Annotated in this window: 54 protein-coding genes and 1 pseudogene; 8 read left to right on the top strand and 47 right to left on the bottom strand. The window is 44.5% G+C overall.

Annotated features, from left to right (window positions below):
• Positions 1-109: 109 nt before the first annotated feature.
• On the bottom strand, positions 110-1897 hold the full coding sequence (locus tag CBF27_RS10600) for an aminopeptidase P family protein (protein ID WP_126814280.1): 1788 nt from the start codon (positions 1895-1897) through the stop codon (positions 110-112).
• 438 nt (positions 1898-2335) lie between these two features.
• On the opposite strand from CBF27_RS10600, the gene apf reads away from it, so the two are divergent.
• On the top strand, positions 2336-2920 hold the full coding sequence (gene apf, locus CBF27_RS10595; protein ID WP_126814279.1) for an aggregation-promoting factor: 585 nt from the start codon (positions 2336-2338) through the stop codon (positions 2918-2920).
• 76 nt (positions 2921-2996) lie between these two features.
• Here the strand turns inward: apf and CBF27_RS10590 are convergent, their stop codons facing one another.
• The 10 genes from CBF27_RS10590 to CBF27_RS10545 form a co-directional block, all read right to left on the bottom strand.
• Positions 2997-3659, bottom strand: a complete 663-nt coding sequence (locus CBF27_RS10590) for a ribulose-phosphate 3-epimerase (protein ID WP_126814278.1) — start codon at positions 3657-3659, stop codon at positions 2997-2999.
• A 20-nt stretch (positions 3660-3679) separates the two neighbouring features.
• The gene (gene fucO, locus CBF27_RS10585) at positions 3680-4831 is read right to left on the bottom strand and encodes a lactaldehyde reductase (RefSeq protein ID WP_126814277.1); all 1152 of its coding nucleotides are present in this window, start codon (positions 4829-4831) and stop codon (positions 3680-3682) included.
• 74 nt (positions 4832-4905) lie between these two features.
• Positions 4906-5721, bottom strand: coding sequence for a rhamnulose-1-phosphate aldolase (gene rhaD / locus CBF27_RS10580; RefSeq protein WP_126814276.1), 816 nt, complete (start codon positions 5719-5721; stop codon positions 4906-4908).
• A gap of 43 nt (positions 5722-5764) precedes the next feature.
• A complete protein-coding gene (locus tag CBF27_RS10575; RefSeq protein ID WP_126814275.1) occupies positions 5765-6802 on the bottom strand; it encodes a zinc-binding dehydrogenase in 1038 nt (345 codons plus the stop codon).
• A 24-nt stretch (positions 6803-6826) separates the two neighbouring features.
• Positions 6827-8098 (bottom strand): PTS galactitol transporter subunit IIC, encoded by a 1272-nt coding sequence (locus CBF27_RS10570; protein WP_126814274.1) that lies wholly within the window; start codon positions 8096-8098, stop codon positions 6827-6829.
• A 13-nt stretch (positions 8099-8111) separates the two neighbouring features.
• Positions 8112-8405 carry a PTS sugar transporter subunit IIB gene (locus tag CBF27_RS10565; protein ID WP_126814273.1) on the bottom strand — a complete coding sequence of 98 codons (294 nt, stop codon included), beginning with the start codon at positions 8403-8405 and terminating at the stop codon, positions 8112-8114.
• 24 nt (positions 8406-8429) lie between these two features.
• The gene (locus tag CBF27_RS10560) at positions 8430-8837 is read right to left on the bottom strand and encodes a hypothetical protein (protein ID WP_126814272.1); all 408 of its coding nucleotides are present in this window, start codon (positions 8835-8837) and stop codon (positions 8430-8432) included.
• A 9-nt stretch (positions 8838-8846) separates the two neighbouring features.
• Entirely contained in the window at positions 8847-9314 is a 468-nt protein-coding gene (locus CBF27_RS10555) for a PTS sugar transporter subunit IIA (RefSeq protein ID WP_126814271.1), read from the bottom strand.
• Entirely contained in the window at positions 9304-11376 is a 2073-nt protein-coding gene (locus CBF27_RS10550) for a BglG family transcription antiterminator (RefSeq protein WP_170175089.1), read from the bottom strand. Before CBF27_RS10550 ends, CBF27_RS10555 begins: the two co-directional genes overlap by 11 nt.
• A gap of 206 nt (positions 11377-11582) precedes the next feature.
• Complete coding sequence (locus CBF27_RS10545; protein WP_126814269.1) at positions 11583-12680, bottom strand: hypothetical protein; 1098 nt, start codon at positions 12678-12680, stop codon at positions 11583-11585.
• 151 nt (positions 12681-12831) lie between these two features.
• On the opposite strand from CBF27_RS10545, the gene CBF27_RS10540 reads away from it, so the two are divergent.
• On the top strand, positions 12832-14205 hold the full coding sequence (locus tag CBF27_RS10540) for a metallophosphoesterase (protein ID WP_170175088.1): 1374 nt from the start codon (positions 12832-12834) through the stop codon (positions 14203-14205).
• A gap of 408 nt (positions 14206-14613) precedes the next feature.
• Here CBF27_RS10540 and CBF27_RS10535 read toward each other — a convergent pair whose 3' ends face one another.
• The 22 genes and pseudogenes from CBF27_RS10535 to CBF27_RS10430 form a co-directional block, all read right to left on the bottom strand.
• Positions 14614-14892, bottom strand: coding sequence for an amphi-Trp domain-containing protein (locus CBF27_RS10535; protein ID WP_126814267.1), 279 nt, complete (start codon positions 14890-14892; stop codon positions 14614-14616).
• A gap of 581 nt (positions 14893-15473) precedes the next feature.
• Positions 15474-15941 carry an HAD family hydrolase gene (locus CBF27_RS10530; RefSeq protein WP_126814266.1) on the bottom strand — a complete coding sequence of 156 codons (468 nt, stop codon included), beginning with the start codon at positions 15939-15941 and terminating at the stop codon, positions 15474-15476.
• Positions 15942-15956: 15 nt separating this feature from the next.
• Positions 15957-16691: a phosphate ABC transporter ATP-binding protein gene (locus tag CBF27_RS10525; RefSeq protein ID WP_126814265.1), complete on the bottom strand. Its 735-nt coding sequence runs from the start codon at positions 16689-16691 to the stop codon at positions 15957-15959.
• A 1-nt stretch (position 16692) separates the two neighbouring features.
• Positions 16693-17532 (bottom strand): PstA family ABC transporter permease, encoded by an 840-nt coding sequence (locus tag CBF27_RS10520; RefSeq protein ID WP_126814264.1) that lies wholly within the window; start codon positions 17530-17532, stop codon positions 16693-16695.
• The gene (pstC, locus tag CBF27_RS10515; RefSeq protein ID WP_126814263.1) at positions 17513-18397 is read right to left on the bottom strand and encodes a phosphate ABC transporter permease subunit PstC; all 885 of its coding nucleotides are present in this window, start codon (positions 18395-18397) and stop codon (positions 17513-17515) included. Before pstC ends, CBF27_RS10520 begins: the two co-directional genes overlap by 20 nt.
• A 12-nt stretch (positions 18398-18409) precedes the next feature.
• Complete coding sequence (locus tag CBF27_RS10510; RefSeq protein WP_126814262.1) at positions 18410-19333, bottom strand: phosphate ABC transporter substrate-binding protein; 924 nt, start codon at positions 19331-19333, stop codon at positions 18410-18412.
• A gap of 26 nt (positions 19334-19359) precedes the next feature.
• Positions 19360-20376: an ABC transporter substrate-binding protein gene (locus tag CBF27_RS10505; protein ID WP_126814261.1), complete on the bottom strand. Its 1017-nt coding sequence runs from the start codon at positions 20374-20376 to the stop codon at positions 19360-19362.
• A 14-nt stretch (positions 20377-20390) separates the two neighbouring features.
• Entirely contained in the window at positions 20391-21164 is a 774-nt protein-coding gene (locus CBF27_RS10500; RefSeq protein WP_126814260.1) for an ABC transporter ATP-binding protein, read from the bottom strand.
• A 1-nt stretch (position 21165) separates the two neighbouring features.
• Positions 21166-22182 (bottom strand): ABC transporter permease, encoded by a 1017-nt coding sequence (locus tag CBF27_RS10495; protein ID WP_126814259.1) that lies wholly within the window; start codon positions 22180-22182, stop codon positions 21166-21168.
• Between the two features lie 669 nt (positions 22183-22851).
• Positions 22852-24207, bottom strand: a complete 1356-nt coding sequence (locus CBF27_RS10490; RefSeq protein WP_126814258.1) for a TrkH family potassium uptake protein — start codon at positions 24205-24207, stop codon at positions 22852-22854.
• A gap of 146 nt (positions 24208-24353) precedes the next feature.
• Entirely contained in the window at positions 24354-24980 is a 627-nt protein-coding gene (locus CBF27_RS10485) for a V-type ATP synthase subunit D (RefSeq protein ID WP_126814257.1), read from the bottom strand.
• Positions 24981-24987: 7 nt separating this feature from the next.
• Positions 24988-26364 carry a V-type ATP synthase subunit B gene (locus CBF27_RS10480; RefSeq protein WP_126814256.1) on the bottom strand — a complete coding sequence of 459 codons (1377 nt, stop codon included), beginning with the start codon at positions 26362-26364 and terminating at the stop codon, positions 24988-24990.
• Entirely contained in the window at positions 26357-28141 is a 1785-nt protein-coding gene (locus tag CBF27_RS10475; protein WP_170175087.1) for a V-type ATP synthase subunit A, read from the bottom strand. The genes CBF27_RS10480 and CBF27_RS10475 overlap by 8 nt, the downstream gene beginning before the upstream one ends.
• Positions 28142-28188: 47 nt before the next feature.
• A complete protein-coding gene (locus tag CBF27_RS10470; RefSeq protein ID WP_126814254.1) occupies positions 28189-28500 on the bottom strand; it encodes a V-type ATP synthase subunit F in 312 nt (103 codons plus the stop codon).
• Positions 28497-29489 (bottom strand): V-type ATPase subunit, encoded by a 993-nt coding sequence (locus CBF27_RS10465; RefSeq protein WP_126814253.1) that lies wholly within the window; start codon positions 29487-29489, stop codon positions 28497-28499. Before CBF27_RS10465 ends, CBF27_RS10470 begins: the two co-directional genes overlap by 4 nt.
• 12 nt (positions 29490-29501) lie before the next feature.
• Positions 29502-30083, bottom strand: coding sequence for a V-type ATP synthase subunit E (locus tag CBF27_RS10460; RefSeq protein WP_126814252.1), 582 nt, complete (start codon positions 30081-30083; stop codon positions 29502-29504).
• A gap of 36 nt (positions 30084-30119) precedes the next feature.
• A complete protein-coding gene (locus tag CBF27_RS10455) occupies positions 30120-30593 on the bottom strand; it encodes a V-type ATP synthase subunit K (protein WP_126814251.1) in 474 nt (157 codons plus the stop codon).
• 30 nt (positions 30594-30623) lie between these two features.
• Entirely contained in the window at positions 30624-32609 is a 1986-nt protein-coding gene (locus CBF27_RS10450) for a V-type ATP synthase subunit I (RefSeq protein ID WP_126814250.1), read from the bottom strand.
• Complete coding sequence (locus CBF27_RS10445) at positions 32596-32922, bottom strand: hypothetical protein (protein WP_126814249.1); 327 nt, start codon at positions 32920-32922, stop codon at positions 32596-32598. Before CBF27_RS10445 ends, CBF27_RS10450 begins: the two co-directional genes overlap by 14 nt.
• 222 nt (positions 32923-33144) lie before the next feature.
• Positions 33145-34380 carry an MFS transporter gene (locus CBF27_RS10440; RefSeq protein ID WP_126814248.1) on the bottom strand — a complete coding sequence of 412 codons (1236 nt, stop codon included), beginning with the start codon at positions 34378-34380 and terminating at the stop codon, positions 33145-33147.
• Positions 34381-34999: 619 nt separating this feature from the next.
• A pseudogene (locus CBF27_RS10435) lies at positions 35000-35211 on the bottom strand (AAA family ATPase); the annotation flags it as partial.
• 152 nt (positions 35212-35363) lie between these two features.
• Positions 35364-36584 (bottom strand): CapA family protein, encoded by a 1221-nt coding sequence (locus CBF27_RS10430; protein WP_126814247.1) that lies wholly within the window; start codon positions 36582-36584, stop codon positions 35364-35366.
• Between the two features lie 342 nt (positions 36585-36926).
• On the opposite strand from CBF27_RS10430, the gene CBF27_RS10425 reads away from it, so the two are divergent.
• Genes CBF27_RS10425 through CBF27_RS10415 form a run of 3 tightly spaced genes read left to right on the top strand, consistent with a single transcriptional unit; the run spans position 36927 to position 38030 of the window.
• A complete protein-coding gene (locus CBF27_RS10425) occupies positions 36927-37520 on the top strand; it encodes a TetR/AcrR family transcriptional regulator (protein ID WP_170175086.1) in 594 nt (197 codons plus the stop codon).
• 15 nt (positions 37521-37535) lie between these two features.
• Entirely contained in the window at positions 37536-37760 is a 225-nt protein-coding gene (locus CBF27_RS10420; protein WP_126814245.1) for a hypothetical protein, read from the top strand.
• A 24-nt stretch (positions 37761-37784) separates the two neighbouring features.
• A complete protein-coding gene (locus CBF27_RS10415) occupies positions 37785-38030 on the top strand; it encodes a hypothetical protein (RefSeq protein WP_126814244.1) in 246 nt (81 codons plus the stop codon).
• Positions 38031-38119: 89 nt separating this feature from the next.
• Here the strand turns inward: CBF27_RS10415 and CBF27_RS10410 are convergent, their stop codons facing one another.
• From CBF27_RS10410 to truA, 4 genes are all read right to left on the bottom strand, one after another.
• Positions 38120-41278: a type I restriction endonuclease subunit R gene (locus CBF27_RS10410; RefSeq protein WP_126814243.1), complete on the bottom strand. Its 3159-nt coding sequence runs from the start codon at positions 41276-41278 to the stop codon at positions 38120-38122.
• Between the two features lie 12 nt (positions 41279-41290).
• The gene (locus tag CBF27_RS10405; protein ID WP_126814242.1) at positions 41291-42553 is read right to left on the bottom strand and encodes a restriction endonuclease subunit S; all 1263 of its coding nucleotides are present in this window, start codon (positions 42551-42553) and stop codon (positions 41291-41293) included.
• On the bottom strand, positions 42543-44138 hold the full coding sequence (locus CBF27_RS10400) for a type I restriction-modification system subunit M (RefSeq protein ID WP_126814241.1): 1596 nt from the start codon (positions 44136-44138) through the stop codon (positions 42543-42545). The genes CBF27_RS10405 and CBF27_RS10400 overlap by 11 nt, the downstream gene beginning before the upstream one ends.
• A gap of 201 nt (positions 44139-44339) precedes the next feature.
• A complete protein-coding gene (gene truA / locus CBF27_RS10395) occupies positions 44340-45080 on the bottom strand; it encodes a tRNA pseudouridine(38-40) synthase TruA (RefSeq protein ID WP_126814240.1) in 741 nt (246 codons plus the stop codon).
• A gap of 344 nt (positions 45081-45424) precedes the next feature.
• Here truA and CBF27_RS10390 point away from each other — a divergent pair, with 344 nt between their 5' ends.
• Both CBF27_RS10390 and licT read left to right on the top strand, forming a co-directional pair.
• Positions 45425-47284 carry a beta-glucoside-specific PTS transporter subunit IIABC gene (locus CBF27_RS10390; protein WP_126814239.1) on the top strand — a complete coding sequence of 620 codons (1860 nt, stop codon included), beginning with the start codon at positions 45425-45427 and terminating at the stop codon, positions 47282-47284.
• A 34-nt stretch (positions 47285-47318) separates the two neighbouring features.
• The gene (licT, locus tag CBF27_RS10385; protein ID WP_126814238.1) at positions 47319-48167 is read left to right on the top strand and encodes a BglG family transcription antiterminator LicT; all 849 of its coding nucleotides are present in this window, start codon (positions 47319-47321) and stop codon (positions 48165-48167) included.
• A 54-nt stretch (positions 48168-48221) separates the two neighbouring features.
• Here the strand turns inward: licT and CBF27_RS10380 are convergent, their stop codons facing one another.
• From CBF27_RS10380 to rlmH, 7 genes are all read right to left on the bottom strand, one after another.
• On the bottom strand, positions 48222-48665 hold the full coding sequence (locus tag CBF27_RS10380; RefSeq protein ID WP_126814237.1) for a hypothetical protein: 444 nt from the start codon (positions 48663-48665) through the stop codon (positions 48222-48224).
• Positions 48662-48868, bottom strand: coding sequence for a helix-turn-helix transcriptional regulator (locus CBF27_RS10375; RefSeq protein ID WP_126814236.1), 207 nt, complete (start codon positions 48866-48868; stop codon positions 48662-48664). The genes CBF27_RS10380 and CBF27_RS10375 overlap by 4 nt, the downstream gene beginning before the upstream one ends.
• Positions 48869-49020: 152 nt before the next feature.
• Positions 49021-50535 (bottom strand): ribosomal protection-like ABC-F family protein, encoded by a 1515-nt coding sequence (gene abc-f / locus CBF27_RS10370; protein ID WP_126814235.1) that lies wholly within the window; start codon positions 50533-50535, stop codon positions 49021-49023.
• Positions 50536-50808: 273 nt separating this feature from the next.
• Positions 50809-51687: a helix-turn-helix domain-containing protein gene (locus CBF27_RS10365; RefSeq protein ID WP_126814234.1), complete on the bottom strand. Its 879-nt coding sequence runs from the start codon at positions 51685-51687 to the stop codon at positions 50809-50811.
• A 165-nt stretch (positions 51688-51852) separates the two neighbouring features.
• The gene (locus CBF27_RS14170) at positions 51853-52026 is read right to left on the bottom strand and encodes a hypothetical protein (protein ID WP_170175085.1); all 174 of its coding nucleotides are present in this window, start codon (positions 52024-52026) and stop codon (positions 51853-51855) included.
• Positions 52027-52386: 360 nt separating this feature from the next.
• Positions 52387-52791: a DUF2871 domain-containing protein gene (locus tag CBF27_RS10360; RefSeq protein WP_126814233.1), complete on the bottom strand. Its 405-nt coding sequence runs from the start codon at positions 52789-52791 to the stop codon at positions 52387-52389.
• A 210-nt stretch (positions 52792-53001) separates the two neighbouring features.
• Positions 53002-53481: a 23S rRNA (pseudouridine(1915)-N(3))-methyltransferase RlmH gene (gene rlmH, locus CBF27_RS10355; RefSeq protein ID WP_126814232.1), complete on the bottom strand. Its 480-nt coding sequence runs from the start codon at positions 53479-53481 to the stop codon at positions 53002-53004.
• A gap of 329 nt (positions 53482-53810) precedes the next feature.
• Here rlmH and CBF27_RS10350 point away from each other — a divergent pair, with 329 nt between their 5' ends.
• Positions 53811-55052: a S1C family serine protease gene (locus tag CBF27_RS10350; RefSeq protein WP_126814231.1), complete on the top strand. Its 1242-nt coding sequence runs from the start codon at positions 53811-53813 to the stop codon at positions 55050-55052.
• 63 nt (positions 55053-55115) lie between these two features.
• Here CBF27_RS10350 and CBF27_RS10345 read toward each other — a convergent pair whose 3' ends face one another.
• Genes CBF27_RS10345 through CBF27_RS10335 form a run of 3 tightly spaced genes read right to left on the bottom strand, consistent with a single transcriptional unit; the run spans position 55116 to position 57445 of the window.
• Complete coding sequence (locus CBF27_RS10345; protein WP_126814230.1) at positions 55116-55955, bottom strand: MetQ/NlpA family ABC transporter substrate-binding protein; 840 nt, start codon at positions 55953-55955, stop codon at positions 55116-55118.
• Between the two features lie 15 nt (positions 55956-55970).
• A complete protein-coding gene (locus tag CBF27_RS10340; protein ID WP_126814311.1) occupies positions 55971-56642 on the bottom strand; it encodes a methionine ABC transporter permease in 672 nt (223 codons plus the stop codon).
• Positions 56642-57445 (bottom strand): methionine ABC transporter ATP-binding protein, encoded by an 804-nt coding sequence (locus CBF27_RS10335; protein WP_211334650.1) that lies wholly within the window; start codon positions 57443-57445, stop codon positions 56642-56644. The genes CBF27_RS10340 and CBF27_RS10335 overlap by 1 nt, the downstream gene beginning before the upstream one ends.
• Positions 57446-57671 lie beyond the last annotated feature (226 nt).

Raw genomic sequence — 57671 nt, 5'->3', positions numbered from 1 at the left:
CCCCTGTGTAGTAATTGTTTCATAGATAGTTTAACATATTTCAAACGAAAAAAATATGCACGACAGATATGTCTTATACCTGTCGTGCATCAGAATCCTTACCTAGTGACTAGACTTTTCGTGTATATGTCTTCAACCATTCTTTTTCTTCGGCCTCCAGATGAGGGGAAATCAGCTCGTACACTTTTTCATGATAAGCGTTCAACCAGTTTCTTTCTTCCTCCGTCAGCATGTCGGCATTCAGTGCGTCCAAATCAAATGGCACGAATGTGATGGTTTCAAAGTACATGAACTGCCCGTACTCATTTTCTTCGCCTTTACGGACCAGCAGTTCATTTTCCAGTCTGACACCATGCGAACCAGCGATATAAATACCCGGTTCATTGGTGATAATCATGCCGTCTTCAAATTGATATGAATCGCTTGGACGGTACTGCCAGCGGATACCGGTCGGCGGCTCGTGCACATTCAACAAATAGCCGACGCCGTGACCGGTGCCGTGATTGTAGTTTAAATTATTGTCCCAAAACGGAGCGCGTGCCAGTATATCCAGATTGACTCCGTTGGCGCCATGAAGGAACCGTGCCTTGGACAGCTGGATATTGCTCTTCAGTGTCAAGGTAAAATGGTCTTTCATAAGTTGCGGAATCTCGCCTAATGCAATCGTACGCGTGATATCCGTCGTCCCTTCATAAAAGCCGGCACCAGTGTCTGACAGGAACAAACCGCCTTCTTTCAGCTCGGCATCGGTTTCAGGAGTTGCGCTGTAATGAATGATGGCGCCGTGTTCACCGAATGCGGAAATCGGTGCGAAACTTTGACGGATGAATCCGCCTTGAGCTTCACGCAGCGCTTCAAGTTTTTCAGAGGCGCTGATTTCAGTGATTTTTTCTTTGCCGACAGTGTGTTTCAGCCAGTACATGTACTTCGTATGGGCAATGCCGTCTTTGATTTGCGCTTGTTTCATGTTGGCAATTTCAACAGGATTTTTCATGGCTTTAAACACGACAGTCGGGTTCAGCTGCTCGATTTTTACAGCCGCTTCCGGAATATTATTGTACAAAGCATAGTTCATCCTGTCAGGGTCGACCAGCACTTTGTCCGCTGGAGAAAGCTGTGTCACAAAGTCGTAAATATCATTGTACGGATGGAGGTTAATGCCGTCTTTAGCCAAATCCTCTATCATGGCTTCTGACAGCTTGCTTTCATCAATAAACACTTCCACCGTCTCATGGGTGACAACCGCATAACTCAACACAAGCGGGAAAAACTCGATGTCGTTCCCTCGAATGTTCAACAGCCAGCAAATATCGTCCAGTGATGTCATGATGTGGACGGTCGCTCCGGCTTCGGTCATTTTTGCCCGCAGACGCGATAATTTGGATGCCACTGTTTCTCCAGCATATTCGACTCCGAGAGAAAACGTCGGCTCTTTGGATAAAGGCGGACGGTCAAACCAGATTTTATCAATCAGATCATGTTCATAATTAATTTGGCCTTGTTTCTGTTGCACAACTTTTTCATAATTTTTTCCTTCACCCATGGAGACAGAACGGCCGTCAAATCCTAAGGTGCCTTTTTCTGAAAGGTTACTTTCGATGAACGCTTCAATAGACGGAACATCGGGTTCACCCATTCTATACAGTTCCACTGTGCTGCCTGCCAGCTGCTGTTCTGCTGCCAGAAAATATCTGCCGTCTGTCCAAAGTCCCGCACTGTCTTTCGTCACAACAGCTGTCCCGGCTGATCCTGTAAAGCCAGTCAGCCACTGCCTTGACTTGAAATGCTCGCCGACATACTCACTCTGGTGGAAATCGGCAGTCGGTACAACATAAATGTCGATCCCTGCTTTTTCCATCAACACGCGGAGCTCTTTCAATTTCTCTGGTACATTCACATTAGTCCCTCCTCATAATAAAACGGGCATGATATCTGTTTTTATAATCGTAACCGTTTCCATAATTGTACACCTAAATTGGCGACTTTTGGGTTAAAAATTTTTAATTTAATGATTTTCAATATTTTTTTCAGTATTTTTTTCAAACTTCTCTGTTTTTCCACGTTTTTTTTCTTCAAGCTTTGTTGTCGGTTTGTTCAGTCTGACGACCGAGGCCGGCTTGCTGTATACCACCACATCAGGCCAACAACTCCAAAAAACAGATTTCCGACAGCATTTTCACAAAGCAGTTATATATTACACGCCGTCATTTTTGAAGCAGAATTGTTACTTTTTTTCAAAAGACATGTAATATCCATGTGGTTTAATGTGTGTCATGCCAGCAAACAACAATTTATCGTGTTGGCCAAATAAAGATTTAAAGGAGATCTATTTTTTATGAAGTTAGCAAAATTTATTTTCGGTCTAGGCATTTTTGGAGCATCACTGCTGTTCCCGTTTGGAGCAAACAAAGCAGATGCTGCTGAAATATCTCATACAGTCGCATCAGGAGAAACATTGTCAACCATCGCTCAAAAATACTATGGCGACTCTTCCCGTTACACAACTATCGCAAATGCAAATAATATCTCAAATGCCAATTTTATCATGGTCGGTCAAATTCTGAAATTTGATACGGAAGCACCGGAAGAAGCTTACGTACCGGCAGCAGCTGAAGAACCTGTTCAAGCTGAAACTTATACGGAAGCACCTGCTCCCCAAAACAATGACAACGGGCAAGCACAAGCTGCTTACACAGGCAACTCGTCTTCAGCCAAAGAATGGATTGCGATGAAGGAATCCAGCGGCAGCTACTCTGCTACAAACGGACGTTACATCGGCCGCTACCAGCTTGATGCTTCTTACTTGAACGGTGATTACTCCGCTGAAAATCAGGAACGCGTCGCTGACCAGTATGTCGCCAACCGCTATGGGTCTTGGGAACAAGCACAACAGTTTTGGATGGCTAACGGCTGGTATTAAGCTAATCATGGCATAACAAATACCCAAAAGTCTGACCAAGTTAGGTCGGCTTTTGGGTATTTTTGTATGCTATCGGCTAGTCTGTTAGTTGTTTTAAGTAATCTACCCGCTCTTTGTAGCTGGTCTGATCGTTCGTGTGGAACAACGCCGATGTACCCAGCACATAAATATCTGCCAATGCCTGCATGTCCTGAATCGTCTGGTCATAAATATTGCCGTCCACTTCAATTAACGGCGCATTCGGCCAGCCAGCAAGATGTTGTTTGACCTGCCTGATTTTTTGAATAGTTGCAGGTTGGATAGTCTGTCCGGAAAATCCGGGATTGACTGTCATGATGAGCAGCATATCCACTGTGTTGAGATACGGATAAACTGCTTCGATTGGAGTTTCCGGGTTAATTGCCAACCCAGCCTTGATGCCATACGAATGAATCAACGCAATCATTTCTTCCACATCCTGTACAGCTTCGATATGAAAAGAGATGACAGCCGGCTCCACTTTGGCAAACATCGGAATGAATTTTTCTGGAGTCACTGTAGCTAAATGAATATCCAGCGGCAGCTTAGTGACTTGTTTCAATGCCGCCAACCATTCCGGAAACAACGCCATATTTTCAACAAACACACCGTCCATGACATCACAGTGCCATAACTCACAGCCACTGTCTTCCACTTTCTTGACCTCAGCTAGCACATTCATTTGATCGGCACACATAATTGACGCCGCAAATATTTTCATGGCCAATTTCTCCCTGTCTTTTATATTAGAGAACGATACAACTCCGCAATTTCTGCGACATTAGTATCCCGTGGATTGCCGCCCGTGCAGACATCTGCCAATGCATCCTCGGCAATTTTCATGACATCTTCTTCTTTAAAACCGACCTCTGTCAGCGTGGTCGGGATGCCGACATCTATGCCTAATTGACGCACTGCCTCCACTGCAGCATTCCGAGCCTCTTCAAGAGTCATTTCCGAAACACCTTCAACGCCCATTGCCACAGCGATATCTCGGTATTTATCGCCAGTAAATTCTTTGTTGTAAGCCATAACTGTCGGCAGTAAAATGGCGTTAGCTACTCCGTGCGGGGTATCATACCAAGCGCCAAGCGGATGAGCCATTCCATGAACCAAGCCGAGTCCGACATTTGAGAAGCCCATGCCGGCAATGTATTGACCTAATGCCATTTCTTCCCGTCCCGCCAACTCCCCGGCAACAGAAGCCCGCAACGAACGTGCAATAATTTCAATAGCTTTGATATGAAGCATGTCGGACATTTCCCACGCACCTTTAGTGATGTAACCTTCAATTGCATGTGTCAATGCGTCCATACCGGTTGCAGCAGCTAAACTTTTCGGCATCCCCAGCATCATTTCACTATCAACAAATGCGACTGCCGGAATATCGTGGACATCCACACAAACAAACTTCCGTTTCTTTTCTTCATCAGTAATCACATAGTTGATCGTCACTTCTGCGGCAGTGCCTGATGTGGTAGGTACGGCTAGAAGCGGAATACTTGGGTTTTTGGTCGGTGCTTCGCCTTCTAAACTAACGATGTCGCTAAATTCAGGATTTGCAACGACAATACCAATCGCTTTAGCCGTATCAATTGGCGAACCCCCGCCGATGGCCAAAATGTAATCTGCTCCGGCAGCTTTGAATTCAGCAATGCCTTTTTTTACAATTGCCACTGTGGGATTGGAAATCGTTTTATCGAAAAGTGTAAAATCCAGATTGTTTTCTGTTAAAAGACTCGTCACCTTTTCAACCAGACCGGCTGACACCAACCCCTTATCCGTCACGACAAATGCTTTTTTGAATCGGCGCTTGCTGACTTCTTCTGTAATATGCTGGATTGCCCCTGCACCAAAATAAGATGTTTCATTCAAAATCATTCTGTTTGCCATAATATCATTTCCTCCTGTGATTTTATTCACTATTGGTCACATAAAAGAGAGAGGGGCTCTCTTTTATGTCTGCTTTAAGATATGTACCCAGCTTTCGGTGTGACACCAAATGCATCTGCTAAAGCGTGAAGGTTCTCATCCGTAATTGCTTGTTTGACTCCTCCTTGAGCCTGAACATAAGTATACACTTCAGCTGCTTTTTCGGCTGTTTCGATTAACCCGAACACTTCATCCATATCTTTACCGCAACCGTAAATACCGTGATAAGGCCAAACGACAAGACGTGTTTCTTTCATTTTTTCTGCTGTGGCTTCGCCGATTTCCGTTGTACCGGGAATCATCCACGGTATAGTTGCAACACCTTCAGGAAAGACTACCAGACATTCTGTACACATTTGCCATAATGTTCGTGTGAATGCTTTCGGATCCAGTGAGTGGGTGAAGGTCATCGCCAGCAGATGTGTCGCATGGCAGTGCATCACGATACGATTGGCCGGGTCAACGGACATCCTTGCAATATGACTCATCAAGTGTGACGGAAGCTCTGAGGTCGGTACACTGTTATTCTCATATCCCCACAGTATGTCAATCGCATCTCCGGATGAGGCCACCCGGAAGATACCCAACGACTCTTCCGGATTGCTCGCAACATTTTTAAAATACTTGCCAGAACCCGTGACAATAAAATACTCTCCCGCCAGCGCACTTGCGTCGAAATCCATAGGTAGACTTCTAATGACGTTGGTGACATCCAGATAGTCGGAAATATCGCTTTTATCCAAACGATAAGAAATATTACCGCCATTTCGTTCATCCCAGCCGAGTCGATACATATTTGTGGTGACCTCGATCATTTCCTTCATGCACTTTGCTTCCAAAATATTTTTCATAAGCTGTCCCTTCTTTGATTATTCTTTTTCAGACTAACACACATTACATCCAAGGCTTGATGAGCACTTTATTCGCCTTGCCGTTTTTCATCAATTGAATCGCATCAAACAACTCAGCCAGCGGCATAATTTTGGACACATAGCGGGATGCGTCGATTCTTCCTGAGATGATCATGTCAAAAGACTGTTTAACTTGAATCGTATTTGACCCGTAATGACCGTATACCCAGATACTGTTATAGTGGAGATAGTTCGTATCGATGTCTGTCATCTGCCCTTTTGGCACACCTCCGAAGAAGACCAGTGTCCCATTTGGCTTCACCATATACACAGCATCAGTCTGCGCCTTAGTGGACGGATTAGCCGAGATGACGACATCCGCACCTTGCCCATTCGTCAATTGACGAACGGCTTCGATTGCGTCTTCTTTCATACTGTTAATCGTATGGTCTGCACCGAATGCCTTGGATTCTTCCAAACGCTGTTCATTAATTTCCACCATGATCACTTGATCGGCACCGCGAATTTTCGCCAGTTCTGCGTGCAGACAGCCAATCGGACCGGCACCTACGATGACTACTGTTTGACCGATGCGCACATTGACATTATCTTGACAAGCATAGACAGAAGATAACGGTTCTGACATGACCGCTGTTTCAAACGCGACATCATCCGGTATTTTATAAATATTTGGTCCGTTCACGCCCCAGTCCGGTACAGCCATATATTGGGCAAACCCGCCTTGAATGCGGTCGTATGCTTTTAGATTTTTACAACTGTGGCTATTGCCGGCACGGCAATATTCACATTCCAGACATGGCACTGCCGGATAAACATATAAGCGGTCGCCCACTTGGTATTTTTTGCAGTTATCGCCCACTTCTGCCACTGTTCCGACAACTTCGTGTCCATAAATATGAGGATAGTCCCCTTTGCGGGAATCTGTTGTCAAATTCCGGATATCAGACCCGCACAAGCCAATGACCTCGACTTTTAAAAGTAAGCCTTCACTGCCGTAATCCGGTTTCTCAATTTCTTCTATTCTGATATCATTTGCACCGTACATTAATGCTGCTTTCATTTGTTGTTCCTCCTAAATATTTAATTAAAACAGGCTGCCGAGTTTTTCGAATAGCCAGAATACAATCCATGTATACCACTGTGAACCAATTGCAAGGGATGTTACTTCATTTACCCCTTCAGGCAGCTGGTAACCAACCTGAACTGCCAACTGCGTTACAATCGGCGCTGCGTAACTGGCACAGTAAAGAATGATAGTTGTAAAAACGATACCTGATAGAAGTCCTCTAAATAGATTCCCTTTCGATGGGACAATTGCAAAGACCATGAAATACGGTAAAGCGGTCAAGTCCGCCAGTGGCAGAACTTTGTTGCCCGGCAGGATAAAGGCCAAAATCAGTGCAACAGGAATCATCAACAGACCAGTTGTCAAAACATACGGATGACCGATTCCAAGCGCTGAGTCCAATCCAATATACAACTCACGTCCCGGGAACCGTTTGCGCATCCATTCCTGCGCTGATTCAGAAATCAGTGTCAGTCCGTCCATTAACAGCGCAACCATTCTAGGCATCAGCACCAAACTTGCTGCAATCGTGACAGCTGTTTGTAAAATAACATTGACCGGCATACCGGCAACTGCTGCAAGCCCGCCACCAACAATCAAGCCCATCAACATTGGTTCGCCAAATACCCCTAGACGATTTTGCACCTTTTCAGGTGTCCATGAAATGTTTTTAATACCAGGTAAGCGGTCAAACAGCCAGTTTAACGGGTAACCGATAAATGCCCAGCCGCTTGACTGAATCTGCGGAAATGAAATACCTTCAAGACCCAATACCTCATCTAAATCATTTTGAGTCCAATCCGCCACTTTAAAAATAATTGCCATGTTAACAACAGCACTCAATAAAGCGATGATCATGTTTCCGGTTACAAGATACAACGCACCGGCAATCATCATTGGCTGCCAAAAATTCCAAATATCAACATCCATCGTTTTCGTCCAATTTAATGCAATCATGATGACGTTAGTGGCGATGACGACAAGAAAAACAAAAGGTACAATCTCCGTTCCCCACGCCAGCGAAGAGCCCACGCCCCAGCCAATGTCCGTTGCTGTCAGTTTAAAGTTATACTGGTCAACCAACGCTTGCGTCACCGGACTGATGGCGTCCATCATTAATGTCGCAATGACGTTCAATCCGACAAAACCAATACCAACTGTCAACCCCGATTTAAACGACGCCGACAACTTATTACCAAATATCAACCCAAGTATCGTAATGATAATCGGCATCATGACACTAACGCCAAGATCAATAATATACTGGAAAAAATCAAGTACAATTCCCACACAAAACGCCTCCTTAATCTTTCAAAATATTTACAATTTCATCAATCGTGTCTTGAACTTTAATACCTGTCAAAAATGAGCGTCCCATCACAACTGGTACGTCTTGCACATCTGTCGTAATTTGAGCCGAGCTGACGATTAAATCCGGCTTCAAAGTGCTGACTTTAGAACTGATTTGCTGAACGGTGCACTGTTCAACATTGTAAGGAATACTATTTTTATCCAGCACCTCCTTTACTTTTTTGGCAATCACAGTTGACGTTGCAATCCCAGAACCACAACAAATATAAATTCTTTTCTTACGCATTTACAATATCCTCCGTTTATTTTTTTATCGTAATTCTTTTACTAAGATTGTAAACAATTCATTTTCAGTCATTTTTTGACTGTCTGTTGTATAGAACAACATTTTTTCATTGCCGGTCATGTGTGATGCCGGCTTTATCCATAACTCGTTCGACGTCGGCACAACGAGATACTTTGGCCAAGTCTGCCGCTCTGCGAGCCACTGGCTGAACAGTTCGTCCAAAGTTCCGGATGCTTTTCGACTAATCAGGAAATCCTTCATTTTTTCAGGTATCAACCGAGTCCGAACGTACTTGGCATATAACATACAACTGGCATAGGCGATAAACAGCACAAGAAAAATCAGCATGTTTTCCTGAATCAATGTCACAATCGCACGTCCGACTTTACCTAAATTAAAATGCAGCATTCTGTCGATAATGGGGCCAAACATCTTCTCACCTCACGCTTCTTTAGAAAATCTTTCGATGCTAGCCAGCACATCATCTGCTGAGCCGGCATTCTTTAACGCCAATATGATTTGGTCATCTTGAATCAATTCGACTAATGTTTGCAACATCTCCAGCTGGTCTTCGGCATTTTTTAACGCCAGCATGAAAATCAATTCCACTTTCACTTCTTCATCTTCGGTTCCCATTTGAATAAACGGCACTGGATGTTCCAGCACACAAACGGCAATCGCCGATTCTTTCACATAGTGACTGTCTGTATGAGGAATGGCAATACCGATCGTTTCAGTCTCCAAACCTGTTGGGAATTTCTTTTCTCGTTCAATCAGTGATTGTTTATAACCTGATGTCACTTTCCCGTTTTTTTCCAAAACATTGGCGATGTCTGTTAAAACATCAAATTTTTCTTTTTTTGCTGAAAAAATGACTAGTTTGCGATCGACATATTCCCTAATCTTCACTATCTCTTCTCCCCTTCTGGATAACTAATTTATACAATTCCTCATCTGTTTCAGCTGACTTCAACTGACTTAACAGCGTCTCATTTTCTGCCAGATTCATGATTTCATATACAATTTCAATGTGTTTTTCTTTATCGACTGGAGCAACAACAAAGATAAAATGAACGACATGTTCCGGTGAAAAATGGACACCTTCCCTCACATGAAGCAAGGAAACCCCTAGCTTTTTAACTCCGTACTCCGGAAGCGCATGGGGCAGCGCCACATCACTGCCCAACACTGTATAGGCGTCATTGTAGTCATGATTCTCAATCATTTTTTCGATGTAGCGTTTTTCAATATATCCTTCCTGGAGCAAAGGTGCACTGGCCAGTTTGATTGCCTCCTTGAAATCAGCCACTCGCCTGACACTCGTCACATGTTCAAAAGATAGCAGCATTTTCAAAGAGAGTTTTTGTTTTTTGTTTCCCAGCCGGTAACCGCCTTCGTATAGTATTTGACCTAGTGAATGCTCCAAATCATCATACTGAATGATGTCAGCGTACGACTCAATCGTCTCCATGATTTTCGCCATTGAAATCGGGCGCTTTTTTTGGGTGACTGACAACTCATCATTCAACACTTTCAACCTTAATTCCGCCAATTCGTCTTCATTCAGTGAAGACTTTACAAGATAAACTCCTTTGTCTCTGTCCAGCGGAACCGTTGAGAAGACGATGTCTGCATTGACTTCCAAGTCTCGGTACTCGCGCAGAGAACACGGCGGGAAAAAAGTAAACTCCGGGAATTTTTTCCTGAGAATCGTGTCGAGTGTTTGAGAAATCAATACCCCGCTTTTACAAACCACAACAGCCGTTTGCTGCTTGGGATTAATCGACTGTTCAGATAAATTGCTTAGAACGAAAAGGGAGATGAACTCCAGCTCTTCCTCAGGCAAATTTTCACCGATAAATTCTTCCAGTGGTCTGAACGACTCATAAATAATTGCTTTCATGGCATTCTGCCGTTCACTGAAATAGAGGTTTTCCACATTCATATTCAAATTGAGGTGATACTTTATCCGGTAATATGCCGGCTTTAAATGCAGTAACAACCTTTTTTTCAAATCATTTTTATTGCTCAGATTGACAAAAGCCCGTCGCTCAAAATCTTGGAGGCAGTCGTCGACGATTTTCGAGAGCCCTTCCGTCAAATCTTCCGTCAACATTTCACCAGACAAAATATTAGTTGTCAGCAGTTGAAGCGTGATGAATGATTTTTCCTGATCGGGTATCTTTTTCCAGTTGTTGAAAATCTTACTTGCCACAACGTATTCCTGAGTGTTGGCCAACATATGGTTTTTAATATGAAAGGATTCTTGTATGACATATCCTTGATCAATCCGGAGTGAAATAATCGCTAGCATATATGGCAAAATGTCAATCCGATTATCCGTAAATGTCACATTCAGCAGATGCTCGGCATCTTCCAGAATCTGACGGTAGTGCTTGATTCGCATATCCTTATTTTCGATATATTTATTCAAATACTCATTGCCGTTGGGCAACAAACTTGTTTTATGAATCGTCTGCAAAATAAGCTTTCTGATTTCCCATTCTTTTCCCGTGATTCGGTAGCCGTTGTTTCGGTCGTAATCAACCGCCACATTTGAAGGCAATTGTTCGCGAATAAACGCAATGGTCCGCATCGCAGTGTTTTTACTGACATCTAAATCAACTGAAAAATGGTCAAGTGACAAATAATCGCGATTGGACATAATCATCAACAACATAACTGTGGCGCGCTCTTCTTCTGACAAAACATAGTGAGAGGATTGTTCTGAATGAACACTACCACTATTTTTTAAAAAAAGGGCTAATGCTTCCGGAATGTGAAAACTACCGCTCCTCAATCGGATAAGTTCCGGCAAATCATTGTCTTTACACCATTCCTTAATTTTATTAACACTGTAGCTTAATTGATGGCGACTAATCGAAAACCGGGTCATAAGTTCTTTACTGCTGCTTTTCGGATGAAAAATAAGATATTCTAAAATTTGCCTGCTTCGATCGTCCAAAAACATATTTACCTCCTCCATTTAATCATTAGTTATCTTCTATTCTGTCGCCTTGATTTTATTATAATGTTCGTTTCTCCAAAAAGAAATGCGCTTTCATAGCCAAAAATAAGCTGACCGTTAAGCAATATGAGTATCTCATCAGCCATGCAACCGCAAAAAAAAGAAAATCATCAAAATAATATTGATGATTTTCATGATTTCAGCTTTTTTTAAAGAGTGTTGTGTGCTGTCCACGCCCCGTCCCTCATCCGCTCCGCCAGCCAGTCATTCACCCCAAACTCAATCATGCCGTCACCGGGATTCGGCGCTTTAGGCAGCAGAGCGCGCCCTTCAGCCAACAAGCGCTGTGCCCGGTCATTATCGTGTTCTACTGCATAGGCGTACATTGCTTCGATACGCTTATTGGCCATGCCCGTCTGCTTCAAGCTTGCTCTGACCTGTTTATCTTGCCACAGTTCAGCAATCCGCTCATCTTCCGGCGACAATAAACACAGACAAAAGAGCAGCTCTTTCTTCAACTCGATTTGATAAATGACAATCAGGTCTTCCCGCATCTGCCAGAGCTTCTCCAGTTCAGCTGAAAATCGCGGCCAATCATGCAGCTCCAGTGCCCGTCCGACTATCAGAAAGCTCTGAGACGTGTTAAAGTACGTTCTTTCCGGTATTTCCGGAACTGCCTGAAAAAATTCGTCAGGCAACTCTTTAAATGTGTGCCCCATCATCAGCTGGTAGTTCACTGCGATTTGTATGTAAAAAAGATAGGTCTGTTCTTCACTGGATGAAGCGACTTTGATGGACATCCCGTCATTGAATCCGGCTGGAATGATGTTGGGCAGTGCAACCAAAATGCCGACCAGCGCAAACACCGCTGCCGGCAGCCAGCGGAAACCCAGAGTCAGACCAATCACGAGACTGGCAATAATGTTCGCCAGCACGCCGCCGAACAAGTATCGTTTGTAGGGGAACTGTCCCTGACGATACGGCGGCGGTGCCATTAGACACTGTCCCAACGTTCCCGGAACGCTGAAGCGGCGAAATTGAATCCGCCCGTCCGGCTGCCAAATCCATAAATACGACAAAATGCGGTAGCTGACCATCTTATAGCCTGACAACCAGCCAAACAGGCCGTGCCCTGCTTCATGTATCGCAATGTGCAGTAAAAAGGAAATAACCAGCGACAACACTACCACTATTATTTCCCACAGCCCAAAATGAACGTCATCGAGCATAGGGCCTAATAAATACCCGCCGATTCCGCCGATAACCGCAAACGCAAGGTACAGCAGAACTATCTTTAATTTCTTCATAAACTTCCCTCTCTTCTGCTTAACGACTCAATATCATATAACGCTCATTATGCCGTTAGTACGGACGAAAATCAAGGTCCGGCAACTTCTTTATGGCTGCTTTATGGTATACTTCAAGTAAGAACAACCGACAGAAAATAAGGTGAGGACATTGAAAAGAAAACTGACAAGCTTCCTGCTTATCGGACTGCTTCTTTGTGTGACAGGGGTAGCTGTCTACTGGAAAAACACATCAGACAACGTGTTTCGAAAAACGTACGTGGAAAAGCGCTACGCTCACCGTCCCGTCACCGAGCAAGACAGCATCTGGGTCATCACCGATCTCCATTATTTTTCCGACAAACTGCACGACCGGGGCAAAGCCTTCCAACTCATCAAAAACAATACAAACGGCATCGTGCTGGATTATCAGCAGGAACTGATGGAGGCACTGATTTGGCAAATCGAACAACACAGACCCCGGTTGTTGATTATTCCCGGCGATTTGACCTTTAACGGAGAAAAGCAGAGTGCGGTCGAGCTGGCAGATTACTTGGCACGCATCGAAGCGCTTGAAACGCAAGTCTATGTGATTCCCGGCAATCATGACCTCTGCAACGGCTGGTCGAAAACCTACTACAGGGAATCCCCCGCTCCGGCTGAACAGCTGACACCTGCCGAATTTTCCGAGCTGTTTGACAACATGGGGTATTCCGAAGCCATTTCACGGGACAGCCGCTCGTTGAGCTATGCGGTATGTCCGTTTGAAGACCTCATGCTGCTCATGCTGGACTCCAGCGAATACGCAGAGACAGACCAGCTGAATCCGCCGGTCCATGCAGGGAGACTGACGCCTCAAACAATGGACTGGGCTGCGGATATGCTGGCCTATGCGAAAACTAACGATTTGCTGGTTATCCCTGTAATTCACCACAATTTGATGGCACACAATGAACAAATCAACAAAGGTTTTGTCTTGGACAATGCCGCTGATATTCAAAAACTGTTCAGCGACTACGCACTCCCGGTGAGTTTGTCAGGACATTCCCACGCCCAAAACATTGCTTGTAAACAAATACAAGGGCATCATATTTGCGATATCGTTACCGGCTGCTTTGCTTCATTATCCAACAGCATCGGCAAAATAACCGTGTCGCCTCGGCAAATCCATTACAAACGTGCCCCGCTGAATGTCGCCGAATGGGCAAAAGCAACCCGGCAAACCAATCCCGATTTGCTCAATTATTCCGATTATTCCTACCAATTGTTTTTCCGCCACCGAATGGGGATGGCAAACGAACAAATGTACAATGAACACTGGTTTGATGTCGATACAGCCGACCAGATAGCAGCATTTGCCGCGCGTGTCAACACATGGTACTTTGATGGCTGCGTCCCGCTATCCGACAGTGAAAAAGAAGTACTTGAGCATGATGACGGCTACTTGCTGCTCCAGCAGCAGGAAGACAGTTTCCTGCGCTGTTATTTGGAAGATGTCTTGTCTGCAAACGGCGAAAATCATTGCGAGATAACCATTCAGCGCTGAACGGCCGTTGCCGCACGTCTTTTGGATACACCTTGTAAAACGGTATTGGGCGAATAACCGGCATAACGACGCGGTAAAATGTCCCGAAACACTGTTTACTTTTTCCGCAATCAGCGTTAAGATAAACGTATTGGATGGATACTCTATCCATAAAACACTTCTCATGTACACCTCTTTTCTAAAATGAGGTGTATTTTTATAAAATCTATTTACTTTCAATTAAAAAGACGATATGATATTTTATGTTGAATAAATCCTTACTATTTATTTAACAGAACAGATACACCTCAATTTTCGAGGTGTATTTTTCATTGTAAACCATCCACTGCCAATGACTTGGCTAAAAAAAACAGAAGTGCGCTGTCGATTCAGGCACTCCTGTTTTCTCTCACTGAAACAAATGATTATTTATTCAATAGTCATTGTTTGCGACGCTTTTTCCCCTGTATACCATTCGAATTCAATTTCAAACGAGTGTTTGTCCCCTTTTTTCTCGTATTTGTATTCAACTTCCAACTGCTCAGATGGTTGAATCACATTTTCCTTTGTCCCTTCAACCATGGTAAAAGAACCTTCTGTCTTCAATTTTTCAGCGATTTTCTCCAGAGTCGTGGCAAATTCCAGTAATGTTTGATGGTCTTCGCGATCAATCAGCACTTCAGTCAACGGTTTATTCTGCTTAGTCATTGTCATTCCTCCTCGCTTGTTGTTACCTCTAGTATACCGTATAATCGCCCTTTTTTGAATGTTTATGATAAGGAGACTGTTATCTTATCAGCTGTTTCCAATCTCATTCCCTGATGTCGGCAAAACATCGCCCACCTTAAATACGTCTTCGTACTTCAATAAAACGCTAAAAAAAAAGAAACACCTTGAGAAAAAAATTGACTTTTCTCCAAAGTGTTTCAAGCGGGACTGCTTGTCTTTCCAAGACGCTTTACCTTAGCCGTCATGGCGTCTTTAACTCGCCCCATATCATTTTGCCGATTTTTTTTATTTGTTCAAAAAGCTTCTCCAAAAAATTTCTTTTTTCCGCCTGTCCGTGTTCACCTTGTGCCTTTCCCATCAGTATCCCTCCGTTCCGAAACAAGCTGTCCGTTCAAGACTGCCTTTACTGTCATTATCCCATGAACGGTTCACCGGAGCTACTTATCAGCCTGAGACGCTTTCTTCTGTCCGATAAAAAAAGCGGGAGTTTCTTTCCGCTTTTCAGAGATTATTTCTATGTAATGGCTCTAGGTCGAACACTCTCGTTTTTTCAGCCTCACCTACCCGCGCAAATCTGCAATCAGTCTTGCCGGATACAAAAACAAATCCAACGCGTCTGTAATGGATGCGGTACAGACATCTGCCTGTAACAACAGCGGACCATAAGTACCTTCCCGCCCGAAGACAGCCACTGACAGTGCACTTGCTTCAAACATGGCGGCGTCGTTGCGGCCGTTTCCGATACAGGCGCATGAGGAAGCACCCAGCTGATTCACGATTGACAGCTTGCCGTCAGCCGCAGAACTGCCGGGAAACACCTCAACAGTCACAGGCAATCCGCTGCATGTTTCCCTCACAGTGCCGTATGTATCCGCCGTCAGAACATAAAGGTCAAAATCTTTTGCCAGACGGTGCAGCCGATTTCTGACATCATCTGCAATCTTGCCGTCAACTGCCAGCGTCCCGTTAAAATCAAATACCAGTTTGTCGATTGTCAACGTTTTGTAGCCTGGAATGGTTACGTGCATTTTCTCTCCCAACCTTTACATATATTGAATGAATTTTCTGCCCAGTTCCGTTGCCGGGCGGCTGAAAAACTGTTTTTTTCCAGTGTGTTCTATAATTCTGCCGCTGTCCATCAGCACAATGTCGTCAGCGATACGCTTCGCCTGCGCCAAATTGTGCGTGACGATGACAATGCCGTACGCCTGTTTGATTTGCAGCAGCAGTTGTTCAATGGCCAAAGTGTTTTCCATGTCAAGTGCCGAACACGGCTCGTCCAGCAGTAAAAAATCCGGTTCGGCACACAATGCTCTGGCAATTGCCAGACGCTGCTTTTGCCCGCCGGAAAGCTGGTTTGCTGAAACAGTCAAGTCGCTGTTTACCTCGTTAAACAAATTGGTCGCTGTCAGATACTGCGTGATACGTGCTTTACGCTCTGCTTTTGACAGCTTGAAATGATAATTCAGTACGTAAGACAAATTTTTTTCGATGCTGAAAGGAAAGGCTATCGGCTGTTGAAATACCATGCCGATTTGTTTTCTGAGCGTTTCAGTCGGCATCCTCAGCACATCAGCGGCTGCCAGTTCCAACTTGCCTGAAATGCGTCCGCCCTCTTCTTCGACGGTGCGGTTAATGGTCCGCAAAAGCGTAGTCTTCCCGCAGCCCGACTGCCCGATGACCGCCGTGATTTTTTGAGGCGAAAACACCGTGCTTATCTCATGCAAAACCATTTTTTTGCCAAACGCAACTGTGATATTTTCTAGTGTCAGTTTCATGTTATTTTCTCCTATGGTAAAAAAGCCAATGAACTAATCGGTACACACACTGCATCACCAGCAGCAATAATAACAACACGCACGCGGTACCGTACGCATACTCATATGACAGGCCGTTGCTGACCAGCAGATATAAATGATACGGCAGCGACATAAACGGCTTGTCCAGCGCAACAGGCAGCGGCGACAGCATTACTGCCCCTGTATACATGATTGGCGCCACAGCCCCCATGCCGTATGCCATCCCGATAAAAACCGTGCCGATAATCTCCACACTGCTGTCCGGCAAAACCACATGGAGCAGCGTGTATTCCTTCGAGATACCCAGCGAAAGCGACTGCGTGTAGTAGTCCCGCTCATGTTCCTGCAGTATTTTAATAACGCGGATAGCCACAAACGGCAAAATCATCAGCGATACCGTCAGCCCTGAACAAAATAAGCTGCGGTTGAAACCGAGACGGAAAATCAGGACTGTGTAACCGACCAGCCCGAAAATAATAGACGGCAGTCCTGATAAAAAATAAACCGCCAGATAAACGGCTTTCGAAAGCAGCGGCTGTTTGCCGTAGTAGACAAGCCAGACAGCCACTAGTACCCCTAGTGTACCGCCAATCAATGCCGAGAACAACCCTAAAGAAAAAGTACCGATGATTGCCGGGAAAATGCCTCCGGCTGTCCCTATCGGCATGCCTGCCGGGTCAGCTGTGAGAAACGACCAGCTGATGACCGTCCGTCCGCGGTTGAAAAGGTACATAAACACGAAGGAGATGCTCCCCAGTACAGTTGCAGCAAGCAGTCCGCTAATCAGACGGATGCCCCACTTAACGAGCGAGTTGCTCATGACTGTACCTCCTTTTCAAAAAGTAACCAGCGCCAAAAACTGATAAGACCAGTACTAACAACATCACATTTGCAAAATACAATGACGATAAATGCAAACTGCCGTATTCGACACCGCCCATTTCAAGAGCGGTCAGCGAAGCAATCGTTTCAGCCCGACCAAACAGGCGCGGCCACGCCGGCGAATTGCCGATGACCATCATGACTGCCATGGTTTCGCCCAAGCCTCTGCCGAATGCCAGCATCACAGCCGTCAACAGCGGCAGGCGCAGTCTCGGCAGCAGCAGTTTGACGATAAAGTATTCACGCGAAAGCCCCAGCGCAATTGAAGTCGGTTCATATACTTCTCTGAATGCCCTGATTGACTCAGTCATCGTCGACACGACAAATGGCAGCAACATCAAAGTCAAGATAAGCGATGCTGCCAGCACACACTCACCGGAAGCCATCTGCAAATGACTTTCAAACCACTTGACCACAACTGATAAGCCGAAGAAACCGAAAATGACAGAAGGAATCCCTGCAATCAACTCAATCACCGACAAAATAACGCGCGCCGCTGCCGCCGGAAAATAATAAGCTAAAAATAAGGCTGTCCCTGTCCCAAAGATAACCGACAGCACAACCGAAAGCCCGGTCACACATAGTGTACCGGCAAGGATGTTTACAACGCCGTAACTCGGAGTACTGCCGAGCGGACGCCAGTCTTTTTGCGGATTCAGCAAATCGAGCCCCACCCGGCTGATGGACAGCCGGCTTTCTGAAAGGAGATGGCCAAGCATCACAGCCATAAGTAAAAATGTACTTATGGCTGCAATGACTAGCAAACATTTAAAAATAAGTTGCACGAGTTGTCTGATAATCATCTGTCTTCACGCTTATTTGCTTGACTGCGAGCGGATAAATCCCTGCTCCTCGACAACCGCCTGACCTTCCTCTCCCAGAACGACATCAAGGAAAGCCTGCTGTTGTTCAGTCGGTTCGCCGGAGCCGACCAGCAGAAGCGGACGCTGTAGAATATAGTTGCCGCCTGTGATATTTTCTTCAGTACAAGCCACGCCGTCCAGCTTCAATTTGACGAGCTTGTCCTCGTTTTGCGATGCTACTCCATAAGACGCATAACCGATGGCATTCTTATTGTCGATGATTTTCTCGACCAGCCCGCCCATCGTCGGTGCCTGAATCACATCGGCAGACACGTCAACATCTTTCATGATATTCTTCTGAAACACTTCATGGGCGCCGCCGCTGACATCGCGCGTCAGCACTACGATATCATCAGCCGGTAATGAACTGTCGACTTCTTGCCATGTCTTGTATTCACCGGAAAAGATTTTAATGACTTGGTCCGTCGTCAAATCATCGGTTCTTTCTAATAGCGGACTTTCTTTGTTAACAGTGATGGCAAGAGCATCAATGCCCACCAAATACTCTTTTTCATCCTTGATTTTTTTCTTTTCTTCATCTTTGACCTCTCTGGCCACCATACCGAAACTGGTCGTGCCGTCAATCAGCGTTGCAACTCCTTGACCGGAACCGCCGGATGCCACGTAAATCGAAATAGGAGCTTCCTCAAAAGACGAGTCGACCTTGTCCCATGTTTCATATTCCTCATTAAATGATGCGGCTATCGTATTGATGACAGGTGTCAGTGTCGAAGAACCGTTAAAATAAATTGCACTGGTGTCAGCTGCTTTGTCCGGAGCAGCAGACTGGTCAGTCTCTCCTCCGCCCTTGCTGTTGCAACCTGCCAAGCCAAGTACCATACTAAATACGACAAACGATAACAATCTCTTTTTCATTGATATATCCTCCTTTTTTTATCTGCTTAATTGACCGGGTTCCACAAATAGCCGATTGATTTTTCAGTCTCTTTGTCTTCGCCGATGATGCCGAATTTCTTGTAATCGGTCATGACATCTTTCAAAGTTTTTTCTGTGTCTGCATCACTGATGCCAAAATTATAGGTCTTAACCACATCAAGCACCACTTGTCTGTCGCCGGAAGCCCAATTGTTTTCAAGCATCAAATCAACAGCTTCTTCTTTGTTATTTTCCACCCACTCCCTTGTTTCCTTCATAGCACGTGTGATTTTAGCTGCTGTAATCGGATTTTTTTCATAGAAATCCCGGTTCATCGCCAGAACGCAGCAGGTTTCTGTCTTGAAGTCATCATCAAACGTGATGGAACGAATGGCCGTCAGCTTGCCTTCATCAAGAAACTTCTTGGCAAACTGGTCTGAAAGGACAGCCCCTTGAATTTCGCCGTTTTCCATCGCTAAAATAGTTGCCGTGCTTTCGACTTGTTTGAAATGGACTTCATCGGGTGCGATGTTGTCTTTGTTTAAGAAACGCAGTGCAATGTTATGGTCTGAATTTCCGATGCCGTCCGGCACTGCAATCGTCTGCCCAATCAAATCTTTCGTGCTTGTGATGCCAGAGTCACTGAGTACATAGAGTGTCTTGCAGCCTGTGTGAATCCCTGTCGTGAACAGCATGTTGACCCCGTTCACCGCCGGGACGAGGAGGGTCGCAATGTGATCCCCGGAAAAATCAACTTGACCTGTTCCGACAGCATCTTTGGTTTCCGTCGTTGAGACCAACTCCACATTCAATCCTTCTTTTTCATAAAAACCTTTTTCTTTCGCCAATCCCAGCGGCGACAAACATGCCCCGCCGTTATAGCCGACTTTGATGGTTTCTTTGTAGGCCGGTTCTTTTTTCCATGCTTCTTCATCATTGATGTCGATTTTTTTATTTGCCGGCTGAGACTCTTTCTTTGCACAACCTCCCAGAACCAATACGGCTGTCAGTGCCAATAAAATTGTTACAACTTTCTTTTTCATCTATATTATCTCCTCTAGTTTTTTTCATGCTTGCCATAATTGAGTAATTCTAAAATCTCATTTCTGTAATCCGTCAGCTCCTGACTGCTCCGGTTACGCGGATAAGGCAAATCAATGGCCATGTCTTTAATAATCCGGCCGGGCCGCGGAGCCATGACGATGACGCGTGTCCCCATATAAACTGCTTCTTCCACATCATGGGTGACCATTAACATCATGTTTTTCTTTTTTTGCCACATATTGAGCAGTTCGTCCTGCATATTCATGCGGGTAAATGCGTCCAGTGCACCCAGCGGCTCATCCAGCAGAAATATTTCCGGTTCGTTAATCATTGTGCGCAGCAAAGACACCCGCTGTGCCATACCGCCAGATAGTTGCGCCGGATAGGAATCCTTAAATTCGCCCAAACCTGCCATATCAAGCAGGTCATCGATTTTGTGCTGATTTTCCTGATACGTGCCGCGCATCTTCATGCTGAAACCGACATTACGCTTGACCGTCAGCCAAGGAAAAAGCGTCGGCTTTTGAAACGCCATCCCACGGTTGGGACTCGTGCCGCTGATTTTTTCACCACTCAGCTCAATGGTGCCGATTGTCGGCGAAAGCAGACCTGATACCAGCCGCAGTATCGTGGATTTCCCGCATCCGCTGGGGCCGACAATACTGACGAATTCGCCGCTTTTGACTGTCAAGTCAATGTTTGACAACGCATCAACGACTTCATTGGTATCAGCGCGCGCAAAGCTTTTCGAGACACCTGTCAGTGTCAGGACAGATTCTTTTGCCACACTAACTCACCTCTTCTTTCCAAATCAGCACACGCCGGCTGACGGCATTCAATATGACATTCACCAGCACGAACACGAGACAAATCAGCACAATCGCCGCATACATCTTGGCAAACTCCGCCCAAGATTTTTGCCAGGTGATATACCAGCCCAAACCGGATTCTACACCCAGCATTTCAGCGACGATTAACGCCGTACAGGCCGAACTCATACCTTGGGTCAGCCCTTGAAAAATATTAGGGATGGCAGAAGGAATGGCGATATTGAAAATCAGCTGGCGGTTAGTGGCCCCCAGTGTTTTGGCGGCATCAAAATAACCTCTGTCAATGGTGTGAATGCCTGTCATGGTCGCTATCGTGACTGAGAACCAGACCCCCAGTGCAATGATGAAAACACTACCTTTAAACAGCGAAGTCGCCAGCACCATCACAATCGGCAGCCAAGTCGTGCTCGGAATCGCCCCCAGCAGTTTCATAAATGGACTGACCCAATAGTTGACGCGTTTGCTGTAACCGCAGATAGTCCCTGTGACCAGACCGGCCAATACACCGGCAGCATAACCGGTAAACAGCAGAATCATCGAATTCTTGACACAATCCAGTAAATAAGCATGGTCTGATATCATCGCATTCAGCACTTGGTCAACCCACGGGAAATAAGGCAGCATTAAAATACCTGTTTTAAGGGTTAAATAATCATATCCAAGAAACAAGAGATAAATGAACGTATAAAAAGGTGCTTTGTATCTCAGCTTGGCAAACAGCTTTTTGGATTTCAGCGAAAACAGGAACACCATCAGTAGGATAACTGCCTGAATTCCCAGAAAATACGCATACGTGGCCGTTCCCGTATTCAAACCCGTGTTCGGCACGACACGATATTCCAAAATCGCCAGCAGGCAGGCCAGAAACGGACACAGACAAATCAAATAATCAGCTATTATCTGGACTTTCGTTTGAGGCGGCCGTTCCAGCTCGAGAAGCTGTTCTTTAGTTAATTTCTTTTGTTGGGCATACATTAGATGCTCTCCTTATCTAAATAATCACTGTGACATCTGTTCGTCCCGCTCTCGACAGCTGTCAGAGCAGGGGCTATTACCTTGGACAACACCAAGATAAAAATATCACAAACTCATGAAGAGTCATTTGTAATGATTTTTCTGGAAAACATACTGTCACCTCCTGATTGAGTTTATTGAAAACAGACTGTTTATAAACAAGTCTTGATTCCACTCGCCTATCATGGAAGTACGGATTGCCCGAATTCAATGCCTTTTGTGATTTTTTTAACTAAAAAGCAGCACAAAAAGAGCGCACTGAACCAATGCACTCTCAAACCATCAATTTGTTCATGACAAATAGACACACTTCCCCCTATGACAAGGGCTGTTCACTAAACAATTGACCGCCACTCAGAGATCGGCATCGGAAATAAAACATGATAGACTTAGAAACTTCTAAGCAATAACGGAATGTGTGTCATTTTTTAGCAGTCAGCAATGCGTTCATGTCTATTTCCCCCTCTCTCATATTATGACGAAATCGTCTGCTTACGTCTCACATTTTTTAATTTTTAATACATTTTACGGTTATAAGTATACTATTTAACATGTGCAACTGCAACCTCTTTCGCGAATCTTTGTGCAGAATGACCGCCGCAGCGATACCGTCAGCCCTTGCTTAGGCGGCTAGCCGACAAGCATATACTCTTCCGGATATTTGTACAAATCTTTTGAAGTCTGCCGTTTTTTAATCAGCGAGAAGATAAACGTGTAAATCCCGATACGCCCGATAAACATCACCAGCATGATGATGATTTTTCCTGCGAACGACAAGTGCGGTGTCAAGCCCATGGAAATGCCTACCGTACCAAAAGCTGAAAAAACTTCAAACGCAATATATTCTATGCCGAAGCCTGAAGGGACCGTTTCAGTCACGGTCAGCACTGTGATCGCACTGGCAACCAGAACCAGTGCCAGAAAAAACAAGGCAAAACTGGAGTCAACGATATCACGTTTAATAGTACGTCCGCTGCAGGAAACATGCTCCTTGCCGGACAAAATACTGCGAATCCCCAAAAACAAGACTGACAGCGTGGAAACTTTCAGTCCGCCGGCTGTCGAACCTGAATTGCCGCCGATAAACATCAGGACTATCGTCAGCACAAGAGAAGCACTGGAAACATCCGCGTAGGGAATATTGTTAAATCCTGCCGTCCGGGGGGTGGCGCTCAAAAAGAGAATGTTGCTGATTTTTTCCACAAATGTCAAATCACTGGCATGGCGGGTAAAGCCTGCTTCAAACACATAAAACAGGACAAAGCTGATACCCAGCACGAACAATGTCGCCCGCAGCGTCAGCGAAGAATGCAGTGACAATTTTTTGTGCTTGCGAAAGGTCAGCAGCTCTTTCCAAACGATAAAGCCCAGTCCGCCGGCAATCACCAGCAGACTCAAAACAACTAAAAGAAACGGACTGTTGATGCTGCTTTCCAAACTGTCTCCCAACAAATCAAAGCCTGCATTACAAAAAGCGGAAACGGCGTGAAACACACTGAATCCTAAACCTTCCACAAGCCCCTTTTCAGGCACAAAATGAAACGACAGCAAAAAAGCGCCGATCGCTTGAATGGCAAAGGAAATAGACAGTGTGTATTTTGCAACTTGAAACACGCCGCTGAACATGTCGAGATTCAGATAGTCCTTGATTAACAGTCTGGTAGAAAAACTGGCTTTTTTCTTGCTGGAAAACAGCACCAGCAATGACATCAGCAGAAAACTCATCCCGCCGATTTCCACTAAAATCAAGATGACCGTCCTGCCGAACAACGTCCAATGCGCGGCGGTATTGACAGGTGTCAGTCCCGTCACGCAAGTCGCAGAAACCGCCACAAAAAAAGCATCGATAAAATCAGTGTGGCCGGTCGTTGAAGCAATAGGCAGCGACAATAGCACCGCTCCTATAATAATAATCAATGAAAAACTCGCAGTGATTACCTGCGCGCTTGAAAAATGTCCCCGTTTTTTTCGTTTCGTCAAAGTCATTCCGATTCCTCCATATGATATCGTACACTTAATCTATCAGAATTAACGCGCATTGTCACTGTACAATTTAAAAAAAGGTGTCGAAAAACAACTATAATCGTTGTCCTTTCGACACCATCCGAGCGGCAACCGTTGAGACGGCCAGCTCACTGCGTCATTTTTTTGACTTTAATCAGCCGCGTGATGTTGCTGCGCTCATTTTCTTCCAGTTTGTTCCTGATTGCGACAATCGTTGTTTCCAATTCTGGAATCGTCATATATTCCAATGCATTGACCCGCCGCCGCGTCTTCTCGATTTCTTCCGCCAGCAGCTGGCATGTTTTTTCAACTTCCGCCAGTTCCAGCATCAGCGGAAGGATAGTCGCCAAATTGTCAAAGGCATCATCCAGCTCGATGTTGGAATTCAGATAGCCGTAGTTGAACGGCTGTGCCATAAAGTCTTCTTCATAGTCAAAATTCATGACCGGCACGATAACACTCATGATATTTTTTTCGATGACTTCCACTGTCATGTCATTGCTCGGCAAGGTCATCAGCTCTTCTATGTATGATTCATTCAATGTCGCACTTGCCAAGGCAAATGAGGAAAAAGCCGTCGTGAGTTTTTCTTCCACTTCTTTCCGCAGTGCGGCGTTCTTCCGCACCAGCTCGATAAATCGGCGGACCAGTTCATCCTGCTTGTCCTTCAGCAGTTTATGTCCGCGGACAGCTGTGGCCAGCTGTTTTTTTAACCGCGACAGGGCCATGCGTGTTGGGTTCACATTTTTTGCCATTGCTCAATCACGCCTTTTCTGTCAAATATTGGTCGAGCATCTCGTCTTTGATACGTTTCAATTCGGTTCGCGGCAAGATGCGCAGCAGCTCCCAGCCCAAATCAAGTGTTTCTTCGATGGTACGGTTTTTTTGGAAACCTTGATTGACATATTCTTGTTCAAAACGCACGGCAAACTCGCTATAAATCCTGTCCACTTCCGACAGTGCCGCCTCGCCTAAAACAACAGCTAATTCTTTGGCCTGCTTGCCTTGAGCATAAGCGGCAAATAATTGGTTCATCGTTGCCGCGTGATCTTCTCTCGTCTTGCCTTTGCCCGTGCCTTTATCTTTTAAACGGGACAGGGACGGCAAAACGTCAATCGGCGGCTGAATCCCCCGCTTGTACAAATCCCGGGACAAAATAATCTGCCCTTCGGTAATATAACCGGTCAAGTCGGGAATCGGATGAGTCTTATCATCTTCCGGCATGGTCAAAATCGGGATTTGCGTGACCGACCCTTTCACGCCGCGAATCCGTCCGGCACGCTCGTAGAGGTTCGCCAAATCGGTATACAGGTAACCCGGATAGCCGCGCCGGCCCGGGACTTCCCGGCGTGCAGCGGAAATCTCACGCAACGCCTCGCAATAATTCGTCATATCAGTCATAATTACCAGCACGTGCATCCCTTTTTCATAGGCCAAGTATTCAGCAGCTGTCAATGCCATCCTCGGCGTGGCAATCCGTTCAATCGCCGGGTCATTCGCCAAGTTCATGAACACGACTGAGCGGTCGAGGGCGCCGGTCTCCCGGAAATTCTCCACAAAGAAATCCGCTTCCTCGAATGTGATACCGATTGCGGCAAAAACAACAGCAAATTCATCGTCCGAATTCAGCACTGCCGCCTGTCTGGCGATTTGTGCCGCCAGCTCTTTATGCGGCAAGCCGGAACCGGAAAAGACAGGTAATTTCTGGCCTCTGACCAATGTGTTCAGATGATCGATGGTGGAGATGCCAGTTTGGATGAATTCATCCGGGTAATCCCTGACAGCCGGGTTGATGACCTCGCCATTGATATTTATCTTTTTCTCAGGCAGCAGCTGCGCACCTTTGTCTTTGATGCGGCCCATCCCGTCAAATACGCGGCCGAGCATGTCCTCCGACACCCCCAGCTCCAAAGGATGACCTAGAAACCTGACTTGTGAATCGCTTAAATTAATGTTGCTCGTGCCTTCAAAAATCTGAACCATCGCTTTATCGCCATCCACTTCCAGCACCTGGCCGCGGCGGATTTCGCCGTTTTGCATCCGGACTTCAATGAGTTCTTCATATTTGACACCGGACACTTCTTCCACCATCATCAGCGGTCCGACGACTTCACTGATGGTACGATATTCTTTAATCATCCTCTGTCATCCCTCCTTCCGCTACAATTTCCCGCATCCGCGCTTTCATATTCTGTGTTAATTCATCAAGCCGTTCGAGCTGATTTTCCGGCAAGTATTTGCTGCGGGCAATCTGGTCGCGGATATCAGCTGTACCTGACATCACTTCACTGAAATACGCATTCAAAGACAGGGCATAGTTCGCTTCTTTGTAGAACGTCAAAATCAGGCGCAGCATTTTAAACTGTTTATCCACCGATGTGAATGTGTCCACATCATCAAAGGCATTTTGCTGCAAAAAGTCCTCCCGGATAGACTTGGCCACTTCCAGCGTCAGCCGGTCTTCATCAGATAGAGAATCTATTCCTACCAGCCGGACGATTTCAGACAGCTCTGCTTCTTCCTGCAAAATCGTCATGCCGGTTCTCGTCAGCTCGGACCAGTTGGCTTGCAGCTGGTTGTCCAAGTATTCGCCCACCTGATTGTCGTACAATGAATAACTCTGCAGCCAGTCGATTGACGGGAAATGCCGCTGCTGAGCCAGCGTCGAATCCAATCCCCAAAATACATTCACAACGCGCAGTGTATTTTGCGTCACCGGTTCGGAGATATCTCCGCCAGAAGGCGACACGGCACTGATGGCGGTGATACTGCCTTGGCGTTCGTCATTGCCCAAGGCAACGACCTGACCGGAGCGTTCATAATATTCTGCCAGACGACTGCCCAAATAAGCTGGATAGCCCTCGTCGCCGGGCATCTCTTCCAGACGTCCGCTCATCTCACGCAGCGCCTCGGCCCAGCGTGAGGTGGAGTCTGCCATAATGGCCACAGCATAACCCATGTCGCGGAAATATTCCGCAATCGTGATACCTGTATAAATAGATGCTTCCCGCGCCGCCACCGGCATGTTCGATGTGTTGGCAATCAACACCGTCCGCGCCATCAGCGATTCGCCGGTTTTAGGGTCAATCAGCTCAGGAAACTCATTCAGTACATCGGTCATCTCATTGCCGCGTTCGCCGCATCCAACGTACACCACCAAATCCACATCGGCCCACTTGGCAATCTGGTGCTGGACCACTGTTTTGCCCGCGCCGAATGGTCCGGGCACGGCTGCAGCCCCGCCTTTTACAATCGGGAAAAAGGTGTCGATGACCCGCTGTCCCGTTGTCATCGGCGCTTTCGGGTGCATTTTTTGCGCCACCGGACGGCTCTTTCTGACCGGCCACTTCTGCTTCATTGTCAGCGGCTTGTCACCTTCCGCAGTTTCAAGGACGTAAACTGTTTCATTGATGGTATGCTGTCCCGGCATGATTTCCTTGATGGTACCTGTCATGCCGTAAGGGACCATAATCCGGTGTTCGATACTTTTCGTTTCCTGTACCACACCGACAATATCCCCCGCAGTGACGACATCGCCGACAGCTGCCCGTGCTTCAAACTGCCACTTTTTTTCTTCGTCTAATGCCGGAATCGTGACACCTCTCGTTAGAAAATGACTGTTCGCCTGAACTGCAAATGCATCCAGCGGACGTTGGATGCCGTCAAACATCTGTTCCACCAGTCCCGGTGCCAAATCGACAGACAGCGGCTGCCCTGTAGACACCACCGGTTCCCCGGGACCAATGCCGGTGGATTCCTCATATACTTGAATAGAGGCGACGTCGCCCCGCATTTCAATAATTTCGCCAATAATACCGGCATCGCCGACATAGCACATGTGCTGGATACTGGCGTCTGCCATCCCTTTTGCCATGACGAGCGGTCCCGATACTTTTGTTACTTCACCTTGCTGCACATTTTTTCCTCCCATACTACTCTCTTCTCACGTGTGTCGCAGCAATGCTACAAAATAGCTTGCCCGATTGCTTTTTCCACATAACCGTCGATATTTTTCATGCCCACGCCTTTTGAACCGAACTGGTCAGGTATGAGGATAATCGCCGGTGTCAGCTTATCCTGATAACTGGCGACGGTTTCAGCTGCCAACTCTGCAGCTGCCTCGGTCATAAAAATCACACCGTAATCTTCCGCAGCCATCTGGTTCAGGCGTTTTCTGATTTGACCGGCAGAAGTGGCGTAATAAACTTGAAACCCGAACATCTTAAACGGCATCACGGAATACTTATCGCCGATGACACCCACTTGTTTGTTCACACTAACCGCATCCTTTCACGAATTTGCGCATCTGAAAAATGATTGACCTTGCCGACTAATATTAGCCGCAAGTTTTTCCATTCGATTTCCTTGCTGTTCAAATAAGCTAAAAGCGGCAGCGGGCCGAATGCCGTCGTATCCGCCTTTTCATAAAATTTCGTCAAATAATCATCCCGCAGCCGGTCAATCGCCAAGACATCAATCTTCTGGCTGTCACTGTCCAAAATCGTCTGGAACATATCCCCGTATTTTGAATTCAGCACATACTCGGTCAATGCCGCCAAGGAGCCTTCCGCATATTCCAGCAGTTCTTTTTTGGGGATACTGCCGGAACTGGAAAGCACGGTTGATAAAAATGTCGGGGTATTGCCGCGCAAAATACCTCTAGCTAAAATCCCGATGTTATTAAAATCAATGAACGAAATCACTTCTTCCAGCAAGTTCGGCTCACCGATGTCATCTGCCAGCTGCCGCTGATATGTCAAAAACAGCCGGTCATAAATCACATCAATGCCCTGCCGGCGCCTGGCTCGCTCCAAATAATCGAACACTTCATGAATGGCACTGAGCAAAAACTCAGGCAATTCGTTGGATTTTTTCGTTCGGACAGCACTTTTCAGACTGGCTTTCGTGTACAAACCGTCCGGCAGCAGTAAATGGTCCAGATTCATGTCATTGATTTCTGCTTTCGTCAGCACTTTCAAGTTATGAAAGGTAAAGCGTGACGAATAAATATGAATGATGCGCTTGTCCGGCGCATGCTGATACAGCCACTGGAACATTGCTTCCTGCTCTTTTTTGAACACCTGATTGAAATTGGCTAAAAGATTTCCTTCTGCATACTGTTCATATCTCGTGCCTCTCAGCAGTTCTGTCACGGCGGCCATGTCTTTTGCCGCCAGCAGCTGCTCAAATTGTGCGTGTGACAAAAGTTCTGCCTCTCTCACGCGTATCAACGGATTGAGTTGGTTATAGGCGCTGTCTTTCATCAGCCGACCTCCTTACTGAAACAGCTTTTCTGCAACATAGTAGCTTTCCTTTTCTTTTAAATCAGCGACTAAGGCAGAGAACAGAAAATTATACTCGATTCTGCCCTGCCGGACGACAAAGCCGCCTTGCTGTTTGATGAGTTCATCAGACAAAACAAATGAGCGTTCACCCGTTTGAAACTGCGACAGCCAGTCCGCTGACAGCCGTCCAGCCGACAACTCGCCGAGAATGACCTCGCCTTCTCCTATGATAGGCACCTGAGTCAAAATACCAGCAGCAAAATCGGCAAAGGCAGCTTCATCCCACTGCGTCATGCGCTGGACAAGTTCATCAAACAGCGCATCCAGCAACTGCTGCTTTTTCGTCAAAACCGTTTGCCTCATCTGTACTTTTTGCCGTTCCAGTGCCATTTTCAATTCTTTTGACACAGCGGCTGTTTGTCTCAGCAACTGTTTCTCTTCATCTTTTTCGATTCTTTGTTTTTCTTCTTCAAAGGCAGCCGTTATTTCCGTCAATCTGGCTTCTTTGTAATCTGCCATCTTTTTTTCGTTTTCAGCTGCAATCTGCTGCACGATCCGTGTCAGTGCATCCATTCGCATACCTCCTCTTTACTGGTAGACCTTTTCCTGCTACTTCACGTTTGACACGAGGAAGAAGGAAATTACCAGTCCCAGCAGAGCATACGTTTCAACCATCGCCGAGAAAATGACACCTTTAGTCGCATGTTCCGGTTTTTTTGCCAAAATTTGAATCCCGGCTGCCGATACACGGCCTTGGTACATTCCCGAGAACAAGCCGGTGAAAGCCGTCGGCAGCGACGCAATCAGATAGCCCAGTCCTTGGACCACCGTCATCTCGCCTCCCAGATTCGTCATAATCATAAATGCAATAACAAACCCGTATAAGCCTTGCGTCCCCGGCAGCAGCTGTAAAATCATTGCCTGTCCGAATTTTTCCGGCTGTTCCGTCGTCAGTGCAGCCGCTGATTCACCTGCATAACCGACTCCTTTAGCTGAGCCGATTCCTGAAAAGATCGTCGCGACAGCCATCCCTAAAATAGCGAAAAGATAGCCGCCGTTTTCTGTTGTTAAAAAAGTCATCATGTTGCAAATTCCTCTCCATCTCTAAAGTAATTAATCATTTTTCCGTTCGATATTGACATATTTTTCTTCTGTTTTTAACGGCTTGAACGCCCTGCCGCCGCCAGTGTAGAATTTACCGAAAAATTCCACATACTGCAGTCTAATGCCGTGCACATACGCACTCAACAGTGACAGCAGCAGATTCAGGACGTGCAGCACGACCAGCAAGACGATACCAATCGTAAAGCGGGCAGCCGGCGGCATAAAGCCGACAATCATGTTAAACGCCGCAGCGATACTGCCGCCTGAAATTCCCAATGCCATCAGCCGGGTATAACTCACTAAATCGCCGATATAACCGGTAATGCCGTACAAGCCGTAAAGTCCTTTAGCCAGACCTTTCAGTTTTGACGGGTGGGAGAACATCGGGACAAAGACAATCGACACCGCAGATATCACAGCCACAACGATACCCAGCATCAACAACAGCTGGTTGTCCAGCAGCATGTTCGCCAGCAGAGCTGTGACGATTCCCAGCAAAAGCCCCTGCCAGGCGAATCCTTCGCTGACGCTTTCCGCATATTTCCGCTGTTTGACCAGCTGCACACCGTTTACCAGCAAACCGACCATCAATTGAATGAACCCGAACGCCACAGACAACAGCAGTATCTGATTGACGTCAGTCGTGGTCGACAGGAGCGGCAACGGCAGCGGGCCTGTCGGTAGATAGTCGTAAAAAGCCGCGCCGAAGAACGAACCGTAAATGGCTCCCCACACAATCACCGGTACCGACAGCATTTGAAACAGTTTCATGAAGCGGTCAGTGCTTTTAGGCAGCACATAAAGCTTTCCTGCAATAAATGTCGCCGCCAGAAGCAATAGACCATAGCCGACATCTGCGACCATCATCCCGAAAAACGTCAAATAAAACGGCGTCATAATCGGTGTCGGGTCGACTTCGTCATATTTCGGCAAACTGTACATCTCCGTCAGCATCTCAAACGGCGCGACCAGTTTATTATTGCTCAACTGTGTCGGAATATCCTCCGAAATCTCTTGCTGTGTCGGTGATTCCAAAAGAATGTACACGTCATTCGCCTGAAACTGTTTGGCGATACCGTCTTCAAGCACCGGTACATCCTTTTCAGGAATCCAGCCTTGCAGCATCATGATTTCCGGCGACAAGAACAAATGCTCTTTGACTTCTTCCCGCCTGATTTGCGCCCGTACACGTTCTTCCGCCAAATACAGCGCCGTCTGCCACTGGATGCAATCTGTCAGTTCTTTTTTGACTTCTTTTTCAAGCTGTCGCAAAAGCACAAGACGGTCCTTGACTGACTGATAGGCTTCCTCAGGCCGCACATCGTATGTATAATCATACACGTCAAAGCTGACATCCGAGAGCAAGCGCTGAACGGCTTGACGCTCGGACACCAGACTAATCAAAAAATAATAGCCGTGATGCGCGCTGAGATACACTTCCTCACAATAAACCGTGCCCAGCTGCTGAACAGCCGCCAAAAAGTCCGGCTGATTGCTAAGATTCAAGCTGCCGATGCGGATATCGCAATAAGCCATGTCTGTGTATGCTTGCGGCGACACATCCAAACTTCGCCAGCGGACCAGCCGTGCTTCCTCCTCGTTCAGCCCTTTCCGTTCTTCTTCAATAGCAGAAAGCTTATCTTTTAATGCAAGAATCGTCTGGGTATAATGGGCAATCAGCTCATCATCATATTGCTGTTCCAGCTCTTCCAGCGTCAGCTCGGAACGTTTGAAACCGCCCGAACCGCTACCGACTTCCCGCTCAAGTATCAGCAGTGACGACATGATAGCCTCCAGCAGTGCCTGATGACTGCTCAGACGTTCTGCATAAGAGTCGCTGTCCCGTTCCAGTTCGTCGGGAAACATGTCTGCGACCGCTTCTTCCTGTATTTCTTTTACTTCGATTGCCTGCGTTGCTTGTATCACTTGCAGCAGTGCATCTTCATGCTGACGCTCAGTTATCAGCGTCAGCTTTTTCATTTTATTGACTGCCATAGGCGGATGTCACCCTCTCTACCAGATAAGAAAGAATCGCGTCCTTATTTCTCTCATACTTCTCCTCAAACTCAGCGATTTGCGCCTGCTCTTCCGCCTGAAGCGTCAGATGGTTCTCGGCAATTGTCTGCTGTGCCTGCTCTTTTGCATGCTGCTGCCGGTCACTGATGGTTTGTCTGCTCTTCTCTTCCAGCGCCGCCAGTTTTTTCCCCAGCAACTCTTCATAATCACGCAGTTCCTGCTTTACCGTCTCTTCATGAAGCAAAGCAGCGTCCTCGGCTTCTTTTACCCGTTTCATCGCCTCGAGTGCCATAATTTTCCCTCCAATCCAAAATAAAAAAGCGCACACCTCAAGCAAGTTCTTCTGCCCTTGAAGAACTGAAACCTTGAAGCATACGCCCAACCTAGTCTAATATTTATATTATTTCCATCAATCATCATATCAAATTTGCACTGAAAGTGCAACTGACACGAATGGCGAAACTGTTGTAAACCCGCGGTATTCACACCTTGTTTTGAACTTTTAATCAATTATTCAGCTATTTCTAATTTTTTCTTTTTTGGTTATATACAAGCTGAATACAATGCCGATTGCTAAAATGACCCAGAAAAAAGCAAACATGAGACTCAATTTTTTTGTCGCAGAAATCAGCGTAAAGATAAAACTCGTTATCACAGGTCCGATCATGTAGATGAAGTTCAACGTACCCCCCACTGCTCCAAGTACTTCGCTGGAAAAATTATCATACATCAGATAGCTCATTTTAGGACCTATGAATCCCAGCAAAAGCCCGGCAACCAATGCGGTGATAAATATCCCCGCCTTAAACTGAATCATCAAAAAGAAAACTTGTACAACAAGCAAACCATATAATATTCCGATAAGTTGTATAACTGTGACTTTCTTAACATATCTCATCAGAAACAAACCGCTCACGATGATGCCAAGACTGAACAGCCCCTGATAAAAAGCCAAGGTGAACGGGAAACTCAGCACATGCAGTGCCGGAAAAAGCCGGAAAACATTTGTCGAAAATGGTACTAACAATCCCAGTATCCCATTAATAAAGGTAAATTGTATAACCAGTAATAAATAAACCTTCTTTTCAGCAATCATTTTGAACGTGGTGGTCAGATGTTTAAAAACTGCAGCTGTATTCATTTTCGATACTTGAACACTTGATTGAAACTTAAGCAGTGATGTTTTCATCGCCATCACAATCAGCAGTGCCAGCATAAAAAGTCCTACATTGATAACTGCTACTTGGGAAAAAGACAAAAAACCGATAAGCATCGCACCTAAGAAACTGGCAATAATCGATATGATTTGTGCATTGGAACCAATCAACTCCTGTGCTTCTTCCAGCCGTTCTTTTTCTAAAACAAAAGGGATGTACGGACTGAGAAGCCCATTGAACATTCTTCCTGATAAATCAGAAACTAGATTTATCAAACAAATCGCCGCTAAAGCAGCCATTGATTGGTGCATGATGAGAACAGCAACTACGGAATATAAGACCGCACGCATCACAACAAGACGTTTGAGCACTGTGTATTTATCTGCCGTATTATCAGCGATTGCCCCGCTAAGCGGATTGAACAAGTAAGGAAGATTTTCCGACAAAGTTATCAATCCAATAGCCAGAGCCGGATTGGACAGTTGACTTGCATAAATGGTAAGTACGATGTAATAGATGGAATCTGCAATAAGCGACGTCGTGGACAAGAAAAAAAAGTTGCGAAAGTTGCGGTGTGACACGAGTAAATTCATAAATGCAGGACCTCCAACAGTTTATTAACTATTATTCAAATGTTCAATTGCTTATTAATATATTTTATCACAAGAAACAAGTGACTCATAGATGTAGGCTGAAAACAATTGTTTTTTTAGTGACGAAGTGCTTATTTTTAGCAGCAAAATATAGAAAACAGATGCAACCTTGCATCAAGCTGGCTACATCTGTTTTAACATATTAATTCACTTTTTGAAGTTTCCGAGCGACCTGTTTTAATAAGATGACTACTTTCTCCCTATGATGCTGACTGCTACCGTACAAAGCTTCTTCATAGAGCATTGTCAGCTGGATAAACAAGCCATCAAACCCCGGATGAATCAACTCAAACTTTTGAGCAAAATGACTCAGTGGCATTTACACTGGTCTTGGCATTTTTTTCTCAGCCGTTGACAACAAAACCGGATAGGCTTTAAGCAGCGGTTCCTGTGACAGACGGGTAACACTGATTACAAAAACAAGCACACGCTTGCGCCATAGCTGCCAGCCGATGAATACCGTGCAAATCCCAACTATCCCATAACCGAGTACTGGCGCAAACTCGGCGAGAAGTGCTGATAATTATCCCATATACATCTGCCTCTTGGTCCCCTTGTTAGACACACCGAGAATATCACCGGGAAGGAGATCCGGTGTAAATTGAATCCCAGAAAAAGAACCACGGATAATCTTTGCCAGTGTTTTAACCATCACTGTTTTTCCAACACCCGGTATATCCTCGAACAGCACATGTCCGCCAGCAACGCGGCAACTGTCAGTTGAACCACTGCCCGTTTGCCCAAAATCACCTTTTCGACCTCGTCAATCATTTTTGGAATTCTATCAAGTAAAACACATTTAGTTTCAGCTAGCTTCGCCAATAAAAAAATCATTTAGTTTCATCTGGTTGCTAGTCCAAAATGAAGATAAATGATTTTTACAAAATACACTGCATCTTCTATTCTCTTAGTGTCTTAATAAGCTACCACTTCAAATCCAGCAGTTCCATCATCTCGTGGTAGGCCGTCTCGATGCGCTGGCGTTTTTCTTCCGGTACAGTGTCCGCTTTTTTCCCGCCTTCCAGATAGTCTTCTGCAAGCAGTACCTGATAGTCGAATGCCGTGTAACCGTTAAATGTCATACCGCCTTTTGGTTCTCTTGAAACCCAAGTCGGATGCGCCTTGATATCGGTCAGCACGGTTCGATTGTTCTCCTTCGTGACTTCGACTTCCATAATGACACCGCGCTCGGTCCAGTAATTATCCAGCGTTTCCATCCGTTGATTGGACAACAGGTTGCCCATCGAATAGATGATGAATTTCTTTTCACCGTCTTTCTCGACGATTTCTGTCGGTTCCGCAACATGGGGGTGCCCGCCAAAAATGATGTCTGCGCCGTAGTCAATCATGGCATGATACGTTTCCTTCTGCTCCTCGGTCGGCTCCAGACTGTACTCAATTCCCATCTGCGGCATGACCACTGTAATATCCGCAATTTTTTCAGCCTGCTCAATTTCTTTCTTGACCTTTTTCATATTCAAATCTTTCAAATACGTGTTGTATTCCTCTTCGCTGATGGTCTCCTCTATCCCGTTGAAACCGTAACTAAAACCCAGAAGAGCGATTTTTATGCCGTTCACGTTTTTCACCAGAATCTCTTCATCTTCGGATAAACTGACACCAAACACATCCATTCCTTCTTTTTCGAATGCTTTGACCGTATAAATAAGCCCCTCAATGCCTGTGTCTAAAATATGATTGTGGGCAAGTGTGATGGCGTCATATCCTGCATCTTTGATACTCTTGACGACTTCCTCAGGCGCATTGAAAATCGGATACCCCGCCAGCTCCCGGTGAGGATTGATTGTCCCCTCAAAGTCCCCCAGCGCCAAATCGGCGGACGAAATCAGCGGTTGAATGTGTTTGTAGTTACTTGAAAAATCGAACTCGTCTTTCTCTTCATCATACATGCCGCCATAAAGAACGTCGTGATACAACATATCGCCGCTTGCCATAATCGTCGCCGTCTGTTTCCCTGCAACTTCCTCTTTAACTTCGCTTTTACTTTGTTTGGCAATCTCCTCTTTGCCGAACAGTGTGCGCCAACTTAACAAAAACAATGCCAGAACCAAAAACAGACCGAAAATAATTTTAGCAGTCCGATTTTTTCGCGCCCTGAGTTCTGCTTTTTCCCTGCGATTCATATTACCACTCCTAAAATTGGATTAGCTTGAAGACATTTTTACCAACTCATATACATCTCAACAAATAAAACGCTACCACTAAACCGTTCGTTATTGATATGTTTTATTAAAAACAGTCTTTTCTCTAGTGTAACTGAGTTATCAGTCGAATTCAATGGATTACCGATGTCTCCGAAGCTATTTTAAAATAAATATTTTCGAACTAGGAATTGAGTTTATAATACCAAAAAATGTCTACGAGACATTTCATTGACATTTTTTCATTTTTAGGATAATATCATCTTATGAATATTTTAAATGAATATTCACATAAAATATTTTTCGTTGAGAGGTGAATCACTCATGCCAGCTACTCGCAAAAATTTTTCTGCGGAAGATAAAAACAACATAAAGAAAAAATTACAGGAAGTATGTGCTGCTTTTTGGGCAGAACAAGGGTACAAAGAAACCAGTATCAGCAAACTGTGTAAAGGCGCAAATATCTCGACCGGTACATTTTACAATCTCTACGAATCAAAAGAAGAGTTGTTCCTTGACGCTCTGAAAAAAGTCCAAACAGATTTAAACGAACAGTTCATCGCAGACATCAAGCAGTCCCCTTCAAAACAAGGGTTTATAGCGGCTATTGAAAATTTGTACTATGAATATGAAAAGAATCCCTTTTTATACGACAATAAAACAGTCGATTTTCTAGCTTTTTATAATAAACTCTCTGAGGCGGACAAAGCCAAACTCGAAGAAGACAACAGCGACTTCTTCAGACAGGCTATTGCCCATGCCAACTTAACGCTGAAAGAATCGGAACAGATGGCATTTGCCGTTTTCAGTGTGCTGCTGTCGACTGTTTCTTCAAAGGAGGCGTTATCTAAACAATTTGATTTTAAAGCAACATTTCAATTCATGGTTCAGCATTTAATGGACGAAATATTTGAATAAACAGGAGGAACACAATTGAAACATTTACTCAGTACCATTTTTAATCTATTGAGAACATCAGCGCCTGTATCAATCACCATCAACCTGATTCTTGGGTTTATTCTGCTGATTATCGGCGTGTGGCTGTTCAGGAGCCAGCCTGAGAAGCGGGGAGGATATCTGGCGTGCTTTATTTTTTCCGGACTGTTTCTTGCCGGCGCACTGTCTACAAGTGTCGTAAATTATTTATTTTTTAGTTAAGTTCAAAAAAGGAGGCCGGTTATAATGATACGCATGTTTAAAGTGATGGACTCAGCCTGTGAAACAGTGAATGACAATCTCGGGACGTCTATCAAATTTCCCAGACCAAGCAAACGACAAATGAAAAATGCGCAAATGCTGAACGTAGGGACCGGAGTCGTCTGTGTGGCGGCTGGCTTGATTACGTCTTATAAAGTCCTTTCAGTGATAGGCGGAATGAACCTTTTAGGGGCTTGCTTTATTGAGTCACAGTTGAAGCATTTTGAGTAGGGACAGAAATCAGAAAAGACCAGTCACCTGTATAAGTGATTGGTCTTTTTGAAGTTATACTATCTCTGTTAGTGCCATCTGAACTTTCCCTACCTCAACTCATCTTCCAGCGGCACGATTTCTTCATCCAGTGTTTTCCGCCACGCGCGTTTCATGGCCTGCGGATATTGGAACGGTCTGATAGCTGGATGGCGCACTTTATACGCTTCATAGTTTTTACTTTCAATAATCCCCTTGATATTCGGGATAGGCTCGGCACCGATTGTGTATTGAATTGATGAAGAATGCAGTTCGTCAATTGACACAAACCATTCCTCTGCAAAATGCGAAATAATTTGGTTGCGTGTCTGAGTGAAAAACTGGCGCTTAATCACAAAAATATCTTCATTTTTATCTATCTCTTCATTGTCTATCGCGTTAAGAATTGCGCGATAAACTTCTTTCACACATTCTGTTTTGTTTAATTTTTGCAGCGCTTTTTCGATTTCTTCACGTACATCCAGACTATGTGCCGCGTAAGTGCCTAATAATTGGTCGATATAGGCTGAATCAATGTCATAAAACTTCGTGTGGTTGTCACCGTAAAATTCAATTTCTGAAAAATCCACATTCCCGCCCGGCTCTTTATCTTCATCTATCAAAGACCCCTTAACCGTTTGATAGACCCCGGATTGTTCTTCCAATATGCTGACTTGTTCCTGCAAAGTCTTTGATTGTTCCATATCATTGTTATAATCATCGTAAGTCACCAATGCTTCATAGGCATTATTTAGTTCCTGAAAAGCTTTGACATAATCCATACGAGTAGCTACCGGTGTGTGCTCGTCCAGTTCACCGGGAACGATTTTAAATTCTTTCAATTTTCGGTATGCTTTCTTAAACCGTTTTTTAGATTCGTCATACGTCGGATAGATCAAGCCAGACTCCTCTTGAGCCTGCGAATACAGTCTCGTTGCATTCGCAACATTTTGTTCCATTGTATACGGTTTGCGGAAAGTCACGATTAGTCCTTTTGTTTTTTCGGGATAAGTCCGATTGGTTCTTGAAAATGCCTGAATCAGCGCTGCATATTCAAGATTGCGGTCGACAAACAACGTCTGAATCGTTGGTGCATCAAATCCGGTCAACAGGCGCTGAACCACAATAACCAAATCCACCTGCCTGCCAAACTGCTTAAACTCAGCTTTTTTTCGCGCCAGCCGATTGTTAATATCGCCATTGTAGCGGTCGATGTCAGAAAGTGTCCAGGCCGTGTCGTAATACGCATTGTACTCTGAGATGATTTCTTTCATATCCCCTTGCTGTTCATTAGCGTCATCCGGATTTTCATCCAGCGAATAGGTAATCGCGATACGCGGAAAATCATCATCAGTCATTGTACGGCCTTCGCGAATCGGATGATTGGGAAATTCTCTTTCCAGCCATCCAGCATCTTTTGTCATTTCTTTGATTGCCCGGTAATATCTTTTGGCCATTGCAATCGAGCTGGTAGTTAAAATGGCTGACTTTGTCGGCCTGCCATTACGGAAATCAAATTTCGTATAAGCATTATCCGGCCGGAAAATTTTGCGGATGACCTTTTGGATGTGCTCATCCTTTTCATACACATGATTTTCGATATAAGCTTCCTTATTTACTCCGTCCATCTCGTCAATCACTCGGTTGAGCTGGTCTGGAGTATATGTCGCATACGTAGCCGTTTTGCGTAACTCATGAAGAATATGATTCTCCAATGATGTAGGCTCAATGGTATTTTCATGTTCCACTTGAAAACCTAGCACGGCACCGTCTTCCAGCGCATTTTTGATGGTGTAAGTGTGCAAGACTTCACCGTATTGGTCCGGTGTTGTACGCGGCAGTCTGCCTTTGGCTTGCTTTTTATTTTCTTCAAAAATCGGCGTACCGGTAAACCCGAACCATGTCGAATTCGGAAATTGCTCTTTGATTCTTTCCATGTTTTCTGCACTTAAGGCGCGGTGGCACTCATCCACAATGAAAACGATATGCTGTCCTCTTAGCTTTTCAAACCGGTTGCCGCCTGTCCGTTCTTCCTGCTTTTTGGCCCGAGTCAAAGCAGACTCGAGCTTTTGACGGGTTGTAATGATGACAACATTTGAATTTGCATCAGCCAGCAGTGTATCGCTCAACTCTTTAGCGCTGCCAGTCCCGACGATTAAACTGTTCGATTTGGCACTGCCTGAGGACAGGCCGGTATTGAATTCTGACGCAAACTTCGTGAATTCATTCGTCGTTTGGTTATCCAAATCCTTGCGGTCTACTAACATGATGGTACGGTCAATGCCTGATTTTCGAGCCAACAGCTTGGTCGATACAAAACAGGTCAGTGTTTTACCTGAACCAGTCGCGTGCCAGACATAGCCCGACTGGCGTTTGTTAGCCGCCGCAAACAGCGCTTCAATTGCATGCACCTGATACGGATGCAGTACCATCAAAGCTTTATCATCCTGATCTTCGCTGACGATCATATAATTCGCAATCAACCGGTGAGCTTCCGGAATGTTTAAAACTTGCTTACAGAATTCATACAAGTTGTCGACCTTCTTATTATCCTTCGTGCGCCAGCTAAACAAAAACTTCCTGTGCATATTCTTAGGCATTGTATTGGCAAAATATCGCGTCGTCTGTTCGTTGGATATGACAAACAGCTGGAGCGTTGAAAAAATATTATTCCGGAACAGACCCTCCTCAGCATATTTTTTTATTTGGTTGAAGGCCTGATAGATACCATCTTTCGCGGTAACTTGTTTCAGTTCGATTTGTACAATCGGCAAACCGTTAATCAGCAATGTCACATCGAACCGCCGGTCGCGTGCTCCTGCACTGCCGGCTTGTTTCGCAATTTGATGCACTACCTCATACGTCGATAAGCCGCCGCCGATATCCTGATTGGAAAACAACACTAATGAAACTGACCCCAACGCACTGTCTTCACGGTCAATTCTAATACGGGCAATCCCGTTCTCACCTTTCAACCATTTAGCAGCCGCAAAAGGCGTTTGAGTCCTCAGCAACAACTCTGTTTTAACAGTGGCAAACTCTTTATCTGTTAGCAAATACCCCTCTAATTCCGATAAATTATTCGTGTTTATCTTATCACGCAAATTCTGCCACAAATCTTCTTCCGATTTTAAGTCCGGCCGGTAATTCCACTGATTATGCCCCTCCCCCAGAACATCAATCAGCCGTTTTTCCACCTCAGCTTCATCACGATGCACGATTTTATTCATCAGACACACCCCCTAGACAAACATTTTCTGTAAAAATGCTTTTTTGGTTTCCTGCAACAACTCCAACTCACGCTGATGAAGCGCGATAGTCTCATCAAGTTGTTTGAAGAATGAACCGATTTTTTGTTGTTCTTCTTTTACCTTCGGAATATCAATGCTAACTAATGAGAAATCCCGCTTTGTAATATGAGGTTGTGCTGAGCCTACATGATTTTTTTTCATAAAGGAATCAATGACATTTCCCCGTAAAACAGCTTCCATGTAATCATCCAAAACTTCTTTTCGCAACATAGGTCGTAGAATCAACATTGCAGAATTAATCCTTATAGACGGGTGTTTTAATGCGATACTACTATCATAATATGCTACATTTCCTAGTGTTCCACGACTTGTAATTACAAAATCGTTCAATGCTAACTTACCATTTCTTAACAACTTATCTTTTTCTTCCGTGATGTATTTACGTATTGAAAAATCAAAGCCATTTCTTTTTACATTCCCAGTATCCAGAAATAATGTTGCCCCAACTTCAAAGAAGTCTCTCTCTCCAGGATAATTCTTTCCTCTATCTCCATCTAAGATATCAAAAATTTCCCCCAGTTTACGCTGTTCCCAAGCGTCAGTAAATCCCGGAAAACGAATCTCAGGAACACTTTCTCCTTTCTTGGGAAACATTTTTTGTAAAAAACCTTGTTTTGTTTGCTTCAAGATAGCAAGCTCTTGCTGATGAAGCGCGATAGTGTCGTCAAGCTGTTTGAAGAAGGAACCGATTTTTTGTTGTTCTTCTAACTTTGGAACATAAATTGGCATCTGAGCCATCTGCTTTCCAGAAACTTCTACAAAAGTCGAACCAGCTCCGTGAACTTCTCCATATCGTTTTAATTCATTAGTACGTGAAAAAATAAAATAGGAGTCAAGAAGAGTCTTATTTGGTAGAATTGATTGAAAGCCTTGATTAGTTGCTCCTTCTTTAGCCAATATAGCGGTATTCCCGATTCCAGCTCTGGATGTAAATAAAATAGTTCCCACTGGATGAACTTTAGCTGAGCTTTTAGCTAATCCTTCTGAAGTAATTTTTTTTTGGCTACCTGCTAAGTATATTTGATTACCAATTTCAGCAGGAGAGTACCAATCAATATCACCATCCCAATAATCTGAATTAGATGTACTGGGAGTTCCTCCTCCAATAATATCTGCCAACTCCCCCAACTTACGCTGTTCCCAATCATCAGTAAATCCTGCAAAACGAATTGCCGGCTGTTTGTTATTTTTCATGGTCAAACACCTCTAGGGCGCTTTGAAGCCATGCTTCATCCTCGGGGCGCACTTGCAGGGTGGAAATGGTAGCAAATAAACTTTCTTCCAATTCACGTTTTTTCTGTCGCAGTTCTTTCGTTTCTTTCCCGACAGCGACCATGTCAACAGGCGGTTCTTCTTCAAAGGTGTCGACATAGCGCGGAATGTTCAAATTATAGTCATTCTTCTTGATTTCATCAAAGCTAGCCAGATGCGCATATTTGTCAATATCTTTCCGCTCTTTATACGTTGACACGATTTTTTTGATGTTATCATCGGATAATTGATTTTGATTTTTGCCTTTGACAAACTCATTGCTGGCATCAATGAACAGCACATCGCGGCTGGTCCGGTTCTTTTTCAAAATAATGACTGTCGTCGGGATAGATGTCCCGAAGAACAAATTTGCCGGCATACCGATTACTGCATAGATGCTGCCGTCTTCCAACAGTTTTTTTCTGATTACCCCTTCAGCCGCCCCCCGGAACAACACGCCATGAGGCAGAACAATCGCCATTGTGCCAGTATCTTTCAAATGATAATAGCCGTGCAGCAGAAACGCAAAGTCAGCCTTGGACTTTGGCGCCAGCTTGCCATAGCGGTTGAAGCGCGAGTCATCCAGGAAAGTCGCATCCGCAGACCATTTTGCAGAGTACGGCGGATTCATGACAACTGAGTCAAACATATAAGGCTCGTCAGTCGGCCAGTCTTTGTTCAGCGTGTCGCCGTTGCGCAAATTCATAGCTTCCGCATCCACACCATGCAAAATCAAATTCATTTTTGCCAGATTGAATGTAGTCGTGTTCATTTCCTGACCATGATATTTGACGCTTTCCGGATAGGTCAAATAATTCCGGACATTCAACATCAACGAACCGGACCCCATTGTCGGGTCAAAAACGCTGAACAGTTTCTTATCCTCTTGACCAATAGTGACGATCTGCGCCATCATGTCCGATACCATATGCGGTGTATAAAACTCGCCTGCTTTTTTTCCTGCATCAGAAGCAAACTGACTGATGAGAAATTCATACGCATCGCCTATCACATCGCCCTTATGAACTAGCACGTTCACATCATTTAGTTTCTTCAGCACTTCAGTGATTGTGACATTGCGCTGCTGGTCATCCGAACCTAATTTTTTAGAATGCAAATCAACATCGTCAAACAAGCCGCTGAACAACTCATATTTTGACGACAGTTGGTTAAACGCATTATTTAGTTCATTCAGCTGAAACAGATTTTGCTTTGCCTGATTTGCCAGCACATTAAATAAATACTTTGGTTCAATGTCATAGCCCAATGTATCCACCAAGGTGGCAATCAAATCGGCCTTAGTATCTTCATCCGATAAAAGCTCTTCATAAAGAACCACCTGTTTGTCAGGTGTATCATATTCGTTTATTGGCTCATCTGCCAACTCCACGACTTGCTGCAATAATTTATCGGAAAGATATTTGTAAAAAATCAAGCCCAATAAGTAATTTTTGTATTCTGATGCATCCATTTTACTGCGGAGATTGTCTGCCGCACTAAATAAACGCTGGTTCAAATCTGCACCCATCATGTCACTCCTATATTGTCTAATCATTATTATTTTATCATTAATGTGATGAGAAGTGGGAAAGAAAAAAACAACTTTCATATACATCTCCAACACATGTCAACCATCATCTGAATCATTTTATCGTTATTTTATTCGCACTTTTTTTCAGCTACGTCTAACTACCATATCATGAATAAGTCTGTCTCGCCTAGGTCAATCTTAATGATAAAACACCTCATCAAGAAACAGCCCGTGCGAAGGAGCGGTGTCGCCGGCATATTTTCTGACGTTGCTGGCAAAAATCTCGTCAATGACTGCCAGCTCCAGTTCACCTGCGCCGATTTCCAGCAAGGTGCCTGTGATGATCCTGACCATCTTATGGAGGAACCCGTCACCTGCAAAGGTCAGATGGAGCATGCCGCCCTCTTTTTGAATCGACAGCTTATCCAGTGTTCTGACTGTTGATTTTTTGGTTTTTCTGAGTGCAGAAAAACCGCTGAAATTGTGTGTGCCTGTCAGCTTTTGGCAAGCTTCATCCATTTTGGCAATGTCCAGCTTTTGCGGGTAATGGTAACTGTAGTTACGGGCGAAAACAGACGGGACGGTCTCATTCCAGATATAGTAGCTGTATTGCTTGCCGACAGCATTGTAGCGCGCATGAAATCTTGCGGCGGCTTCTTCTGCTTTTTTGACTACGATGTCGCGCGGCAAGTGACGGTTGAGGAAATCACGCATCTCATCCGGCGTCATTTTCGCATTTGTTTTGAAGTTAGCAACCTGACCTCGCGCATGAGTGCCTGTGTCCGTCCTGCCGGAACCGATAATCTCGATGCTTTCTCCTGTCATCTGTGTCAAGACACCTTCTATCTTCCCTTGAATCGTTTTATCGGAATCACCCAGCCGCTGCCAGCCGAGGTATCGTTTGCCGTCATACTCGATGGTGAGTTTAATATTTTTCATACAATGAATCTGCTCCTTATATTTCTTACTATTCTGACACTGTAAAAATGATTGCTTCAATCATCTATTTTAACATCTCAGACAGAAAAAGAAAAAAGCCGGTGTGCCTCATATCTTCGGCTGCTTATGTTCATTTTAGGATGTTTTACAAAAAGAAACGGTTTACATTTTGCCAAAGTGTGATACAATGGAACCAAGATTAGCGATTGTTACTGTTTGGCAGGCAAAACCCTAATTGATTGAATATTGCTTACAACGCATTGGAATACTGCAGGTCCAATGCTGATTTGTGTGCACTATTTGGTCAATTAGGGTTTTTTATTTTTTTAAGGAGGAGAACTACAATGGATAAGAAACAACTGGCAGCTGACATTCTTTCATTAGTTGGAGGCAAACAAAACGTTACTAGTGTCATTCACTGCGCTACCCGCTTACGGTTTAAATTAAAAGATGAGAGTCAGGCCAAAACGGCCGATATAAAGGCCCTTGACGGCGTCATCGAAGTCGTTCAAAGCAGCGGACAGTATCAGGTAGTTATCGGCAATCAGGTCAAAGAGGTGTATAATCAGCTGGTACATGACAGCGGTCTGGGAGAATCTGATGAAAAAGAAGAAGCTTCGGGCAATCTTGTCAACCGCGTCATCGACATCATATCAAGTATTTTCCTGCCTTTCATCGGTCCAATGGCAGGTGCCGGGGTATTAAAAGGGCTGTTGGCGCTGGCCACAACGCTGCACTGGATGAGTCCGAATTCAGGGACTTATCAAGTATTATTCATTGCAGCCGATGCGTTTTTCCAATTTCTGCCGTTTGCTCTTGCTTTTACAGCGGCAAAGAAATTCAAAGTCGACCCGTTTATTTCGTTGGCTATCGCAGGGGCGCTGTTGTACCCGGGATTAACTGACAACCCTTTGAATTTTATGGGGATTAACATCGTGTTGCCTGTGACCGGCTATTATTCTTCCGTCATTCCGATTATTCTTGCGGTAGGTGCGCAAATTCCGGTTGAGCGGACTATCAGAAAAATTGTGCCGGATTTCCTGAAAACTGTCGTAGCCCCTTTACTCGTCATCGCAATCATGGTACCTTTAACATTCCTCGTTATCGGACCTTTGGGCACAATCATCGGGGATATCCTCGGAAAAGGCTATACAGTCATTTTTGAATCCAGTCCGATTATTGCCGGACTGATTATCGGCGCATTCTGGCAAGTACTCGTCATGTTTGGCATGCATTGGGGATTTGTGCCTATCACGATTACCAATCTCAGCACATTGGGATTCGATTCTTTCACACCGCTCCTGTTGCCGGCGGTCATTGCCCAAGCCGGCTCTGCGTTGGCAGTCATGGTCCGGACAAAAGATAAAAAGAGAAAACAGCTGGCCGGTTCAGGTACCATCACAGCACTGTTCGGTATCACCGAACCGACGATTTACGGGGTCACACTGCCACTCAAGAAGCCTTTTATTGCTGGATGTATCGGCGGAGCTATCGGCAGTGCCGTCACAGCAGTCGCCGGCGTTAAAGCCTTTAGCCAAGTCATGCCGAGTTTACTGGTGCTGCCGGCCTTTATCAGTACAAAAGCAGGTGTCAGCTCCAGCGTCTTTGGCGCTATTCTCGGGACAGGTATCAGTTTTATTGCGGCATTCGTGCTGACGCTGATTTTGGGATTCGATACTGAAGCCGACGCAATGGGCGAGCTTGCTTCCCAGACAGATGAAGCGGGTGATAGCAGTGAGGTGGCAGTTGACTCGGAAACCTTGGTCAGCCCGCTGAACGGAACAATCGTGCCGCTTGAAGAAGTTGATGATAAAGTTTTCGCATCTGGGGCAATGGGTAAAGGCATCGCCATCATGCCGACATCTGAAACACTCCTTGCGCCGGCTGACGGTATTGTTTCCACCTTGTTCCCGACCGGCCATGCTGTGGGGATAACCACCGATTCCGGCATAGAAATTCTGATGCACATCGGGATTGACACAGTCGAACTGGAAGGAAAAGGCTTTGACATCCACGTCAAACAAGGCGATGCTGTCAAACAAGGTGATTTGCTTGTGTCGTTTTCATTAAACGCACTCAAAGAAGCCGGCAAAGACGCAACGACTTCGATTGTCATCACCAACACCGCCGACTTTTTGGATGTGTTGCCGTACAAGCAAACCGAACTTGTTACTGGTGAAGATTTCCTGACAGTAGTAAAATAGATTTAGCCCCATTTGAAAGAAAGGAATAATTGGCATGATTATCAAAAAAATATTAAATAATAATGTTGTTATTTCTGTCAACGATAATCAAGAAGAAGTCGTTGTCATGGGGCGTGGAATTGCTTTTAATAAAAGAAACGGCGATCAAATCGACCAAACCTATGTTGAAAAAGTCTTTACGTTGGCTCACGATGATTTAGGGCAGCTTGATATTTTGGAGCTGGTAAAATCGTTCGACCCTGATATCGTGGGGCTTTCAAAAAAAATCATCTCCATGGCCGAAGAAGCCATGGAGGTGGAATTTTCAGAACAGATTTATCTGACGTTCACAGATCACTTGCATTACACGTTGAAGAGGGCGAAGGACGGCATTTTCCCTGCCAATCCTTTGCTTTTTGACATAAAAAAGTTTTATCCGGTTGAGTTTAAAGCCGCCACGCAGGCTCTCGCACTTATCAACGACACACTCGGGGTGGAACTGCCGGAAGATGAAGCAGGATTCTTTGCACTCCACTTTGTCAACAGTACCACTGATTCGCAAAATTTGAACATCACCATGGAAATCACTGAATTAGTGAGAGATATCCTGAACATTATCAGCCGCTTTTTTGGAACCACTTTTGACGAAAGCTCCTTAAGCTACTCCAGAATGATTACCCATATCCAATACTTTGTGCGCCGTATTTTGACTAATACACCGTATGATGATGATGACGAATTTTTATATGAGTTGGTTAAAAGCAAGTATCCGCAAGCTTACAACTGCAGCCTCAGAATTAGCGACTATCTGAAGCAGGCAAAGAACATCAATGTCAAACATTCCGAATTGATTTACCTTGTTATTCACATCAACCGGGTGATTGGGGAAGATGAAGCGGAATAATATGGAAAAAGAGAACTGCCCAGAGAGAATGCTACTCTTTCTGGGCAGTTTTATTTAATACTTCCTACTCAACACCCTAAAGAAAACCACACCTATCACAAACTGGAATACAAAATAAATGCCTAGACTGAGGATAATGGCATTTGTGGATATACTAATCCCATACGCATCCAATATGGAAACCAGGACCATCGCGACAGACAGGAACAGCAGATTTAAGAGATAGGCGTACCTGCCAGACTTATTTCTTAAAAACTCTTTTCTTTCATCCTGAAATTCAATTTTTTCAGCTTCCAGTCTTTTCTCATACTCTGAAGAATAGCCCGGACGCGACCAGTACAGATATTTACCAATGATAAATAAACCGCCAAAAACCGCCGCTCCTACATATCCCCAAAGCAAATACTCGATTTTAGTATCAAACAGTAACGCCAAAATTCCAAAAAGAATACCGACTCCTAAATAAACCAGACCTGCATACAGCTGATTCTTTTTCATCTCGGCTCCTCCTCTTCGTAGATGAATATCTCTTCGATTGCCTTGCCAAAAAAATGAGCTATCGCAAATGCCAACTCCAAAGACGGATTATACTTGCCTGTTTCGATGGAACTGACTGTTTGCCTCGACACACGAATTTGTTTGGCAAACTCTTCCTGATTCAACTTGCGGGCTTTTCTTAATTCTTCAACTCTGTTTTTCATAAAAGGCCTCCTCAAGTTACTGACAAGCTTCCTTTACATATTTAATATAGCATTTTTCGGAAGCTTTGTAAAGGTTCCTTGTCAAAAACCAAAAATCGGTGAAGAATTGATTCCTCACCGATTGAGTCAGTTTATCATTCAGAGTCATCTAGCTATTTTCGGTCAAAAGCTGATCCACTCAACTCCATCAATTGTTCCTTTGAAATCAGTTTTAGCTGTTTATTCTTTATGGCGTATATATCATCAGCTGTCCGTTCAACAAAGTAAAAATCGTGCGAAGTAAAAATGACCGTTCCTGCATACGACCTGATTAAATTTTCCAGTGCTTCGATTGTCCTTAAATCTACAAAGTTGGTAGGTTCATCCAGAACCAGTACATTAGCCGGTTTGACAAATAGTAATGCCAGTGCCAGCCTCGTTGCTTCGCCGCCGCTTAAATCGCCGACAGCTTTGGTTATTTCGATTTGAGAAAAACCCAAATTATTCAAAATACTTCTGACAAGAGGCTCCGTATAGTCAGTCTGTTGCATCAGATAATCTAAAACAGGACGCGTACTGCTTAATTTATACGCCATTTGTCGGTAGAAAGAAAAAATCACTTTCGGTGAAAGAACAATACCATCGCCATTTGCGACAATATGCTGCAATAACGTAGTCTTCCCCGAACCATTATCACCCACTATGGCAATCTTTTTATTCAACCCGAATTGAAAATCACATTCATTGAACAACGTCCGCGGTCCTTTGGTAATCGTCACATTTTCGCCACGAACAGGGAATTTGTTGTGAATAGCGGCTAATTTTTGAATCGGAAAAACAATTGGTGCAGCAGTTTCAATCAATCTCTGTTCAGTCATTTTTTCCAAACGGCTTTCCATGGCTTTGGCCGTCTTCATCAAATTTTTCTGTACTGTATCTTTTGACCGTGAGGCTGACAGACGGTCCGGCTTAATCCGCTGTTTTTTCTTTTTGTCCGATACTTGCCGACTCTTTTCGGCTTGCTGTTTCTTTTGGCTGATTGCTTGCTCCAGACGTTTCTTTTCCTTTGCATATCCCTCCACTGCACGTTTGTTTTCCAAAACAGCCAATGCTTTTTGCTGCTTGTAAGCCTCATAATTACCGGCATATTCCACCACAGTGCCATTCGCTACTTCCCATATTTTCGTCGCCAATTTATTTAGAAAATATCTGTCGTGACTAACAAAAACCAATGTGCCGTAATAATAAGTCAGCTCTCCAATTAGTGATTCAACACCTTTTTTGTCCAAGTGGGTCGTAGGTTCATCGAGTAGGAGTCCCGGTTGATATGTTGACAGTACCTGTGTTAAACGGAATTTTGTTTCTTCACCGCCGCTGAGAGTTTCTACTCGATTCGTCGGCACACCAAAGCGGCTCAGCAATTCCCCATCCAGATGATTGACATGCAGCATCTCGTCTGCTTCAGCAATCTGGTCAAAATGATTGAAACAGATTTCCCGTTGAACGATACCTTTTTCCGGCACAATGTCGCCGCTGATGATGTTCAGCAATGTTGATTTTCCGGCACCGTTGTCGCCGATAATACCAATCCGGTCATTTTCATAAACTGCCAGCTCGTCGACTGAAAGAATCTCCTTTGAATCAAAACTATGTGTGATATTTTTTAATTTTATTGTCAATCTGTTCATGTTTATTTCCTTTCTTTCTTGGAAAAGGAAATAAGAGCATACAAAAAGGACAGTCCTAGACTATCCTTTGCCATCTCAATTTATATAGAAAAAAGTATACACTTATCCCTTGAAACCGCTATTCCCAAGACTTCTGATTTTGTATTAAATTAATCATTCAAAAGTATGTGGCGCAATTTCATAGACGGTTGCATGAACAAATCTCTCCTATACATGTTATTAATAGTGAGTTTATACTAAAATTAGCAATAAGTAAAGGGCGCCGGGTATTTTTCATTGCTGACAGGATGAGCTATTCCGATAAACAATTCTAGACAAATACTTGTCCAACACACGGCTGTAATCATGAAACTCAATGAAATCATGGAAAATATTGATGATCTCTTCGCATAAAGACACACCTGCCGGATTTCCTTTTTCAATTAAAATGATACCCCGGATAAACTTGGCTAACAATTTGAAAATGGTGTAATGAAGGACTTCGCCCAGACTCGTTTGCTCATCGAACAACGTGAGAATGTCCTCGGCCTGCTCAACATGACCATCATCAATCAATTTGAAGCAAGCTTGCAGCATAAAATCGAGTTTACGGTCTTTTACCCGTTCATTTCGCATTGTTTTCATTAAAGCTTTTTTGGAAATCGTGTAACACCCAATCGAAGACAAAAGGTTGATGCTGTAAACTGCTAGAAAGAATTCGTATTCTCCCCAACACTCCACTTTCATCAAATAATCCGTCACAGGCTCAGGATTGATGTCGTATAATAACGCAAAATGACTATTATATATCGACTTCAAAATAATCGTCAGCATCTGATAGCGCTTGCCGACTGACGTCTGACTTTTTTCCTCGAATGACTTAATCAGACGTTTTAACCCGACACCATTATTTTCAATTAGAAGCTGGTCTATTTGATGTGTGAACTGGCCCATCATGAATTCGACATTTTCATCGCGACACTCTGCGGAAAACTCGGCATAAGTCAGGTTCATGTTGTTCAGCAGCCGATGAAAATTTGATAGTCTGATGTCGTTGTTCTCATTTTCAAATTTTCGTAAAAATTGGACGGACACCACATCTTCAGCGACTTCCTTTTGTGTATATCCTCTTGTTATTCTCAGATTTTTGAACGCTGCACCGAAATTTACCATTTTAGTCTCTCCTGAAGTTTCATTTCAGTTTATCATATCAAAAATAGGCAGTATGTCAATTTGCGTTATGACAAAAAACTGCCGATGAAAATGGGAAAATCACCTTAGAAAGCGCGAGTTTCTTCCAAGGTGATTTATTATTCATATAAAAATAGCTTGTACTCATTAAAGGAAATTATAGCCTAACACTGCTCCCAAAGAGCCGATGAATAAACAAAGAATTGCAATATCCACCTTGCTTAATTCTTTTTGTTTCTTTGCTTTTTTATATCCCATAAATATTAGTTCAGCAACAATCGCGCCAACGTGAAACCAAATAAAAGCGTTCATATCCATCATCACCACCTCCATGCTTTCAGTATATCGAAAATATTCTGCATGGAGACAATCAGGAATCTATGTATTATCTTTTCAAAAAAAGGAGCACGTATTTGATCAAAAGGGAAAACATTTTAACTGATTGCGGTAAGATGGTTGGCAAAAAACTGCCTCCATGATACCAGTCTCGCTATTTGAAGTCTTCATCTGTAAACTTTTTCTTGCCCATATAAACACGGATTTTTCTTCTTAGTGGTTATTCTACCAAAACGTGTCATGAATTCAGCTTAACATCATTCTTAATTAGCGGTCTTACTGAGGTAAACTAACTTCTTTGATTTAATTCTTATCAGTCCTATTTGACAAACAACCTACTTGTCACTAATGATTCGTAACAGATTTGAAAAGAATATTGAAGAAAAAGCCAAATCCTATCGTCATAAGAATATGTCCAACTCCCGCAAAACCAGAAATAGCTGGTGAACTATCCATACCAAGTACTGTCATAATGCCATGAATCAACATCATCGTTAATGTTATACCGAGTCCACTATTATAAAGTATATAAAATTTCTTATAGTTAGACTGCTTGGTAATTTGAAAATTCTTTTCAAGTAACAACACAATTAAGAAGAAAAACATCCCTAAAACTAGTGTATGAGTATGTAGTCCACGAAGCTGTGTTGCTCCTGTATAATTGTTTAACTTGGTAAATTCTCGATAGAAAACTCCGAAAAACAATCCAATTATCATATACCACATACTAACCCTTACTATTTTTCTCACACTCAACCACTCCATATACACTTATTTTTCTCAAAATTAATTGTAACAGATTATGTTATTTAGATAAATATTGAAAGTTTGTTCACAAATAAAACTTCAACTAATATTGCAGACAACTAATTCTGAATTCACCTGTTTCTCTTGATAAGTCGTTTTTAATAGATTTTCCAACCAAATATATATTTTATCCACATATTTCAAAAAACCGCATCACTTATGATACGGTTCCCCCTTCATAATCCTGAACGCACGGTAAATCTGCTCCACCAGCACTAGCCGCATCAGCTGATGTGGATAAGTCAATCTGCCGAATGAAAGTTGTGCATCACTGCGCTTCAAAACCTCATCCGACAATCCGAGCGAGCCACCGATAACAAAGGCAATCTGGCTTTTCCCTTGTATCCCCAGCTGTTCGATTTCTTTCGAAAACTCCTCCGAGCTTAGCTGTTTACCGTCGATTGCCAAGACAAACACGACATCTCTGTCAGACAGCTTGGCCAGTATTTTACAGCCTTCGATGTCTTTGATACGCGTCATTTCGGCGTCGCTCAAGTTTTCCGGTGCTTTTTCATCGGGTACTTCAATGATGTCGACTGCGGCGTAGCGGGTCAAGCGTTTGGTGTATTCAGCGATTCCTTGTTTCAAATATTTTTCTTTCAATTTTCCAACTGTGACTAATTTTATTTTCATTGTTGACTCCGTTCGTTATTTATTCTTATAGTTTATCATCTTTTCTGCTGGTTATCCACATTTGTCCACAGAGTTATGCACATATCCTCTATTTTTGTTTCACTTAAAAAGCAGGTTATCCGCATCTGTGGATAACCTGTTTGTGGAAAAGGGCACGGAAAGTCTGTGTGATTCATCGTTTTTTATCTATTTTCACAAAAAAGACTTTTTTAATCTTCATAAATTCAAATATTTTTCAAATAACAGTATTAGACTTTAAGTGTATAGAAAACGTATAATGTATGTAAGAAGAGATAAAAAGGAGGCAAGGTGAACTTTCACCGATAATTATGAAACGGAAAGATGTCACACCGGATTTTCATGGACATAAAAAAAATAATGGACTATTTCAACGATTTGCCATATCTCTAGCTGGCGGATTGCTTGGCGGTGCCTTAGCCTTTGGCGGTCTGTATCTTGTCAACAATAATCAAACCGGCAACACTAACACCACGAATACTTCAAATCAAACAACAACTCAGGTCAGCAATGTGCAATACAATATCAACAGCGAAGTGACTGAAGCGGTGCAAAAAATGGAACCGGCAGTGGTGTCAGTCATCAACCTGCAGGAACAATCAAGCAACGGCTTTGACAGCTTGTTCGGCAGAACGGCTGAATCAGCAGAAGACCAGTTGACTAAAAGCAGCGAAGGCAGCGGAGTCATTTACAAAAAAGAGGACGGCAAAGCCTATGTCGTCACTAACAATCACGTGATTGCCGGTGCCGATCAGGTGGAAGTAATGCTGAACAGCGGGGAAAAAACAACGGCGAAAATCATCGGCTCCGATGTATACAGCGATTTGGCTGTCCTGCAAATTGATGACAGCAATGTGGAAGGTGTCGCAGAATTTGCCGACTCCGACAAAATCAATGTCGGCGAGCCGGCGCTGGCCATGGGCTCGCCACTAGGAACGACATTTGCCAACTCAGTTTCCCAAGGTATCGTATCTGCGAAAAACAGGAACATCACCAACACCGATGATAACGGCGAAACTATCAGCATCAATGCGATTCAGACCGATGCGGCCATCAATCCCGGCAACTCAGGCGGTCCGTTGGTGAATGTACAGGGACAAGTGATTGGTATCAACTCCAGCAAGATTGCCGCAGCTTCAAGCGGTGTCTCGGCAGAGGGGATGGGCTTTGCCATTCCGAGCAATGATGTCATCAGCATTATCAATCAGCTGGAAAGGAATGGGAAAGTCGTCCGTCCGGTACTGGGAATCAGCATGAGCAATTTGGCGGCTGCCAGAGCGTATGACCGTGACAACTCTTTGAATCTGGATGAAAACAGTCCGACTTCCGGTGTCATAATCGGCGAAGTCATGAAAGGTTCGGCAGCAGAGGCAGCCGGGCTGAAACAGCTGGACATCATCATCAAAGCTGACGGCAAAGAAGTTGCTAACACATCCGACTTGCAGTCTGTCCTGTACAGCAAAGAAGTCGGCGATAAATTGAAGCTGACCATCGTCCGCGATAACAAAGAACAAGCGATTACCGTACATTTGACGAAGGACTCGGCTAACTAATCTGCCAAACCTGTAAAAAGTGTCTGCACTGATGAAAATCAGCTGCAGACACTTTTTTTGGGATTAAAATGCCGGAACAAGTGTGTCACTATGGTTATCTTCAAGAAACTTTTTCACTGTTTCGCTGGTCATCGCCTGCTTCAATGCCTGAATCGCTTCGGATGCCTCGTTGTCTTCTCTGGCTACGAGCGAGATGGCAAAGCGCTCGTCAATGGTTTTTTCAAGCAGAATCGCATCTTTCGGTGTCAAGCCGACTTTCGCGATATATGTCGGATAGTTGTATGTCATTGCGATGTCATCTTCATTATAAGCTTCCGGCAGGTTCAACAGGTCAAGCGGGACCAGTTCAAATTGTTTCGGATTTTCTTCAATATCTTTGACCGTGCCCTCAAAACCGACGCCGTCTTTCAACTTAATCAGCCCTGCCTCATTTAAAATCGCCAGTGCGCGGCCTTCGTTAGGCAAATCATTCGGAATGGCGATTTTTGCACCTTCCGGCAGCTCGTCAATGCTTTTGAATTGTTTTGAGTAATACCCCACTTTAGCATTGTAAATTTTTTGGACAGCCGTCAAATTGCCATGTTTCTCTTTATTGTACATTTGCATATAAGGTTCATGCTGGGCAAAACTGGCGTCCGCTTCTTTATGATTGACCAGTTCATTGTACTGGATATTGTCGCTCACCTGAATCAGCTCGACTTGCCAGCCATCTTTTTCAAGCACATCTCCTGCCAGTTCGACCACATCGGTCATTGGCGGCAAATGTGACGCCACTTTGATTACCTTGTTTTCTTTTTTAGCGGATGTTGTAGTCGTTTCACCGCTGTCATTGCTGCCGCAAGCAGCCAGTCCGAAAAGCAGCAGCGTGCTTGCCGCCAGAATGCTAAATAGTCGTTTGTTCATCATGTTTCCTCCAGTTTATTTTCGTTTATCTAATGCCTGTGCCAGCGTCGTGCCTGACACATGCAGCAACATCACACCGATAATCATGATAACAATGGTCGTATACATCATATCGGTTTCATAACGCTGATAGCCATAGCGAATGGCAAAATCGCCAATCCCGCCGCCGCCTACTACGCCCACAATCGTTGAATAAGAAATCATACTGATCGTCACTGATGTCAGCGACAAAATCAAGCCGGGACAAGCCTCAACAAGTAAAAAGCTGGTCGCAAGCTGCCATTTGCTTGCCCCAAGCGTGCGTGCCAAATCTAGGACTTCCTGCGGCACATCCAGAAAGACCTGTTCAACACTTCTGGCAAACAATGCAACTGCCACAATCGACAACGGAATCGAAGCTGCCAGCGTACCAAATGAGCGTCCAATCAGCCACCGAACAAAAGGAATCAAGGTGATAATCAGCAGCAGAAAAGGGAACGAACGGACAATATTGACATAAGCATTGGTTACCCTGTAAAGATAGCGGTTCTGATACACACCGGCTGGTCTACTGAGAAAAATAACCGTACCAAGCGGCAATCCTGCCAGTACCGCGGCGATTACCGAGAGGCCGACCATCATGCCGGTTTCTGCCAGAGAGGTCACTATGTCCGCCTGAAAATACTGCAGCCGCTCCATATACACCATCATGACAGCAACACTTCCTTGGCTCTCTCCGCATACGAATCAAAAGACCGTTCACCGCTGACTTCAGGCAGGGCGATGACATCTGTCAACGTGCCTTGGTCGAAGATAGCCGCGCGGGTGCATAATTTTTTGATGACAGCCAGTTCATGACTTACTAGAATAATCGTGGGACGGAATTTCCGGTGGACCGTCTTCAGCAAGCGGATAACATCGTCTTTGCCGTTTAAATCCAAAGCAGAGGTCGGTTCGTCACACAATAAATACGACGGATTCGTCACCAGCGCGCGCGCAATGGCGACACGCTGTTTCTGCCCTCCGCTGAGCTGTTTGGGATACGCTGCCGCTTTATCGGCAAGCCCGACAAACCGCAACAACGACATCACTTGATGATCATCCGTCTTTCCCTGCAGCGTCAGCGGCAAAGCTGTATTGTCATAAACTGTGCGGTTATACAGCAGATTAAACTGCTGAAAGACCATGCTCATCGCACGTGTTCTCGCCAGTTTCTCCTGTCTGCTCAGTTCGTTCTGGTCTGTTCCGTCAATCACGATGTGGCCTGTATCGGGTGTTTCAAGTCCTATCAACAATTTCAGTAAAGTTGATTTGCCTGAACCGCTCTCTCCGACGATGCCGAATAATTCCCCTTGTTCAATCTGTAAATTTACATTTTTCAGCGCTGGTTTTGATTGATTATCAGTCACATAGCATTTGCTCACATGCTCTAAAATAATCATTGGTACTCCTTTTTTTACATATTTTTTGTCGACAATCACCATGGTAAGGGAAAGAATAAAAACACGCACTTAAAACCAACTGAATACGCCCAAAAAAAAGAGGCGTTAAATAAAACACTGTTATTAAAAGAAAAGTCCCATCTAATATATGCAATTTCGATTTTTTTTAGTAAATATCCACCCGTGAAAACGGGTGGCTTTTTAACAGCCCTAGAAGGGCTCACCACTCGCTAGCCCCTTAAAAGGGGCTTTTCAAATGACCACCAACCGCTCACAGCCTTATCTCTTTTTAATT

It is taken from the genome of Vagococcus acidifermentans (genome assembly GCF_003987655.1).
Lineage (GTDB): Bacteria > Bacillota > Bacilli > Lactobacillales > Vagococcaceae > Vagococcus_B > Vagococcus_B acidifermentans.
Note: the sequence above shows the minus strand (reverse complement) of the source record. Positions and strands in the feature narration are given on the sequence as shown.

Excerpts from the sequence above, each read along its gene's own strand:
- CBF27_RS10445 (WP_126814249.1), bottom strand. The coding sequence starts at position 32,922 with ATGGCACTCGAGGCGATGAAACGGGTAAAAGAAGCCGAGGACGCTGCT.
- CBF27_RS10465 (WP_126814253.1), bottom strand. The coding sequence starts at position 29,489 with ATGAAAGACAGCGCCTATAACCAACTCAATCCGTTGATACGCGTGAGA.
- CBF27_RS10340 (WP_126814311.1), bottom strand. The coding sequence starts at position 56,642 with ATGGTGTATATGGAGCGGCTGCAGTATTTTCAGGCGGACATAGTGACC.
- CBF27_RS14170 (WP_170175085.1), bottom strand. The coding sequence starts at position 52,026 with ATGATGGATATGAACGCTTTTATTTGGTTTCACGTTGGCGCGATTGTT.
- pstC (WP_126814263.1), bottom strand. The coding sequence starts at position 18,397 with ATGATTATCAGACAACTCGTGCAACTTATTTTTAAATGTTTGCTAGTC.
- CBF27_RS10590 (WP_126814278.1), bottom strand. The coding sequence starts at position 3,659 with ATGAAAATATTTGCGGCGTCAATTATGTGTGCCGATCAAATGAATGTG.
- CBF27_RS10575 (WP_126814275.1), bottom strand. The coding sequence starts at position 6,802 with ATGAAAGCAGCATTAATGTACGGTGCAAATGATATCAGAATAGAAGAA.
- apf (WP_126814279.1), top strand. The coding sequence starts at position 2,336 with ATGAAGTTAGCAAAATTTATTTTCGGTCTAGGCATTTTTGGAGCATCA.
- CBF27_RS10350 (WP_126814231.1), top strand. The coding sequence starts at position 53,811 with ATGAAACGGAAAGATGTCACACCGGATTTTCATGGACATAAAAAAAAT.
- CBF27_RS10400 (WP_126814241.1), bottom strand. The coding sequence starts at position 44,138 with ATGGGTGCAGATTTGAACCAGCGTTTATTTAGTGCGGCAGACAATCTC.
- CBF27_RS10455 (WP_126814251.1), bottom strand. The coding sequence starts at position 30,593 with ATGATGACTTTTTTAACAACAGAAAACGGCGGCTATCTTTTCGCTATT.
- licT (WP_126814238.1), top strand. The coding sequence starts at position 47,319 with ATGATTATCAAAAAAATATTAAATAATAATGTTGTTATTTCTGTCAAC.
- CBF27_RS10430 (WP_126814247.1), bottom strand. The coding sequence starts at position 36,584 with ATGAATCGCAGGGAAAAAGCAGAACTCAGGGCGCGAAAAAATCGGACT.
- CBF27_RS10365 (WP_126814234.1), bottom strand. The coding sequence starts at position 51,687 with ATGGTAAATTTCGGTGCAGCGTTCAAAAATCTGAGAATAACAAGAGGA.
- CBF27_RS10405 (WP_126814242.1), bottom strand. The coding sequence starts at position 42,553 with ATGAAAAATAACAAACAGCCGGCAATTCGTTTTGCAGGATTTACTGAT.
- CBF27_RS10480 (WP_126814256.1), bottom strand. The coding sequence starts at position 26,364 with ATGATTAAAGAATATCGTACCATCAGTGAAGTCGTCGGACCGCTGATG.
- CBF27_RS10415 (WP_126814244.1), top strand. The coding sequence starts at position 37,785 with ATGATACGCATGTTTAAAGTGATGGACTCAGCCTGTGAAACAGTGAAT.
- CBF27_RS10530 (WP_126814266.1), bottom strand. The coding sequence starts at position 15,941 with ATGCACGTAACCATTCCAGGCTACAAAACGTTGACAATCGACAAACTG.
- CBF27_RS10560 (WP_126814272.1), bottom strand. The coding sequence starts at position 8,837 with ATGTTTGGCCCCATTATCGACAGAATGCTGCATTTTAATTTAGGTAAA.
- CBF27_RS10345 (WP_126814230.1), bottom strand. The coding sequence starts at position 55,955 with ATGAACAAACGACTATTTAGCATTCTGGCGGCAAGCACGCTGCTGCTT.
- CBF27_RS10460 (WP_126814252.1), bottom strand. The coding sequence starts at position 30,083 with ATGGATGCACTGACACGGATCGTGCAGCAGATTGCAGCTGAAAACGAA.
- CBF27_RS10410 (WP_126814243.1), bottom strand. The coding sequence starts at position 41,278 with ATGAATAAAATCGTGCATCGTGATGAAGCTGAGGTGGAAAAACGGCTG.
- CBF27_RS10550 (WP_170175089.1), bottom strand. The coding sequence starts at position 11,376 with ATGTTTTTGGACGATCGAAGCAGGCAAATTTTAGAATATCTTATTTTT.
- CBF27_RS10425 (WP_170175086.1), top strand. The coding sequence starts at position 36,927 with ATGCCAGCTACTCGCAAAAATTTTTCTGCGGAAGATAAAAACAACATA.
- CBF27_RS10485 (WP_126814257.1), bottom strand. The coding sequence starts at position 24,980 with ATGGCAAAAAATGTGAACCCAACACGCATGGCCCTGTCGCGGTTAAAA.
- CBF27_RS10450 (WP_126814250.1), bottom strand. The coding sequence starts at position 32,609 with ATGGCAGTCAATAAAATGAAAAAGCTGACGCTGATAACTGAGCGTCAG.
- CBF27_RS10390 (WP_126814239.1), top strand. The coding sequence starts at position 45,425 with ATGGATAAGAAACAACTGGCAGCTGACATTCTTTCATTAGTTGGAGGC.
- CBF27_RS10510 (WP_126814262.1), bottom strand. The coding sequence starts at position 19,333 with ATGAAAAAGAGATTGTTATCGTTTGTCGTATTTAGTATGGTACTTGGC.
- CBF27_RS10525 (WP_126814265.1), bottom strand. The coding sequence starts at position 16,691 with ATGAAACTGACACTAGAAAATATCACAGTTGCGTTTGGCAAAAAAATG.
- CBF27_RS10380 (WP_126814237.1), bottom strand. The coding sequence starts at position 48,665 with ATGAAAAAGAATCAGCTGTATGCAGGTCTGGTTTATTTAGGAGTCGGT.
- rlmH (WP_126814232.1), bottom strand. The coding sequence starts at position 53,481 with ATGAAAATAAAATTAGTCACAGTTGGAAAATTGAAAGAAAAATATTTG.
- CBF27_RS10565 (WP_126814273.1), bottom strand. The coding sequence starts at position 8,405 with ATGCGTAAGAAAAGAATTTATATTTGTTGTGGTTCTGGGATTGCAACG.
- CBF27_RS10375 (WP_126814236.1), bottom strand. The coding sequence starts at position 48,868 with ATGAAAAACAGAGTTGAAGAATTAAGAAAAGCCCGCAAGTTGAATCAG.
- CBF27_RS10545 (WP_126814269.1), bottom strand. The coding sequence starts at position 12,680 with ATGAAGAAATTAAAGATAGTTCTGCTGTACCTTGCGTTTGCGGTTATC.
- CBF27_RS10440 (WP_126814248.1), bottom strand. The coding sequence starts at position 34,380 with ATGAATTTACTCGTGTCACACCGCAACTTTCGCAACTTTTTTTTCTTG.
- truA (WP_126814240.1), bottom strand. The coding sequence starts at position 45,080 with ATGAAAAATATTAAACTCACCATCGAGTATGACGGCAAACGATACCTC.
- CBF27_RS10495 (WP_126814259.1), bottom strand. The coding sequence starts at position 22,182 with ATGTATGCCCAACAAAAGAAATTAACTAAAGAACAGCTTCTCGAGCTG.
- CBF27_RS10520 (WP_126814264.1), bottom strand. The coding sequence starts at position 17,532 with ATGAGCAACTCGCTCGTTAAGTGGGGCATCCGTCTGATTAGCGGACTG.
- CBF27_RS10490 (WP_126814258.1), bottom strand. The coding sequence starts at position 24,207 with ATGACTTTGACGAAACGAAAAAAACGGGGACATTTTTCAAGCGCGCAG.
- CBF27_RS10535 (WP_126814267.1), bottom strand. The coding sequence starts at position 14,892 with ATGACTAAGCAGAATAAACCGTTGACTGAAGTGCTGATTGATCGCGAA.
- rhaD (WP_126814276.1), bottom strand. The coding sequence starts at position 5,721 with ATGAAAAATATTTTGGAAGCAAAGTGCATGAAGGAAATGATCGAGGTC.
- CBF27_RS10505 (WP_126814261.1), bottom strand. The coding sequence starts at position 20,376 with ATGAAAAAGAAAGTTGTAACAATTTTATTGGCACTGACAGCCGTATTG.
- abc-f (WP_126814235.1), bottom strand. The coding sequence starts at position 50,535 with ATGAACAGATTGACAATAAAATTAAAAAATATCACACATAGTTTTGAT.
- fucO (WP_126814277.1), bottom strand. The coding sequence starts at position 4,831 with ATGGCAAACAGAATGATTTTGAATGAAACATCTTATTTTGGTGCAGGG.